The organism is Streptomyces sp. SM11 (assembly GCF_002910905.1).
Taxonomy (GTDB): domain Bacteria; phylum Actinomycetota; class Actinomycetes; order Streptomycetales; family Streptomycetaceae; genus Streptomyces.
The window spans coordinates 53,772-107,904 of sequence record NZ_NEUE01000260.1 but is presented as its reverse complement, the minus strand read 5'-3'; the positions used below and the strand labels follow the sequence as shown (position 1 = coordinate 107,904).

Here is a 54,133-nt window from a genome sequence, read left to right as displayed (position 1 = left end):
CGCCGCTCCCGGTCGGCCTCGGACGGTTCGGCCAGTCAGCGTCCGGAGCCGGACGCGCCGACGCCGGCTCCAGCCCGCCCCGCACGCCGCTCCCGGTCCGCGTCGGAGGGCTCGGCCAGTCAGCTTCCGGCGTCGGACGCGCCCGGGGACACCTCAGGGCCGCCGCCCCGGGTGCGCAGCACGGACGCCCCGTGGCACGATGCCCGGCCCGCCTTCGACGAACCCGACACCACGAAGCCGGGCGACTCCCCGCAGCCGTCCCGCTCTCCGGGGAGCGACGAGGGCGACGAGGGCGCGGAAGCCGCGTCCCCGGACGCGTCTCAGCCCCTCCTGCGTTCGAGGAGCGGGGGCACGGGGGCGGAGCCCCCGGTTCGGGAAGGGGCGGGCAGGAGAGAAGCCCCACGCGGCGACTCCACCCCCAGGGAACCCTCCACCCCCAGCGAACCCGCCGACTCCGGAGGCGAGCCCGCACCCACGGACGAACCCACCCCCGACAAGCCCACCACCGCCCCAGAGCACCCCACCCCGGACCAGCCCACCCCAGACCACCCCGCCGGAGGCGATCCCGAGTGAACGACGCTCTCGACGTCGCCCTCCGTCTGGCCATCATCTTCGGCGTGTTCCTGGTCGCCCCCCTCCTCGTGGGCCAGACGGAACACAAGGTGATGGCCCACATGCAGGGCCGCCTGGGCCCCATGTACGCGGGTGGCTTCCACGGCTGGGCCCAGCTCGTCGCGGACGGTGTGAAGTTCGCGCAGAAGGAGGACGTGGTCCCGGCCGCCGCCGACCGCCGCGTCTTCCAGCTCGCCCCCGCCGTCGCTCTCCTCCCGTACCTCCTCGTCCTCGCGGTCATCCCCGTCGGCCCCGGCGACGGCGCGGTCGTCCAGGTCATCGACGCGGGCATCTTCTTCGTGCTCGCCGTCATGGGCATCGGCGTCCTCGGCTCGCTCATGGCGGGCTGGGCCTCCGCCAACAAGTTCTCCCTGCTCGGCGGCCTCCGTACCGCCGCGCAACTTCTCTCCTACGAGCTGCCGATGCTGCTGACCGCCGCCTCCGTGGCCATGGCGGCCGGAACGGTCTCGCTCACCGGCATCCTCGACGCCTTCGAGTGGTGGTGGCTGCCCTGGCAGATCGTCGGCGCCCTGGTCTTCTTCGTGGCCGGCCTCGCCGAACTCCAGCGTCCGCCGTTCGACATGCCGGTGGCCGACTCCGAGATCATCTTCGGCGCGTACACCGAGTACACCGGTCTGCGCTTCGCCCTGTTCCTCCTCGCCGAGTACGCGGGCATCGTCATCCTGTGCGCCCTGACCACCGTCCTCTTCCTCGGCGGCTGGCACGGCCCGTTCGGCGCCGACGGACTCGGCTGGCTCTGGACCCTCCTCAAGACCGCCCTCCTCGCGTTCGTCGTCATCTGGCTGCGCGTCAGCTACCCGCGCCTGCGTGAGGACCAGTTGCAGAAGCTCGCCTGGACCACCCTCGTCCCGCTCGCCCTCGCGCAGATCGCGCTCACCGGCATCGTGAAGGTGGCGATCAACTGATGCCCCCGATCCCTGGATCCGGCCTGGCCAAGGGCCTTGCCGTCACCCTGCGCACGATGACGAGGAAGACCGTCACCGCGCAGTACCCGGACACCCAGCCCGAACTCCCGCCCCGCTCCCGCGGCGTCATCGGGCTGTTCGAGGAGAACTGCACGGTGTGCATGCTCTGCGCCCGTGAGTGCCCCGACTGGTGCATCTACATCGACTCCCACAAGGAGACGTCGCCGCCCGCCGCCCCCGGCGGCCGTGAGCGCAGCCGGAACGTGCTCGACCGTTTCGCCATCGACTTCTCCCTCTGCATGTACTGCGGCATCTGCATCGAGGTGTGCCCCTTCGACGCGCTGTTCTGGTCGCCCGAGTTCGAGTACGCGGAGACGGACATCCACGAACTCACCCACGAGCGCGACAAGCTCCGCGAGTGGATGTGGACCGTGCCGGAGCCGCCCGCCCTCGACCCCGGGGCCGAGGAGCCGAAGGAGATCGCCGCCGCCCGCAAGGCCGCGGACAAGCTCGCAGCCCAACGCGCACAGGAGCAGCGGGAGCAGAAGGAGCAGAGGGAGCAGGCAGACGAGCAGGGAGGGACCCCGTGACGCTTCACACCGTGCCCTCAGCGCCCCCCGTGCTCATCGCAGCCGCAGGCGACCACCCTGGTTTCCTCTCCCCGTCGGGCGTCGAGATCGCGTTCCTCCTCGTCGGCCTCGCCACCCTCGGCGCCGCCGTCATCACCGTTACGACCAGGCAGCTGGTGCACGCAGCGCTCTGGCTCGTCGTCGCGCTCGGCGGACTGGCCGTCGAGTACCTCCTGCTCACCGCGGAGTTCATCGCCTGGGTGCAGGTGCTGATCTACGTCGGTTCCATCGTCGTCCTCCTCCTCTTCGGCCTGATGCTCACCCGGGCCCCCATCGGCCGCTCCCCGGACGCCGATTCGGGCAACCGGTGGGTCGCCCTCGGGGTGGCCGCCCCCGCGGCGGCGGCCCTCGTCTGGGTCGTGGTCGACGCCTTCCGCACCACCTGGATCGACCTCGACGGGCTGCCCCAGGGCTCCACCGAAGTCACCGGAGCCTTCCTGTTCCGGAACTGGGTCCTGCCCTTCGAAGCGCTTTCCGTCCTGCTGCTCGCCGCCCTCGTCGGCGCGATCGTCCTGTCCCGCAAACGCGACACGGACACCACGGTCCGCCCCGGCACGAACGGCACGGCCAAGCCCAGAACGGTGAAGTCCAGCCCGCCCGCTTCGCCCGGCACCTCCGGCACCTCCGGCACCTCCGGCACCTCCGGCACCTCCGGCACCTCCGGCACCTCCGGCACCTCCGGCACCTCCGGCACCTCCGGCCAGGAGGGGCAGAGCTGATGCACCTCGCCTATCCCGCCGTACTCGCCGCCCTCCTCTTCTGCGTCGGCCTCTACGGCGTCCTCGCCCGCCGCAACGCGATCCTGGTCCTGATGTCCGTCGAGCTGATGCTCAACGCCGTCAACCTCAACCTCGTCGCCTTCGACGTCTGGCTCCGCGACACCCTCCACTCCGGCCAGGCACTCACGCTCTTCACCATCGCCATCGCCGCCGCCGAGATCGGCATCGGCCTCGCGATCGTCCTGGCCGTCTACCGCAACCGGGGCAGCTCCGACATCGACCGGCTCCGCGACACCGCCGAGACCGACGAAGCCGAGACGCTCCCCGACGACGCCGACGCCGACAGCGCCGGGCCGCCCCCCGGCCAAGCGGACGAGAAAACAGGGAAGACGAAGAAGGCAGAGGCCACCACGTGACCACCACGACCCTCGCCGCCCTCGTCCCCCTCCTCCCGTTCCTCGGAGCCCTCGCCGGGCTCGCCGTCGGCCGCAGCGCCCCCGGCTTCGTCCGCCCGCTGGCGATCCTCCCGACCCTCGCCGCGGCCGTTCTCGCCGTGGCCGTCGCCGTCCGTCAGGGCGGCGGCCGGGCCATCGACGCCGCGACCCAGCTCACGCCCACCGGCTCGGTCCCGATCGACCTGGCACTGCATCTCGACGGATTCGCCGTTCTGGTCGCCGTCCTCGTCACCGTCGTCGCCACCTGCGTACAGCTCTACTCCACGGCCTACCTCCGCGACGACGCCCGGTATCCCTCTTACGCGGCTCTCGTCTCCCTCTTCACCTCCGCGATGCTCCTGGTCGTCTACTCCGGCGACCTGATGGTGCTCCTGGTCGGCTGGGAGATCATGGGCATCTGCTCGTACTTCCTCGTCGGCCACTACTGGGAGACGCCCGAGGCGCGTGCCGCCTCCCTCAAGGCGTTCCTGGTCACCAAGCTCGGCGACGTCCCCTTCCTGATCGCACTGTTCGCGCTCGCCGCCGACACCGGCAGCTTCCGGATCACCAAGATCCTCGCCGCCGTCGGCAACGGCGGACTCGACCACCCCACCCTCGTCGCCCTGCTGCTCCTCGCGGGCGTCGCGGGCAAGTCGGCCCAGTTCCCCCTGCACACCTGGCTGCCCGACGCGATGGCCGGCCCCACCCCCGTCTCCGCGCTCATCCACGCCGCGACGATGGTCGCCGCCGGCATCTACTTCGTGGCCCGCCTGCTGCCGGTCTTCGCGGCCTCCGGAGCGGCGCTCGTCGTCCTCGCCGTGATGGCCGCCGTCACGATGATCGGGTCCGGGCTCGCAGCCCTCGCCCAGGACGACATCAAACGCGTCCTCGCCTACTCGACCATCGGCCAGCTCGGCTACATGTCGGGCGCCCTCGCCGTCGGCGACCGTGGTGCCGCCGTCTTCCACCTGATCTCGCACGGTGCGTTCAAAGCCGTCCTCTTCCTCGCCGCGGGCGTCGTCATCCACGCCGCGGGCACCAACTCACTGGCCTCCATGTCCCGGATGGGCGGCCTCGCCCGCCGCATCCCGGACGCCTACTGGACGATGACCGTCGCCCTCCTCGCGCTCGCCGCCATCCCGCCGTTCGCCGGCTTCTTCTCCAAGGAAGCCGTCCTCGTCGCCGCCGAGCACACAGCCCTCGGGGACCGGACCGTCGCCCCGGCCGCCGCCGGCTGGACGATCCTGATCGCCGGGCTCCTCGCCGCCGCCCTCACCGCCGCCTACGCCGTACGCCTCTGGTTCCTCGCCTTCCGAGGGCGCGGCGCCGAAGTCCCCGACCACGGCCGGCAGCCCCTCGCCATGACCTCCGTCCTGTGGGTCCTGGCCGTCCCCACCATCGGCTTCGGCCTCACCGCCGGTGTGATCGGTGACTGGTTCGACGGGCACGGCCTCACGCCGTCCCTCACCACCGCCGTCCTGTCCACCGGCGTCGGCCTCGTCGGCGGGCTCGTCACCTACGGCGCCTGGCGGCACACCGCCGCACTCGCCGCCCGCACCCCCATCGGCGCCGTCGTCGCCCACCCCGGTGCCGAACCCGCCCTCGTCGAAGCCGAGGCCATGACGTCCCACACCGCTGTCCACGGCACCATCGCGGGCGCCTCCGACCCGGCCGACCCGGGACGACTCCTCCTGGGCCCGCTCCACCGCCACGCGGTCACCGGCTTCCACCTCGACGCCCTGTACACGGTGCTGTTCGTTCGGCCCGTCCAGGGAGCCGCCCGCCTCGTCCGCTTCCTGGACCGCGAGGTCGTCGACACCTACGTCAACGGATCGGGCGCCGTCACCCGCTTCCTCGGCACCGCCGTCCGCCGGGCCCAGACCGGCAACGTGCAGACCTACGCCGGCGCCCTGCTCGCCGGGTCCCTCGTCCTGGCGATCGCCGCCGTCGTCTTCGCCAACGTCAACGCGGGGTCGTGACCGTGATCGATATCAGTGCGTCCGTGATGCAGTTCCTTCTGGCGTTCGTCGTCGTCGCCCCGCTCCTCGGCGCCGCCGCGGCGCTGCTCCCCGCCCCGCCCGGGCTCAAGGGGAAGAGCCCCGACCAGGCCGTGCTCCGCCACGGTGTGACCGTCACCGGCGCCGTCCTCATCGCCGCGATCGTCCTGGCCGTCGGCTTCGACCACGACCACCCCGCCACGATGCAGGCGACCACCGACATCAGCTGGATCCCGGCGCTCGACGTCCGTATCCACCTCGGCATCGACGGCATCTCGCTCCCCCTCCTGGTCCTGACCGCGCTGCTGACCTTCCTCTGCGCGCTGTACAGCTACTTCAAGCTGCCCGCGGGCCCCTCGCCGAAGGCCTTCGTCGCCCTCGTCCTCGTCCTGGAGTCCGGCACCCTCGCCACCTTCGCCGTCCTCGACCTGCTGCTCTTCTTCCTCGCCTTCGAGATGGTCCTCATCCCGATGTACTTCCTCATCGCCCGCTGGGGCGACGGCCAACGGCAGGCGGCCGCCTGGAAGTTCATCCTCTACACCCTGCTCGGTTCGGTCGTCATGCTGCTGGGCCTCCTCCTCATCGGGCTGAAGAGCGGCACCTTCGACATGGTGGCACTCGCCACTGACAACGGCCGGGGCCTCACCACATCCGTGCAGGTCATCGCCGTACTCGCGGTCGGTCTCGGCCTCGCCGTGAAGACCCCGATGTGGCCTCTCCACAGCTGGCTCCCCGACGCCCACACCGCCGCACCCACCGTCGGGTCGGTGCTCCTCGCGGGCGTCCTGCTGAAGATGGGAACGTACGGATTCGTCCGGATCCTGCTCCCCATCGCCCCCGACGGCATGCGGACCTTCGCGCCCTACCTCGCCGCGTTCGCCGTCGTCGGTATCGTCTACGGATCCCTCGCCTGCCTGGCCCTGGCCCGTACCGGCGCCAAGGGCGACCTCAAGCGGCTCATCGCCTACTCGTCCGTCGGTCACATGGGCTTCGTCCTGCTCGGCATCGCCACCATGACCCCCACCGGAGTCAACGGCGCGCTCTTCGCCAACATCGCCCACGGCCTCATCACCGGCCTGCTGTTCTTCCTGGTCGGTGCCATCAAGGACCGCTACGGCACCGCCGACCTCGACACCCTCGCCGGAGCGACCGGGGCCGCCCTCTACGGCCGGGCCCCCCGCCTCGGCGCGCTGCTCGCCTTCGCCGCCGTCGCCTCGCTCGGCCTGCCCGGACTCGCCGGATTCTGGGGCGAGATGCTCACCCTGTTCGGCGCGTACAGCCCCGCCGAAGGCCTCAGCCGCCCCGCGTTCCGCACCTTCATGGCCATCGGGGCGTTCGGCACCCTGCTCACCGCCGCGTACATGCTCATCGTCGTCCGCCGCGTCTGCATGGGTGAACACACGCCCCATTCCCGGCTGTCGCCCGACGACCGGGCCCCGCAAGCTGCGGACGGCCCGCAGCCCTCCGGGGCCGCCGGGGCCCGACCGGCCACCACCCCGCAGCTCGCCGACATCCGGACGTACGAAGCCGTCGCCTGGACCCCGCTCGCCGCGCTCACCGTCCTCGCCGGCCTCTGGCCCGCCGTCCTCCTCGGCCTCACCGACCCGGCCGTGCAGCAGCTCCTCGCAGGAGGCAAGTCGTGACCGCGGACATCGGCACCACCGCCGGAAGCCTCATCGAACACACCACCGCGGCCGACGTCCCGGGCCTGCTCACCACCGCGGCCGACGTCCCCAGCGTCGTCCAGTCCATCGACTGGCTCGCGATCGCGCCCCCCACCCTCACCGCACTGGCCGCCCTGGTCGTCCTCGTCGCCGACCTGTTCCTGCCCGCGCACCGCAAACAGCTCCTCGGCTACGGCGCCCTCACCGCCCTCGCCGCCGCCCTGGCGCTGCTTATCCCCCTGCGCGCCGGGGACCGGTCCACGTTCTGCGTCAGCGACGGCGCCCAGGCCTGCAGCTACACCGCCGACCACTTCACCGTCGTCATCCAGGCCCTCGTCCTCGGCGGCGCGTTCCTCACCGTCCTGCTCTCGCTCGACGACACCCGCAAGCTGCCTGCGGGGGAGTACTGGTTCCTGCTCCTGGCCTCCGCCGCCGGGGCCGCCCTGCTGCCCGCCTCCCGTGACCTCGCCACGCTCGTCGTCGCCCTTGAGGTCGCCTCGCTGCCCGCGTTCGCCCTCGTCGGCATCGTGCGCGGCGACCGGCGCTCCTCCGAGGCCGCGCTGAAGTTCTTCCTCTCCTCCGTCGTCGCCACCGCCGTCATGCTGCTCGGCGTCAGCTTCGTGTACGCGACCACCGGCACCCTGCACCTCACCGAGATCGCCGCCCGCCTCCACGACGTGCCCCCGGTGCTCGACACCCTCGCCAAGACCGGGGTGGCCCTCACGCTCGTCGGCTTCGCCTTCAAGACCGCCGTCGCGCCCTTCCACTTCTGGGTCCCCGACACCTACGTCGGCGCGCCCCTCCCGATCGCCGCCTACCTCTCCGTCGTGGGGAAGGCCGTCGGGTTCTCGGGGCTCATTCTGGTGACCGTCATCGCGTTCCCCTCCTATGCCGACGTCTGGGGGCCCGCACTCGCCGTCCTCGCCGCGCTCACCATGACCGTCGGCAACGTCGCGGCCCTCCGCCAGAACGCCTCCCGTGCCCGCAGCGCCGTCCGCCTCCTCGCCTGGTCCTCGGTCGCCCAGGCCGGCTACCTCCTGGTCCCGATCGCCGCCGCCGCGTACTCCACAGGCGACCAGATCGGCTCCACCGTGGCGTACGCCCTCATGTACGCCGTCGTGAACCTGGGCGCGTTCGCGGTCGCCGCCCTCGTCGCCCGTACGCACCGCGGAAACCGGCTCTCCGACTACCGGGGCCTGTACGCAACCCGGCCCCTCGCGGCCTTGGCGCTCGGCTTCTTCCTGCTCTGCCTGGCCGGACTGCCGCCCGGCGTCATCGGGCTCTTCGCGAAGGTCACCGTCTTCTCCGCGGCGGTCGACGCGGGCCTCGGCTGGCTCGCCGTCGTCATGGCCGTCAACGTGGTGATCGCTCTCTACTACTACCTTCAGTGGACCGCGATTCTCTTCCGTACGCCGGACGGATCCCCGGAAACGGCAGGGGCGGACACCGGAGCCCCGGCATCCGCCCCGGCGCGCCGATTCCGCGCCCCCGCCTCTCTCACCACGGCGATCGTCCTCACCGCCGCCGCCGGAATCCTGCTCTCCGGGGCCCCGCAGACCGTCCTGCGCTTCGCCTCCGTGAGCCTTTTCTGAGCCCTCCAGGGCCCGCAAGATCGGTTTGCCCACGGCCCCCGCCACAGGGCAAGGTCTTGGCTGCATACGTCACGAAATCGGCGTCGACGTGTCGGAAACAAGAGGAGAGAGAGCAGTGCTGAACGGGTTCAAGGACTTCATCCTGCGCGGGAACGTCATCTCCATGGCGATCGGTCTCGCGGTCGGGGCCGCCTTCACCGCTGTCGTCACGGGCTTCAGCAACGCCTTCATCACCCCGCTGATCGGCCTCGCCACCCGCGGCACCGGAGACTTCAGCAAGGCCTCCTACAAGATCGACGGAGTGGAGTTCCCCTACGGCCTCTTCATCAGCGCGGCCATCGCCTTCCTGATCACCGCCGCGGTCCTCTACTTCTGCGTCGTGGTTCCCATGGCCAAGGTGCAGAACCGCTTCACCAAGGAGGAGGAAGAGGAGGCCGTCAACATCAAGGCCGCCCTCCGCGACTGCCCGCGCTGCTTCAGCGAGATCCCCGCCGTCGCCTCCCGCTGCGGCCACTGCACCAGCGAGGTCGAGCCCGACTCCGAGGCACTCTCCCTCGCCAAGCTCCCCGCACAGCAGCACTGACCGCACAGCACTGCCGACAGCGCAGCAACACCGGTCACACAGCAACACTGACCGCACCACCGCACCACGATGACGCCCCGCCACCCGTACGGCCCAGCGCCACTCCGTACGGGACCGGGGGCCTGACCGGCGTGAAAACGCGGTACGAGTACCGCCCTCCGGCCGCACGCACAAGGGAACTAGCTCCTCTCGCCTGGCGTTGACCAGTACGGGAGGCTCCACTGGGGAGTGGAGCACCACCATGCAAAGGGTTCCCCTGCTGCACCACTTGGAGGGCGTACCGTGCACCGCCGGCACAACGGGCTGAAGACCGCCGTACTCCTCGGGGGACTGTCCGCACTCATCATCGTCATCGGCAGTTTCTTCGGACGTACGGGCCTCGTCGTCGCGCTCCTGGTAGCCGTCGGTACCAACGCCTACGCGTACTGGAACAGTGACAAGCTCGCCCTGCGGGCCATGCGCGCCCGCCCTGTCAGCGAGTTCGAGGCGCCCCAGCTCTACCGCACCGTCCGCGAGCTCTCCACGGCGGCCCGCCAGCCCATGCCGCGCCTCTACATCTCCCCGACGCAGGCGCCCAACGCGTTCGCCACCGGCCGCAATCCGCGCAACGCCGCCGTCTGCTGCACCGAGGGCATCCTCCAGATCCTCGACGAACGCGAGCTGCGCGGCGTCCTCGGCCACGAGCTCAGCCATGTCTACAACCGGGACATCCTCATCTCGTCCGTCGCCGGAGCGCTCGCCTCCGTCGTGATGTTCCTGGTCAACTTCGCCTGGCTCATCCCGGTGGGCCGCTCCAACGACGACGAGGGGCCAGGCCTCCTCGGCATGCTCCTGATCATGATCCTGGGGCCGCTCGCCGCGTCCGTCATCCAGCTCGCCGTCAGCCGCTCCCGAGAGTACGAGGCCGACGCCTCCGGGGCCCAGCTCACCGGCGACCCACTGGCTCTCGCCAGTGCGCTGCGCAAGCTCGACGCCGGGACGAAGCGGCTCCCGCTGCCGCCCGAGCCGAGGATCGAGACCGCGAGCCACATGATGATCGCGAACCCGTTCCGCCCAGGCCAGGGGATGGCGAAAATGTTCTCCACCCACCCGCCGATGGTGGACCGCATCGCCCGACTAGAACAGATGGCAGGTCATCGCCCGTGAAAACCATCCTGAACGTCATCTGGCTGATCCTCTGCGGATTCTGGATGTTCCTCGGCTACCTGCTCGCGGGCCTCCTGCTCTGCATCACCATCATCGGCATCCCCTTCGGGCTCGCCGCCTTCAGGATCGGCGTCTACGCCCTCTGGCCGTTCGGCTACACCGTCGTCGACCGCCGGGACGCCGGCTCGCCCTCCTGCGTGGGGAACGTCCTCTGGCTGATCCTCGCGGGATGGTGGCTCGCCCTCGGCCACATCACCACCGGCATCGCGCTGTGCATCACGATCATCGGCATTCCCCTGGGCATCGCCAACTTCAAGCTGATCCCCGTCTCCCTCATGCCCTTCGGCAAGGAGATCGTCCGTACGGACCAGCCCTTCGCCACCCTTTGACACCCGCTGACCCGGCGGGCGCGGGGCCCCCGGGCAACCGAACACCTGCCCGCCGCGTCTTGGGTTTCAAGACGAAGCAAGGGGTAGGTGCAGCGACATGGGCATCATCAGTTGGATCATTCTTGGGCTGTTCGCCGGGGTCATAGCCAAAGTCCTTCTCCCGGGTCGCGACCCGGGCGGCATCATCGGCACCACCCTCATCGGCATCGCCGGGGCCTTCGTCGGAGGCTGGCTCTCCAGCCACTTCCTCGACCGCCCCATCAGCAACGACTTCTACGACACCGCGACCTGGATCGCCGCCATCGCCGGCTCGCTGGTCCTGCTCATCGCCTACCGGCTGCTGTTCGGCAACTCCCGCGAACGCCGCTGATCCGCGGGGGGACGCCGGAGTCCGCGAGCGCCCGGCGCGCACCGCCCTACCGCACGCCCCGTGACGTCATCCCGGTCTCCCGCAACGTCAGGTTCAACCGGCCGGCCCGCAGCCCCGCTGCCGGGTCGGCCGGTCCCGGATACACCTTCGGCACCCCGTGGAAGGCGAAACGCGACGGCCCGCCGAAGACGAACAGATCCCCGGACGCCAACTCCACATCCGTGTAGGGCTGTCCGCGATCCTCCGTGTTCCCGAAGCGGAACACACACCTCGCCCCGATGCTCAACGACACCACAGGAGCGCTCGACCGCTCCTCCTTGTCCTGATGCATTCCCATCCGCGCGGTGTCGTCATAGAAGTTGATCAGCGCGGTATCCGGTGCGAACGCCTCCGCCGCGGTCTCGTCCCCGTACGCCTCGGCCACCGCCGCCCGCCCCAGATCGCCCAGCCAGTCCGGGAACGCGGCCACCCGGGCGCCGTTCACATCGTCAGCCGTACGCCCATACCGGTACGGCTGCCAGTGCCACCCCAGGCACACCGTCCGCACCGACATCACCCCGCCGCCCGGCAGCACCGTGTGCCGCAACGGGACCGGCCCCCGCGCCCACCGACGGCACGCCGCCACCAACTCCGCCCGCCGCTCCACCGACAGCCACTCCGGCACATGGACGGCACCCGGCGCGACCACCCTCCGCGGCCGCCGGAACAGACCGTCCGAGGACGGCGGAAGCCCGTGCGCCACGGCTCAGCCCGCCCCGCCCTCGATCCCCAGCAGCAGCTTCTTCCGCTCCAGCCCGCCCGCGTATCCCCGCAGCGCCCCGTCCGCCCCGATCACCCGGTGGCACGGCCGCACGACCAGCAACGGATTGCGCCCGATCGCCGTGCCCACGGCCCGCACCCCCGCGCCCGACGCCCCGACCTGTGCCGCGACCTCCCCGTACGACACCGTGCTTCCGTACGGGATCGACTCCAGCACCGCCCAGACCCGCCGCTGGAACTCCGTGCCCGCCCCCTTGGCCAACGGCACGTCGAACCGCGTCGAGCGCCCCGCGAAGTACGCCTCCAACTGCCGGGCGACCTCCGCGAACGCCTCAGGGGCGTGCCGCCAGTCGTCCTGGACGACCGCGCCGCCCTTCTGGCCGGGCATCGACAGCGAGAGCAGCCGGACTCCGGCGCCTCCGGCCGTATCCGGCCTGCCCGCCGACGCCTCGCCGACCAGCAGCAGCTCGCCCAGCGGGCTCTCCACCCACGCGTACACCGTCGTCGTCATGCCTTCTCACTTCCCCGGTCCGTACGGCCAGTCTGCGCCCACTCGCCATACCACCACCGGCGGTATTCGGACATCGCACCCGCACCCCCGGGCCGGGAGCGCGGAGAGACGCGGAGGCGCCGGTGGCGTCGGCACTTCCGTGCGCGTCGTACACCTCAGCCATGAGCCCTACAACTCAGTCGTACCTCTCGTCCGGCTTGACTGTGCGGGAATTATCGAACTATCTTCGTGCGAGATATTTCGAACGATAGGGGGGTGGCATGGCTGCCGTAAGGGTGTACCGGCATCCGGAGACGTCGGAGATCGCGATGCCCAGAGTGCTGTTCGCCCTCAGCGAGCCGCTGCGGCTGGGCATGGTCCGCACGCTCGTCGAGCGCGGCGAGGTCGACAGCATCGAGCTCGGCCCGGACCTGCCGCGGTCGACGCTCACGCACCACACGAGCCTGCTGCGTGAGTCCGGGATCGTGTTCGTCCGCGCCGAGGGGCGCAAGTGCATGATCCGGCTCCGTGCGGACGATCTGGAGGCTCGGTTCCCCGGCCTGATCCAGACCGTCCTGAACGGCTACCCGGCGGGCGTGGACGAGGAGGGGGACGCGTGATCCGCAAGGTGTGGCCCCTGGTTGCCGCCGCCGTCGCGCTCGGCATCGACGCCTACGTCCTGGCCGGGGTGCTGCCGTCGATCGCCGACTCGCTGGTGACGACGGTCGCTGTGGTCGGCCTCGGGGTGACCGCCTTCACCGCCGCGTACGCCGTGGCCGGGCCGCTGCTGTCCGGACGGCTCGCCCGTGGCAGTACCGCGCGAGCACTGTTGATCGCGCTCGGCGTGTTCAACCTCGGAAACCTCATCACCGTCGTGGCGCCGGGAGCCGGGTTGTTCCTCGCGTCCCGCGTCGTCGCGGGCGCGGGCGCGGGCATCCTCACGGCGGTCGCGACGGCGACCGCCGCCGCGATGGTCGCTGATCGCGAACGCGGCCGGGCGATGGCGATGGTCACCTTCGGCCTGTCCACGGGTACGGTCGCGGGGGTGCCCGTGGGCATGCTGATCGGGGAGAATCTGGGCTGGCGCTGGACCATGGCTCTGGTCGTCGCTGTCGGTGTGCTCAGCATGATCGCCCTCGCCGCCCGCGCCCACACGCTGCCGGCCTTGCCCGCGACGGGCGGTGCGCCGGTCTTCGGGGTGCTGCGCTCGGGCAGGACCGCCGCCGGAATCGTCGCGGCGTTCCTGCTCGGCATGGCCAGCCTCGGTCTGTACACCTACCTGCTTCCGATGGCGGACGCCCGAGGTCTTCGGGACTGGGGCTTCGCCCTGGTGTGGGCGTGGGGCATCGGCGGCGTCACGGGGGCCGCGCTGATCGGCAAGCCCCTGGACAGGTACGGCCCCGGGGCGCTGCTGCTGATCCTGCCGGCGACACTCGCCGTGAGCTTCGGCGCGGTCCGGATCTTCTCCGCCCCGGCCGTGTGGCTGATCGCCGCGGCCCTGTGGGGAGCTGCCGGCTGGGCAAGCGTGCCGACCCTGCAGCAAGCACTCACGCGGGACCGCCCGGACCGGGCGATGGCGGTCATCGCCTTCCAGATGGCAGCCATGTACCTCGGTTCCGCCGCGGGTGCCGCTGTCGGGAGCGGCCTTCTGGCCGGCGGGGCCGACTCCGGCGGTCTTGCGGGGTGGGCGTTGCTCCCCACGGGGCTCGCCATGGTTCTGACCGGCTGGATCGGCGCGAGGGCACTACCGGTCAGGACGCGTGAACCCGTTCCTGCCCAGGCCTGCGAACCTGCCGGATGAACTTCCCCCGGGATGACCGCGCAACGTTCTGTCGGTGTCCACGGCGCCTAGCTCGGCCCGGTGGGCGGAGGCCGCCATCACACGTACACGCGTCCGTGGCCGGCCGGCGAAGACACAACGAGGGCCGCCGTCGAGGTCGTCCTCGGCGATGTGCCCCCGTTGCGTTCCGCGCGGTCCGCTCGGCAACGTCCTCGCCGGTCGGGTCAGTTGACTACCGGTAGTTCACGAACTGCACCGCGAAGTCGAAGTCCTGCCCCTTCAGCAGCGCCTGTACGGCCTGCAGGTCGTCCCGGCTCTTCGAGCTGACCCGCAGCTCGTCGCCCTGGACCTGCGCCTTGACGCCCTTCGGGCCCTCGTCGCGGATGATCTTCGCCACCTTCTTGGCGTTGTCCTGGGAGATGCCTTCCTCGATCGTGGCGAAGATCTTGTACTCCTTGCCCGAGAGCTGCGGCTCGCCGGCGTCCAGCGACTTCAGCGAGATACCGCGCTTGACCAGCTTGGACTGGAAGATGTCGAGGATGGCCTTGACGCGCTCCTCGCCGTTCGCCTCCATCAGGATCTTCTCGCCCGACCACGAGATCGAGGCGCCCGTGCCCTTGAAGTCGTAACGCTGGGAGATCTCCTTGGCGGCCTGGTTGAGGGCGTTGTCGACCTCCTGCCGCTCGACCTTCGAGACGATGTCGAAACTGGAGTCGGCCATGACGTGTGGCTCCTTGCGTCGAATGCTGGGGATACAGCGCAAGCCTAGCCACCGTCGCCCCCTCGGGCCGCTGATCAATGAGGTGGCGGAGCACCCCTGGTCATCAGGTATTGTTTACGTCGTCGCCAAGGAGCTCACCACGAGATCCAACGCGTAGTTCGAGGCGGTGTGCCCGAGTGGCCAAAGGGAGCAGACTGTAAATCTGCCGGCTCAGCCTACCCAGGTTCGAACCCTGGCGCCGCCACGCGAACGAAGCCCCCGACCAGTCTTCTGGTCGGGGGCTTCCTCGTTGTCCGGGTGCTGAGTTCAGGGCAGGGTGCCCAGGTGCGGGTCAGTTGCCCGCGGCGTCCTTCACGGCCACCGTCACCGGCACGTTCCCGGAGATCACTTCGAGGGTGAGGCCCGCCGTCGCCGGGGTGTCCAGCAGGTCCAGCAGCGTGGCCGCCACATCGTCGCGGGGGATCGGGCCACGGCCCGTCGAGGCGGCCAGGACGACCCGCCCGGTGCCCGCGTCGTCGGTCAGCATGCCGGGGCGCAGGATCGTCCAGTCCAACCCGGCGCGGGAGCGTACGTCGGCGTCGGCGGCGCCCTTGGCCCGCAGGTACACGTCGAAGACCTCGTCGCCCGGATGGTCGGGATCGGCGCCCATCGAGGAGACGACGAGGTAGCGGCGGACGCCTGCCGCCTCGGCCGCGTCGGCGAACAGCACGGCCGCGTCGCGGTCGACGGTGTCCTTGCGGGCGGTACCGCTGTTCGGCCCCGCGCCCGCAGCGAAGACGGCCGCGTCCGCGCCGCGCAGCACCTCCGCGGTCTGTTGCACGGTGGCCGATTCGAGGTCCAGCACGGCGGGTTGGGCGCCGGCTTCGGTCAGGTCCTGACTCTGTCGGGGGTTGCGGATGATCCCTACGGCTTCATCCCCGCGTGCGGCGAGCAGCCGCTCCAGCCGCAGTGCGATCTGTCCGTGTCCACCTGCGATGACAATGCGCATACCCCCGACCGTACGCCTGGGGCGGGCTCACGCTCAGTTCCTCGGCCCGGAACCGGAGTCGGGTCGTCCCTGGCGCGGGAGACCGCCGAGGCCGGTGGTGGCGTCGGAGTCGGAGTCGCAGTACTCGCGCACGGCGCTGGTGCGGGCGACGACGCGGCCGCGGTGGATGACGATGCGGCTGTAGGCGAGGGAGAGCACCGCGGAGAGCCGTTCGCCGCGTACGGCGAGGAGTTCGGCGGGGAAGCCCGCCTCGACGCGTACGTCGGAAAGGCCGAGGGACGCACGGGCGGTCGTGGAGACCATGGCGTACGCCTGTTCGGCGCGTAGCCCGGACTGTGAGGCGAGGAGGTAGGCGGCTTCGAGAGGATCGCCGCGACCGACAGGGTTGGCCGTGTCCCGCAGCGCGCCACTGCCCGCCGCGACGCGCACGCCGGCGGAGCGCAGAAGGCGTACGGGGGCGGTCGTACGGCGCTCCGCACCGGCGCAGCCGCCCTGGGGCAGGCAGACCACGGTGATCCCGGCGGCAGCGAGCCGGTCGGCGGCGCGGCCCGCGGCGTCCAGGGGCAGATGGGCCAGACCGGCGCAGGGGCTGAGGGTGACACCGGGGCGCAGGCCGGCGGCCATCGCGGCGAGCCGGGCCAGGCGGGCGGGGTCGTCGCCGTCGGTGTGCAGGTCCACGGGGCAGCCGTGCTCGGCGGCGATCTCCAGGACGGCCTCGGTGTAGCCCGTGGGGTCCGGGTCGAGGTCGGGGCGGCCGCCGACGACGGCCGCGCCCATCTTCACCGCGTCCCTGAGCATCGCGAGGCTGTCCGCTCCGGCGACGCCGGTGAGGAGCCGGGGGACCGCGACGGGCATGACGTCGGCGAGGCCGCGCAGGGCACGCCGGGCCTGCAGGACGGCTTCGAGCGGGACGAGGCCCTGGACGTCGCCGACGCGGACGTGGGTGCGCAGGGCGGTGGCGCCGTGGCCGAGCTGGAGGAGCGCGGCCTCGGTGGCGCGGCGCTGGATGTCCTCGGCGCGGTGGGAGGCGGGGCCCGGACTGTCGGGGCCCGCGCTGTCCGCGGTGAGGGCGGTGTCGCTGTGGGCGTGGGCTTCGGCCGGGGCGGGGAGCAGCAGATAGCCGCGGAGGTCGATGCGGGGGCCGCGGGCGGTGAGGCTGCCCGCGGTGCCGACGGCCTCGATCCGGCTGCCGCTCAGGCGTACGTCGACGGCCCGGCCGTCCGCGAGGCGGGCGCCGCCGAGGACGAGGGCGGGGGTGTCGGCGGTGGTGGCTGCGTCGGCGCTGTCGGGCGCGTTGTCGTCGGGCCGCCGTGGCTGGCTGTCAGGCATCGCGCTCCTGGGAGGGGTGCAAGATCACACGGAGTGACCACACCCTAGGGGCGTGCGGGGGCGGCTTCCGGGAGGAGCGGAATAGTCGTACCGGTGCGCCTGTGGCGGCGGCCGGCCGGTCCCGGCCGGAGTCGGACATGGCCAGGATCAAGGCCTGATCAGGGGGTGTGGGCGGCCCCGGGCGGAGGGCCGGAGCGTGCGGAACAAACGGATTTGGGCAACCGGCGGGGGACCGTGTAATGTCTTCATCGCTCGCCCCAATAGCTCAGTCGGTAGAGCGTCTCCATGGTAAGGAGAAGGTCTGCGGTTCGATTCCGCATTGGGGCTCTGGTGATCGGGAAACCCCGCTTCGGCGGGGGGACTCATTCATCAAAGCGGTGTAGCTCAGTCGGTAGAGCAAGCGGCTCATAATCGCTGTGTCACCGGTTCAAGTCCGGTCACCGCTACTAACGGTAGCCGATGGTTGGGTCGGTCCTTCGATCGGCTACTCTTTTATGCGTTCATCCGTCCACCGTCCGTCCAAGGAGCACTCACGTGGCTGCCACCGACGTCCGCCCGAAGATCACGCTGGCCTGCGTGGAGTGCAAGGAGCGGAACTACATCACCAAGAAGAACCGGCGTAACAACCCGGACCGTCTTGAGATGAAGAAGCACTGCCCGCGCTGCAACTCGCACACCGCGCACCGCGAAACGCGCTGAATCAGGCTCGTACACGAGGCCGTCCCCTCTGGGGGCGGCCTCGTGTCGTTGTATGGGGTCGTTCCCCGCCCACAGGGGCGTGCCCTTATTCGTCTTTCATCAGGAGGTAGCGAGCTCATGGCGCTCGACCAGTCCTTCGTGGGGCGGACCTATCCGCCCACTCCGGCGTACGAGGTCGGCCGGGAGAAGATCCGCGAGTTCGCCGAGGCGGTGGGCGACACCCATCCGGCGTACGTCGATGCGGAAGCCGCCCGTGCGCTCGGTCATGCCGATGTGATCGCGCCGCCCACGTTCGTCTTCTCGATCACCTACCGGGCCGCCGGAGAGGTGGTTCAGGACCCGCAGCTGGGCCTGGACTACAGCCGGGTCGTCCACGGGGACCAGAAGTTCAGTTACGTGCGTCCGGTGCGGGCGGGGGACCGGCTGACGGTCACCTCGACGATCGAGGGCATCAAGTCTCTTGCGGGCAACGACATCCTGGACGTCCGTGGAGATGTGCACGACGAGGCCGGCGAACTGGTGGTCACGACGTTGTTGAAGCTGGTGGCGCGCGCCGCCGAGGAGGCGTGATGACGGCGAAGGTCTCCTACGGGTCGGTCGAGGTCGGTACGGAACTGCGGTCGCAGTCGTTCCCGGTGACACGGGCCACACTCGTGCGGTACGCGGGCGCCTCCGGTGACTTCAACCCCATCCACTGGAACGAGAAGTTCGCGCGCGAGGTCGGTCTGCCGGATGTGATCGCCCACGGCATGTTCACGATGGCCGCGGCGATCCGGGTGGTCACGGACTGGGCCGGCGACCCGGGCGCGGTCGTCGACTACGGGGTGCGTTTCACGAAGCCGGTCGTCGTGCCCAACGATGACAAGGGCGCGCTGATCGAGGTCAGCGGCAAGGTCGCGGCGAAGCTGGACGACAACCTGGTCCGGGTGGACCTGGTCGCCATGTGCGACGGCAAGAAGGTGCTGGGGATGTCCCGGGCCGTGGTCCGGCTCGCCTGAGGCGTACCGGCGCGGTGGCCGGAGGTGAGGGGCGTTCCTCCTGCGGAGGGGCGCCCCTCGCGTGTGTTCGTCGCCCCGGGCCCTTGCAGAGTTGGTTATTGAGCAATAACTTACTTTCATGGCAAGGATGAGTGCGGAGGAACGGCGCGAGAGCGTCGTCCGGGCGGCGATCACCGAGTTCGCCCGCGGCGGCTACAACGGGACGTCCACCGAGGTGATCGCCCGGCGGGTCGGCGTCTCGCAGCCGTATCTCTTCCGGCTCTTCCCCAACAAGCAGGCCATCTTCCTCGCCGCCGCCGAACGCTGCCTGGAGGACACCCGCCAGGTGTTCGCGACGGCCTCCGAAGGGCTGGAGGGGGAGGAGGTGCTGCATGCCATGGCTGAGGCGTACCAGCGGCTGATCGTCGACGACGGCGAGAAGCTGATGATGCAGATGCAGGCGTACGCGGCCGTCGCCGCTGCGGAGGCTGCCGGTGATCGAGCGTTCGGTGAGTCGCTGCGGGCGGCCTGGGAGCGGATGTGGGACGACGTGCACATCATGCTCGGCGCCGACGAGGGTGGGACGACGACGTTCCTGGCGTACGGGATGCTCGTCAACACGCTCGCCTCGCTCGGCTTTCCGGCCGATCACCGTGTCTGGTCGGGGTTCTCCATCTCGGGCAGGCCCGCCGGGTGAACAGCGCGCTCAGGTCCCGCCCGAATTTTCTGTCCGCAGAAGTTAGTGATCAATAACTAATTAGCAGGGGGAGAAGTGAACGAGCAGCACAGCACGGCAGGCCGCGGGGGAACGGTCTGGGTTCTCGTCATCACGAGCGTCGCCGGATTCATGGCGGCCCTCGACAACCTCGTCGTCACGACCGCACTCCCCTCCATCCGCCAGAGCCTCGGCGGCGGCCTGGAGGAGCTGGAATGGACGGTGAACGCGTACACCCTCACCTTCGCCGTACTGCTGATGCTCGGGGCCGCGCTCGGGGACCGGTTCGGCAGACGGCGGCTGTTCATGACCGGACTCGCCGTCTTCACCGCCGCCTCCGCCGCGGCCGCCCTCTCCCCGGGCATCGAGGAGCTCATCGCCTTCCGGGCGGTCCAGGGCCTGGGGGCGGCGATCATGATGCCGTTGACGCTCACCCTGATCGGCGCCGCCGTCCCGCCCGAGCGGCGCGGCGCGGCACTGGGCGTCTTCGGAGCGGTGACCGGGGTGGCGGTCGCCAGCGGCCCGCTGATCGGCGGAGCGCTCACCGAGCACATCTCCTGGCAGTGGATCTTCTGGCTGAACGTGCCGATCGGCCTGGTGCTGCTGCCCCTGGCCCGGCTGCGGCTCACCGAGTCGTACGCCCCGAAAGCGCCCCTGGACATCCGCGGCACGGTCCTGGTCAGCGCGGGCCTCTTCGGCATCGTCTACGCCCTGGTCAACACCGCGAGCCACGGGTGGACCGGCCCCGTCGTCCTGACCGGGCTGATCGCGGGCGCGGCGCTGCTCGGGCTGTTCGTCCGCCACGGAATCCGGGCCGAGAACCCGATGCTGCCGATGCGGCTGTTCCGCAGCCGGGCCTTCCTCGGGATCAACGCCGCGAGCCTGCTGATGTTCCTCGGGATGTTCGGATCGATCTTCCTGCTCAGCCAGTTCCTCCAGAACGGCCTCGGACACTCGCCCACCGAGGCCGGGCTGCGGATGCTGCCCTGGACCGGGATGCCGATCCTCGTCGCCCCGCTCGCCGGGTATCTCTCCGACCGCTTCGGGGGCCGCCCGGTGGTGGTCACCGGGCTCGCGCTCCAGGCCCTCGGGCTGGGACTGTTCGCCCTGGTCATCGAACCGGACGTGAGCTACCCCGCCCAGCTCCCCGCCCTGATCATCGGCGGAGTCGGCATGGCCATGTACTTCGCGCCCGCCGCGAGCCTGGTGCTCTCCAGCGTCCGGCCCGGGGAACAGGGCATCGCCTCCGGAGCCAACAACGCGCTGCGCGAGGTCGGCGGGGCGCTCGGGGTCGCGGTGCTCGCAGCCGTCTTCGCCGCGCAGGGCGGCTACGGCCCACCGCAACTGTTCGCGGACGGGACCGTGCCCGCCGTCTGGATCGGGGCCGGCGCGGTCGCCCTGGGCGCACTCGCGGCACTCCTGATCCCGGGCCGTCGCAGCGCCGGCGGCACCGCCCCCGGACCGGTGGACCAGGACACCGCGGATCCGGAGCCGGCGGCCGTCTGAGCCCCCGGGCCCCGGCGTACGGTCCGCGCCCCGCACGAGCGGCGGGGCGCGGACCGTACTCTTGTCCCCGTGCAGGAACTCCACGACGCCCCCCTCGCCCCCCTGACCACCTTCCGGCTCGGCGGCCCGGCCGCCCGGCTGCTGACCGCCACGACCGACGCCGAGGTCATCGCCGCCGTGCGCGAGGCCGACGCGAGCGGCACCCCGCTGCTGGTGATCGGCGGCGGCTCCAACCTGGTCATCGGGGACAAGGGCTTCGACGGCACCGCGCTGCGGATCGCCACGAAGGGCTTCGAACTCTCGGGTACGTCCCTGGAGCTGGCGGCCGGCGAGGTGTGGACCGACGCCGTCGCCCGGACCGTCGAGACGGGCCTCGCGGGCATCGAGTGCCTGGCCGGCATCCCTGGATCCGCTGGCGCGACACCCATCCAGAACGTCGGCGCGTACGGACAGGAGGTGTCCTCCACCATCACGGAGGTCGTCGCCTACGACCGGCACACCCAGGAGAACGTGACCTTTCCGAACACGGAGTGCGCGTTCTCGTACCGGCACAGCCGCTTCAAGGCCGAACCCGACCGCTTCGTGGTGCTGCGTGTCCGATTCGAGCTGGAAGAGGCGGCCGGGCTTTCCGCGCCCCTCAAGTACCCCGAAACGGCCAGGGCCATGGGCGTCGAACAGGGCGACCGTGTCCCGCTGCCGGCCGCCCGCGAGACCGTGCTGCGGTTGCGCGGGGGCAAGGGCATGGTGCTGGACCCGGAGGACCACGACACGTGGTCGGCGGGGTCCTTCTTCACCAACCCGATCCTCGAACCGGCCGCGTTCCAGGACTTCCTCACCCGGGTCCGCGAGCACCTCGGCCCGGATGTGGCGCCCCCGGCCTTCCCCGCCGAGGACGGCCGGACCAAGACCTCGGCGGCCTGGCTGATCGACCGGGCCGGATTCACCAAGGGCTACGGCAGCGGCCCCGCCCGGATCTCCACCAAGCACACCCTCGCCCTCACCAACCGGGGCACGGCCACCACCGAGGACCTGCTCGCCCTGGCCCGCGAGGTCGTCGCCGGGGTGCACGCGGCCTTTGGCGTCACCCTGGTCAACGAGCCGGTGACGGTCGGCGTCGGCCTGTAGAAGGCCCTCGGGGTCAGTACGCGATGCCCACGCCCTGCTTCACGGCCGCCGGGTCGTCGGCCAACGCGAGCATCGCGTGTGCCGCATCGGCCCGGGAGACGGACCGGCCGCTGCGCGGCGTACCGCCCACGAAGACACCCGTACGCGGCCCGTCCGTCAGCCTCGGCGGCCGCACCACGGTCCAGTCCGTCGCGCTGCGGTCCAACGCCGCCTCCATCCGGGCGAGATCGGCGTACAGCTCCGCCAGGACCGCCCCGATCCCCTTGCGCATCAGCCGGTCGACCAGCGGCTCGTCCTCCGGCTCGGGTCCGACCGGCGCCGCGCTCACCACCACCAGCCGCCGCACCCCCTCGGCCTCCATCGCCGACAGGACCTTCCCCGTGAGCCGCTCGGCGACACCGTTCGCCTTCCGGCCGTGCGAACCCAGCCCCGAGAGCACCGCGTCCCGTCCCGCCACCGCCGCCCGCACCGCCGAAGGATCGTCCAGCCGGGCGACAGCGTGCAGTGCGGCGCGGTCCAGCGACTCTGGGAGCCGGTCCGGGGCGCGGACCACGGCCGTCACCTCGTGGCCTGCCGAGAGCGCCTGCCCGACGATCTCCTGACCGATGCCGCCGGTCGCTCCGAACACGGTGATTCTCATCGTGCGCTCCCTGGTGGGTGAGTGTTCACTAACCTCTAGAGTGGGTGGCTTCCCACCCGGGCGTCAAGGTCTCCGGGTCACGGCCTGTTGGAGCACGCATGGACCAGAAGCCCGCCCGCGTCCGGATCGTCGACGCGGCGCACGAGCTGATGCTCTCCATCGGCCTCGCCCGGACCACCACCAAGGAGATCGCCAAGGCGGCCGGCTGCTCGGAGGCCGCGCTCTACAAGTACTTCTCCGGCAAGGAGGAACTGTTCGTCACCGTCCTCGCCGAGCGGCTGCCCCGGCTCGGGAACCTCCTCGGCGAACTGAGCGCGGGCGAGGGCACGGTCGAGGGCAACCTCACCGAGATCGCCCGACTGGCCGCCCTGTTCTACGAGCAGACCTTCCCCATGGCCGCGTCCCTGTACGCCGAACCCCAGCTCAAGCGCCGTCACGAGCAAGGCGTGGGAGGTCTGGAGGCCGGGCCCCACCTCCCGATCCGGCAACTGGACGCCTATCTGCGCGCCGAACAGGGCGCGGGCCGGATCCGGGCCGCCACGGACACCTACGCCGCCGCCTCCCTGCTGCTGGGCGCCTGCGCCCAACGGGCCTTCGCCTACGCCGCGCTTCCCGGTGGCATGCCTCCGCAGCCCCTGGACGACTTCGCCGCCTCCCTCGCCCGGACGCTGCTGGGCGGGATCGGCCCCCTGGAAGACTGATGAAGAAGTTGGGTTCTGGCCCCGCCGCGTCAACAGCGGGGCCGGACTCGTTGTTGTGGTTCAACGGGAGTGGGGCGGGGAGCCGGTCGGGCCGGATGTGTGGGCGACGTGCCGGGAGCTGATTCCGGCTGGGAGTGTGTGTTCGCGTTTCTGGCCGAGCACCGTGGACGGTTGTTTCCCGCGGATGTTCGCGGACATGTATCCGTCGGCGAACGGGCGGCCGTCGATGCCGCCGCAGATCCTGGCGGCCACGATCACGATGCAGGCCCTGCATGGCCTGCCGGCCAGTGCTGTGACCGGGATGGTTCACCGTGGTCGGGAGACGGCTCACGGGACGAGCGCGGTCCGCGAGGCGACTGGTATTACTGGTGCATGCAGGAAGAGCAGGAAGAGACCGCGCGGTCCGCGATCGACACGTTCATCTCCGCGTTCAACGCCTCGGACGACAGCTATGTGACTGCGCTGCTCTCCCAGGCCCTCACCTCGGACGTGGTCTTCTGGGGACCGTTGGGCCGCAGCGAGGGGATCGAGACGGTCGAGCGGTTCGTGCTGGACATCCGGCGCCACCCCGCGGGGACCGGCACGATGGTGCGCTGTTCGGCGGTGGACATGCCGGACGAGTGGGCCCGGTACCAGTGGGTCTTCACGACGCCGGATGGAGGCCCCCGCCTGGCGGGAACGGACGTCGTCCATCTGCGGCGGAGCCTCATCGACCAGGTCATCGTCTTCGCGGGGGAGATCGAGCCGTCCGTCACCTGAGTGACTCTCTTACCGGGGACAGGGAAAGGCGCACAATCAGCACGTCCTGACGGCCATCCGGCCGCCACGGGAACCGTGCTTCCTGCGGTTGCGCGCCCGGTCGGCTTTGTCCGGGATGGTGCAGCGGATCTTCCGGCGGCGCAGGCAGGCGCGGTTTTTCCGGGAGATGTACGCCTTGTCAGCCCGCACGCGGTCGGGGCGGGTGCGCGGCCGTCCCTGCCCAGTGCGGGCACGCCGTCCCGGCCCTGTGCGGGCACGCCGACCCGGCTCTATGCGGGGCACACGGAACTTCTCCAACACCGGTTCGAACTGCGGCGAGTCCCCCTGCTGCCCTGCCGTCACCACGATCGACATGGCTTCTGACCCTGCTCGACAGCCAAGTGCAGCTTGGTCGTGAACCCGCCCGCGCGAACGCCCCAGCCCGTGATCATCGGGCTCGTCGAAGACACCGCCCGGTGGTTCTTTCCGCGGGTCACTCTGCTTGCGGGCTCCGGCCGCATGCTGATGGGCACCGCACACCGTGGAGTCGACGCTCAGGTCCCGCACGATCGCGCCCTTCGCATCGGCCAGGGTCTGGAGCCGGATGAGGACCTGGTGCCAGGTGCCGTCTCGCTGCCACCGGTGAAACAGGCCGTAGATGCGGCCCCACGGCCCGTACTCGACGGGCACGCCTCGCCATGGCACGCCGGTGCGGACCCGGAACCGTATGCCGTCGACCAGCTGCCGCCGGGGCCGGGCCGGCGGCCGCCCCGCCTTCGTCCTTATCGGCACAACGGCTCCGGTACAGCCCACTGCTCGTCCGTGGGATCTCCCCGCCCCATGGACCGAGATCATCCACAGCTCAGGATCCACTTTCGATACACGGCCCAGCCGTCCGGGATCAGCCAGCCAGCCAGTCGTCGATCCCGGACAGCAGCTTCTCGGTCACGTCCACGGGGGCCGCCGATCCGCGCACCGACTGGCGGGCCAGCTCGGCCAGCTCCTCGTCGGTGAAGCCGTGGTGGCGGCGCACCAGCTCGTACTGAGCTGCCAGCCGCGAACCGAACAGCAGCGGGTCGTCCGCCCCCAGTGCCATCGGCACACCCGCGTCGAACAGAGTGCGCAGGGGGACGTCGGCGGGCTTCTCGTAGACGCCGAGCGCCACATTGGACGACGGGCAGACCTCGCAGGTGACCCCGCGCTCGGCGAGCTTGCGCAGCAGCCGGGGGTCCTCGGCGGCCCGGACACCGTGGCCGATGCGCGAGGCGTCCAGATCGTCGAGGCAGTCGCGCACGCTGGCGGGACCCGACAGCTCCCCGCCGTGCGGAGCCGCCAGCAGACCGCCCTCGCGGGCGATGGCGAAGGCCCGGTCGAAGTCGCGCGCCATACCGCGCCGCTCGTCGTTGGAGAGCCCGAAGCCGACGACGCCCCGGTCCGCGTACCGCACGGCGAGCCGGGCCAGGGTGCGGGCGTCCAGCGGATGCTTCATCCGGTTGGCGGCGATCACCACGCGCATGCCCAGGCCGGTGTCCCGGGCGGCGCTGTCCACGGCGTCGAGGATGATCTCGATGGCCGGGATCAGTCCGCCGAGCAGCGGGGCGTACGAGGTGGGGTCGACCTGGATCTCCAGCCAGCCGGAGCCGTCCGCGACGTCCTCCTGGGCGCTCTCGCGCACCAGGCGGTGAATGTCCTCGGGGGACCGCAGGCACGACCGGGCGATGTCGTAGAGCCGCTGGAAGCGGAACCAGCCGCGTTCGTCGGTCGCCCGCAGTTCGGGCGGCTCGCCGCCGGTCAGGGCGTCGGGGAGTCGGACCCCGTACTTGTCGGCGAGTTCGAGCAGGGTGGTGGGCCGCATCGACCCGGTGAAGTGCAGGTGCAGGTGGGCCTTGGGCAACAGTCGGACGTCCCGCTCCATATGACTGTTCACCTTCCGTAGCTGTTACGCTCCGCACTGTGCCGGTAGGCGCCGGGCAGGGCTTGTCCGTCGTGAGACCGCCTTGGCGGCCGAGTGGGAAGCCCCCTGTCAGAGGGGGAGGGGTTACTGGGAGATCCTGCCGCAAGAATCTCCGCCCAGGCAGCCGGATTCATCGAACGAGCGCTTGCCTGAACGCATAAGCGGGCCCTCGGCATGCCGAGGGCCCGCTTATGCGCGGCACGGTACGTCAGGCCTTGGCCTCGCCCAGCAGCTTCTGGATCCGCGAGACGCCCTCGACGAGGTCGTCGTCGCCCAGGGCGTAGGAAAGGCGCAGGTAGCCCGGGGTGCCGAAGGCCTCGCCGGGCACGACGGCGACCTCGGCCTCGTCCAGGATCAGGGCGGCCAGCTCGACCGTGGTGGCCGGGCGCCTGCCGCGGATCTCCTTGCCGAGCAGCTCCTTCACCGTCGGGTAGGCGTAGAACGCGCCCTCGGGCTCCGGGCAGAACACGCCGTCGATCTCGTTGAGCATCCGCACGATGAGCTTGCGGCGGCGGTCGAAGGCGGTACGCATCTCGGCGACCGCGTCCAGCGGGCCGGAGACCGCGGCGAGCGCGGCCACCTGGGCGACGTTGGAGACGTTGGAGGTGGCGTGCGACTGGAGGTTGGTCGCGGCCTTCACGACGTCCTTCGGGCCGATGATCCAGCCCACCCGCCAGCCGGTCATCGCGTACGTCTTGGCGACGCCGTTGACGACGACGCACTTGTCGCGCAGCTCGGGGACGATCGCCGGGAGCGAGGTGAAGGTCGCGTCGCCGTAGACGAGGTGCTCGTAGATCTCGTCGGTGAGCACCCACAGGCCGTGCTCGACGGCCCAGCGGCCGATGGCCTCGGCGTCGGCCTCGCTGTAGACGGCGCCGGTCGGGTTGGACGGCGAGACGAACAGGACGACCTTGGTCTTCTCGGTGCGCGCGGCCTCCAGCTGCTCGACGGAGACCCGGTAGCCGGTGGTCTCGTCGGCGACGACCTCGACCGGGACGCCGCCGGCGAGCCGGATCGACTCGGGGTAGGTGGTCCAGTACGGGGCGGGGACGATGACCTCGTCGCCCGGGTCGAGGATCGCGGCGAAGGCCTCGTAGATGGCCTGCTTGCCGCCGTTGGTCACCAGGATCTGGCTGGTGTCGACCTCGTAGCCGGAGTCGCGCAGCGTCTTCTCCGCGATGGCGGCCTTGAGCTCGGGGAGCCCGCCGGCCGGGGTGTAGCGGTGGTACTTCGGGTTGCGGCAGGCCTCGACCGCGGCGTCGACGATGTAGTCGGGAGTCGGGAAGTCGGGCTCGCCGGCCCCGAAGCCGATCACCGGACGCCCGGCGGCCTTGAGGGCCTTGGCCTTGGCGTCGACGGCGAGGGTCGCGGACTCGGAGATCGCACCGATGCGGGCGGAAACCCGGCGCTCGGACGGTGAAGTTGCAGCGCTCATGGCCCCATGCTCCCAGACCGCGAAGGCCCTCGGCTCAGAGGTTTCAGGGACCGGACAGGACCCGGACAGCATCCGGACAGGACCGGTCGGTAGTTGTCTGTTCGACGCGGCGGCCCTGAACACGTACACTCACCTGTCGTTGGCCTTCACCAGCCACACCGTTCTCGCACCCGGTCATCGGGAAAGATGCGGTAGGTTGGTGGAAACCACAAAGGGTCGTAGCTCAATTGGTAGAGCACTGGTCTCCAAAACCAGCGGTTGGGGGTTCAAGTCCCTCCGGCCCTGCTACACACTCCTTCGCCAGGATGTGTGCGCATGTACGTACTTCATTGCACAGCCGTGCGGCTCCACCGGGCGCGGCACGGCCACGACCCGGAATCAGGTGAGTAGCGTGACGGACGCCGTGGGCTCCATCGACATGCCTGATGCTGAGGATGAAGCTCCCGAGTCGAAGAAGAAGACTCGGAAGGGCGGCAAGCGCGGCAGGAAGGGCCCTCTGGGCCGTCTCGCGCTGTTCTACCGCCAGATCGTCGCCGAACTCCGTAAGGTTGTCTGGCCGACTCGTAGCCAGCTGACGACGTACACCTCCGTGGTGATCGTGTTCGTCGTCGTCATGATCGGTCTTGTTACCGTTCTCGACATGGGCTTCGCCCGGGTCATCAAGTACGTCTTCGGCTGATCTCGCGGAAGGCGTCCGACCCGGCGGCCTTTTCGCACGTTCCACCCTTTGTATCCAGGAAGAAGCAGCCATCGTGTCTGACCCGAACCTGAACGACGCCGTCGAGCCCAAGGCTGGCGCCTTCGAGTCCGCCAAGGACGAGCTCGACATCGTTGAGGCTGCTGACTCCGTGGACCAGGCCGAGGCCGCCGACCTCGCCGCGGGTGAGCCCGCCGAGCAGGCCGCCGTGAGCGTCGAGGCGGAGAAGTCCGACGAGGACGCCGCCGCTGCCGAAGCCGTCGAGGAAGAGGCCGCCGATGCGGTCGAGGCCGAGAACGAGAGCGCCGACGAGGAAGAGGCCGAGCCGGCCGCCCCCGTCGACCCCGTCACCGCCCTGCGCGACGAGCTCCGCGGTCTCCCCGGCGAGTGGTATGTCATCCACACGTACGCCGGTTACGAGAAGCGCGTGAAGGCCAACCTGGAGCAGCGCGCCGTCTCGCTGAACGTGGAGGAGTTCATCTATCAGGCCGAGGTGCCTGAGGAGGAAATCGTCCAGATCAAGAACGGCGAGCGCAAGAACGTCCGGCAGAACAAGCTCCCCGGCTACGTGCTGGTGCGCATGGACCTGACGAACGAGTCCTGGGGCGTCGTGCGGAACACGCCGGGCGTCACCGGCTTCGTGGGCAACGCCTACGACCCGTACCCGCTGACCCTGGACGAGATCGTCAAGATGCTCGCCCCGGAGGCCGAGGAGAAGGCCGCCCGCGAGGCCGCCGAGGCCGAGGGTAAGCCGGCTCCGTCCCGCAAGGTCGAGGTCCAGGTGCTGGACTTCGAGGTCGGCGACTCGGTCACCGTCACGGACGGCCCGTTCGCCACGCTGCAGGCCACGATCAACGAGATCAACGCAGACTCGAAGAAGGTCAAGGGCCTCGTCGAGATCTTCGGCCGCGAGACCCCGGTCGAGCTCAGCTTCGACCAGATCCAGAAGAACTAGCGCTTCCCGCCGGTTTCTGGACACATGCCTACCCAGCAGGTCAGAGGGGCTTCGCGGCCGCTCTGACCTGCTGGGTTTTTGGTCGCACAGCTATACCCGTTATCGTTGTGCGGTATGCCTCCATCCGGATGACCGGAATTGGCGGCGAAACACTCTCACTAGGACCCGGAGAGAGCAATGCCTCCCAAGAAGAAGAAGGTCACGGGGCTTATCAAGCTCCAGATCAACGCCGGTGCGGCGAACCCGGCCCCGCCGGTCGGCCCCGCGCTCGGTCAGCACGGCGTCAACATCATGGAGTTCTGCAAGGCCTACAACGCCGCGACCGAGTCGCAGCGTGGCATGGTCGTGCCGGTGGAGATCACGGTCTACGAGGACCGCTCCTTCACCTTCATCACGAAGACTCCGCCGGCCGCCAAGCTGATCCTCAAGGCCGCGGGTGTGGACAAGGGCTCCGGCGAGCCGCACAAGACCAAGGTCGCCAAGCTGACGGCCGCCCAGGTCCGCGAGATCGCCACGACGAAGCTCCCCGACCTGAACGCCAATGACCTCGACGCCGCGTCGAAGATCATTGCCGGTACCGCCCGCTCCATGGGCATCACGGTCGAAGGCTGATTCAGCCCCGTAACCCCCAGTGGTAGGACCAAGCGCTGGTCCGCACCACGACTCCACACTCTGAAACCACAGGAGTAGAAGTGAAGCGCAGCAAGAACCTCCGCGCTGCGGACGCCAAGATCGACCGGGAGCGCAACTACGCCCCGCTCGAGGCCGTCCGTCTCGCCAAGGAAACCTCCACCACGAAGTTCGACGGTACCGTCGAGGTCGCCTTTGCCCTGGGTGTCGACCCGCGCAAGGCCGACCAGATGGTCCGCGGCACCGTGAACCTCCCGCACGGCACCGGCAAGACCGCCCGGGTCCTGGTCTTCGCGACCGGTGACCGTGCAGCGGCCGCGGAAGCCGCCGGAGCCGACATCGTCGGCGCCGACGAGCTCATCGACGAGGTGGCGAAGGGCCGTCTGGACTTCGACGCCGTCGTCGCGACCCCGGACCTCATGGGCAAGGTCGGCCGCCTGGGCCGCGTGCTCGGTCCGCGTGGTCTGATGCCGAACCCGAAGACCGGCACCGTCACCCCCGATGTCGTCAAGGCTGTCAACGACATCAAGGGCGGCAAGATCGAGTTCCGCGTCGACAAGCACTCGAACCTGCACTTCATCATCGGCAAGACCTCGTTCGACGAGACCAAGCTGGTGGAGAACTACGCAGCGGCGCTGGACGAGATCCTCCGTCTGAAGCCGTCCGCCGCCAAGGGCCGCTACATCAAGAAGGCCACCCTGGCCACCACGATGGGCCCCGGCATCCCGCTGGACGCCAACCGCACCCGCAACCTCCTCGTCGAGGAGGACCCGGCCTCCGTCTGAGCCGCCGTGCTCACCCGGTAGCCGCGTCGCACGCGTGCACTGTGTGAACGGGCCCCGCAACCTTTCGAGGTGCGGGGCCCGTCCTCGTATCCGTAAGGACAATGTCTGTCAGTGCCCTGTGCCACTGTTGTGCGGGGGGCGACGGACGATACGAGGGGTGGACGGATCATGAGGACGAGCACGGCACGACGCATGGGCGCGGCTCTGGCCGCCGCGGCGGCACTGACGTCGATAGCGGCCTGCGGCGGTTCCGACAGCTCGGGAGGCTCCAGCGGCCCAGGCAAGGACAAGGCCGGTGCCGTCTCCAAGGTGAGTCCCGTGGCCGCGCTGAAGCAGGTGCAGCAGAAGACCGGCGGCGCCCAGTCCGCGAGGGTCGAGGGCACCACCGAGATAGGCAGTGCCATGTCCATGGAGCAGTCCGGGGTCATCGGCTGGGCCGACGGCCTCTCGGGCACGATGGACATCACGTACACCGGTGGCACCATGGGCGACGCCTTGAAGCAGTCCGGCGGCGACGGATCGATGGAGGCTCGCTACTTCAAGGACGAGTACTACGCCAACATGGGCGACGCGATGGCCGCCAACACCGGCGGGAAGCACTGGATTCGGTATTCCTACGAGGACCTCGCCGAGCTGGGCGGTGCCTCCGGCGACGTCATGAAGGACCAGATCCAGAACAGCACGCCCGAGCAGGGGGTGAAGTCGCTCCTGGCCTCCGGTGACGTGAAGAAGGTCGGGCAGGAGGACGTCCGCGGGGTCCCCGCGACGCACTACTCCGGCACGGTCGACGTGGCCGCCCTGACCACGAAGAACAGCAACCTGGACGCGAAGCAGCTGACGGAGTTCAAGGAGCAGCTCGCGCTGGCCGGGGTGACCACCCAGACCGTCGACATCTGGGTCGACAAGAACGACCTGCTGGTGAAGAAGAGCGAGCGGGGCGAGATGAAGACCGGCGCCTTCAACACCACGGTCTTCTACAGCGACTACGGCGTCGAGGTCCCCTCCGAGAAGCCGGCGGCCTCCGACACCGTGGACTTCAAGGAGTTTTTGAAGCAGCAGGGCGGTGCCACGGGCGGCGCCTCCTGACACCTCCCGCACGGGACGAACGGGGACGGATTTGCCCGCCCCGCATCCGGTCGCGTACTCTCACCAAGAAGCCAAAGACCGCTGGTCGTCGCTGTGCCTCGCAAGAGGGACGGTGACCGAAGGTTCCGCTAGACCGGACGACCTGCGCAGGTGACTGTGGAACGCTCCCGGACTCTGTTCGGTCGAGCCGCGCCCTGGCACTTGTGCTGGGGCGTTTCGTCTTTCCCGGCCCCTTCTGAGCGGTCCTCATCACCCGGAAGGAGGCCGACGCTCATGGCAAGGCCCGACAAGGCTGCCGCGGTAGCCGAGCTGACGGACCAGTTCCGCAGCTCGAACGCCGCCGTGCTGACCGAGTACCGGGGTCTCACCGTGGCACAGCTCAAGGAGCTGCGCCGTTCGCTCGGTGAGAACGCCCAGTACGCCGTGGTGAAGAACACGCTGACCAAGATTGCGGCCAACGAGGCCGGGATCGACACGCTGGACGACCTGTTCTCGGGTCCGACGGCGGTTGCCTTCGTCACCGGTGACCCGGTGGAGTCGGCGAAGGGTCTTCGTGACTTCGCCAAGGACAACCCCAACCTCATCATCAAGGGCGGTGTCCTTGACGGTAAGGCGCTGTCCGCCGATGAGTTCAAGAAGCTCGCGGACCTCGAGTCCCGCGAGGTTCTGCTCTCCAAGCTGGCCGGTGCTTTCAAGGGCAAGCAGACGCAGGCGGCGCAGGTCTTCCAGGCCCTGCCGTCGAAGTTCGTCCGCACCGCGGAAGCGCTTCGCGCCAAGAAGGAAGAGCAGGGCGGTGCCGGTACTCCGGCTCCCGCCGAGGCCGCCGAGTAATTTCGCTCAGCGGTCCAGCGGGCTCCACGTACGCCCGCCGACATATACATCCGGCACCTGCCGAATAGTGGAAGGACGCCTATCATGGCGAAGCTGTCCCAGGACGACCTGCTCGCGCAGTTCGAAGAGATGACCCTCATCGAGCTCTCCGAGTTCGTGAAGGCCTTCGAGGAGAAGTTCGACGTCACCGCCGCCGCCGCGGTCGCCGTTGCCGGTCCGGCCGGCCCGGGCGCCGTCGCCGAGGCCGTTGAGGAGCAGGACGAGTTCGACGTCATCCTCACCGGTGCCGGCGAGAAGAAGATCCAGGTCATCAAGGTCGTGCGTGAGCTGACCTCGCTGGGTCTCAAGGAGGCCAAGGACCTCGTCGACGGCACCCCGAAGCCGGTCCTCGAGAAGGTCGCCAAGGAGGCCGCCGAGAAGGCTGCCGAGTCCCTCAAGGCCGCCGGCGCTTCCGTCGAGGTCAAGTGACTTCGAGAGTCCTCTGACTCTCCTGAGGCCGTGCTCGCCGTAAGGCGATGACGTCACCTCACCGAAGGGCGATCACCCATCCGGGTGGTCGCCCTTCGGCGTGCCCGTGGCGGGTCCCTTGCTCTTCCGCCGACGACGAGTAGGGTGATCTTCGCCGTGCGCCTCTCGCGGGCCCCTCAGGGGCGTCCTGCGGGCATCCCGGGGGTGGCCGGTGAAGGCCCCTGGAGGTCCGATCGGACCGGCGGGCCTTGACGAACCGGACGCGGCGCGCAATTCTCAGGACGCGTCATCACTTCGACCCGTATCCGAGGCATGGATCGAGAGTGAAGAGGGCAGTAAGGAAGTGCGCACCCCGCGCGACGGTCAGGGCTAGACATAGGTGTTGAGAACAGCTGTTGAGAGCAACGTGGGTCTCTGAGAACCCCGACTGGACATCAGTGTGCCGCTTGGCTACACTGACCCTTTGCGCTGCCTGTTAGCTGCCTCCTGCCCGTCACCAGAGGCATGCCCACGCTGAAGCATCGATGGCCGACCCCCTCTGATCTGGTCGTATTGCGACCGATTCGGAACGGTCTGTCTCGATGGCCAGGGTGGGACCGGTACGCGCGTAGTGAGTCCGAGCCCTCGGAAGGACCCCCTCTTGGCCGCCTCGCGCAACGCCTCGACCGCGAATACGAACAACGGTGCCAGCACCGCCCCGCTGCGCATCTCTTTTGCAAAGATCAAGGAGCCCCTCGAGGTTCCGAACCTCCTCGCGCTGCAGACCGAGAGCTTTGACTGGCTCCTCGGCAACGCCGCCTGGAAGGCTCGCGTCGAGGCTGCTCTGGACAGTGGACAAGACGTCCCCACCAAGTCCGGCCTGGAGGAGATCTTCGAGGAGATCTCACCGATCGAGGACTTCTCCGGGTCGATGTCGCTTACGTTCCGCGACCACCGCTTCGAGCCCCCGAAGAACTCGATCGACGAGTGCAAGGAGCGCGACTTCACGTTCGCCGCGCCGCTCTTCGTCACGGCCGAGTTCACCAACAACGAGACCGGCGAGATCAAGTCCCAGACGGTCTTCATGGGCGACTTCCCGCTCATGACCAACAAGGGCACCTTCGTCATCAACGGCACCGAGCGTGTCGTCGTGTCGCAGCTGGTCCGCTCGCCGGGTGTCTACTTCGACTCCTCCATCGACAAGACGTCCGACAAGGACATCTTCTCCGCCAAGATCATCCCGTCCCGGGGTGCCTGGCTGGAGATGGAGATCGACAAGCGCGACATGGTCGGTGTCCGCATCGACCGCAAGCGCAAGCAGTCGGTCACCGTCCTCCTGAAGGCGCTCGGCTGGAGCACCGAGCAGATCCTGGAGGAGTTCGGCGAGTACGAGTCGATGCGCGCCACCCTGGAGAAGGACCACACCCAGGGCCAGGACGACGCACTGCTCGACATCTACCGCAAGCTGCGTCCGGGCGAGCCGCCGACGCGCGAGGCCGCTCAGACGCTGCTCGAGAACCTCTACTTCAACCCGAAGCGCTACGACCTCGCGAAGGTCGGCCGCTACAAGGTGAACAAGAAGCTCGGCGCCGATGAGCCGCTGGACGCCGGGGTGCTCACCTCGGACGACGTCATCGCGACCATCAAGTACCTGGTCAAGCTGCACGCCGGTGAGACCGAGACGACCGGTGAGTCCGGCCGGGAGATCGTCGTCGAGACCGACGACATCGACCACTTCGGCAACCGTCGTCTGCGCAACGTCGGCGAGCTCATCCAGAACCAGGTCCGTACGGGCCTGGCGCGGATGGAGCGCGTCGTGCGTGAGCGCATGACCACGCAGGACGTCGAGGCGATCACGCCGCAGACCCTGATCAACATCCGGCCGGTCGTCGCCTCCATCAAGGAGTTCTTCGGCACCAGCCAGCTGTCGCAGTTCATGGACCAGAACAACCCGCTGTCGGGTCTCACCCACAAGCGCCGTCTGTCGGCTCTTGGCCCGGGTGGTCTCTCCCGTGAGCGGGCCGGCTTCGAGGTCCGAGACGTGCACCCGTCCCACTACGGACGCATGTGCCCGATCGAGACCCCCGAAGGCCCGAACATCGGTCTGATCGGTTCGCTCGCCTCGTACGGCCGCGTCAACGCGTTCGGCTTCATCGAGACGCCGTACCGCAAGGTCGTCGACGGCCAGGTCACCGATGACGTCGACTACATCACGGCCGACGAGGAGGACCGCTTCGTCATCGCCCAGGCGAACGCGACCCTCTCCGAGGAGCTGCGCTTCACCGAGCCCCGCGTCCTGGTCCGCCGTCGTGGCGGAGAGGTCGACTACGTGCCTGGCACGGAGGTCGACTACATGGACGTCTCGCCGCGCCAGATGGTGTCCGTCGCCACCGCGATGATCCCCTTCCTGGAGCACGACGACGCCAACCGTGCCCTCATGGGCGCGAACATGATGCGGCAGGCGGTGCCGCTCATCAAGTCGGAGGCGCCGCTCGTCGGCACCGGCATGGAGTACCGCTGCGCCACCGACGCCGGTGACGTCCTGAAGGCGGAGAAGGACGGTGTGGTCCAGGAGGTCTCCGCGGACTACATCACCGTCACGAACGACGACGGCACGTACACCACGTACCGCATCGCCAAGTTCATGCGCTCCAACCAGGGCACCTCGGTCAACCAGAAGGTCGTCGTGGCCGAGGGCGACCGGATCATCGCCGACCAGGTGCTCGCCGACGGACCGGCCACCGAGAACGGTGAGATGGCCCTCGGCAAGAACCTGCTCGTGGCGTTCATGCCGTGGGAGGGTCACAACTACGAGGACGCGATCATCCTGTCGCAGCGCCTCGTGCAGGACGACGTCCTCTCCTCGATCCACATCGAGGAGCACGAGGTCGACGCCCGTGACACCAAGCTCGGCCCGGAGGAGATCACCCGGGACATCCCGAACGTCTCCGAAGAGGTCCTCGCGGACCTCGACGAGCGCGGCATCATCCGGATCGGTGCCGAGGTCGTCGCCGGCGACATCCTCGTCGGCAAGGTCACGCCCAAGGGCGAGACCGAGCTGACCCCCGAGGAGCGTCTGCTCCGCGCGATCTTCGGTGAGAAGGCGCGCGAGGTGCGCGACACCTCGCTGAAGGTGCCGCACGGTGAGATCGGCAAGGTCATCGGCGTCCGCGTCTTCGACCGCGAAGAGGGCGACGAGCTGCCGCCGGGCGTGAACCAGCTGGTCCGCGTCTACGTCGCGCAGAAGCGCAAGATCACCGATGGTGACAAGCTCGCCGGCCGTCACGGCAACAAGGGCGTCATCTCGAAGATCCTGCCGATCGAGGACATGCCGTTCCTGGAGGACGGCACCCCGGTCGACATCATCCTCAACCCGCTGGGTGTCCCGTCCCGAATGAACCCGGGACAGGTCCTGGAGATCCACCTCGGCTGGCTCGCCAGCCGTGGCTGGGACGTCTCCGGCCTCGGTGACGAGTGGGCCCAGCGCCTGCAGGCCATCGGCGCCGACCAGGTCGCCCCCGGCACCAACGTCGCCACGCCCGTCTTCGACGGTGCGCGCGAGGACGAGATCACCGGCCTCTTCCAGGCCACGATCCCCAACCGCGACGGCGACCGCCTGGTCCAGCCCTCCGGCAAGGCCCAGCTCTACGACGGCCGCTCCGGCGAGCCGTTCCCGGACCCGGTCTCGGTCGGGTTCATGTACATCCTCAAGCTGCACCACCTGGTCGACGACAAGCTCCACGCGCGTTCGACCGGCCCGTACTCCATGATCACCCAGCAGCCGCTGGGTGGTAAGGCACAGTTCGGTGGTCAGCGCTTCGGTGAGATGGAGGTGTGGGCCCTTGAGGCTTACGGCGCCGCATACGCCCTCCAGGAGCTCCTGACGATCAAGTCCGACGACGTGACCGGCCGCGTGAAGGTCTACGAGGCGATCGTCAAGGGCGAGAACATCCCCGAGCCCGGCATTCCCGAGTCCTTCAAGGTGCTCATCAAGGAAATGCAGTCGCTCTGCCTCAACGTGGAGGTGCTGTCCTCGGACGGCATGTCCATCGAGATGCGCGACACGGACGAGGACGTCTTCCGCGCGGCGGAGGAACTCGGTATCGACCTGTCCCGGCGCGAGCCGAGCAGCGTCGAAGAGGTCTGACGGGCCGGCCGGCCGCCTCATCAGAGGCGGCCGGCCCTCCCCGGACCCGCTCAGACCATTGATTTTGACGAGACCCCGAAAGAGGGATTGACGACAAGTGCTCGACGTCAACTTCTTCGACGAGCTGCGGATCGGCCTTGCCACCGCGGACGACATCCGGACCTGGTCGCACGGCGAAGTGAAGAAGCCGGAGACCATCAACTACCGCACGCTCAAGCCCGAGAAGGACGGACTCTTCTGCGAGAAGATCTTCGGTCCGACCCGGGACTGGGAGTGCTACTGCGGCAAGTACAAGCGTGTCCGCTTCAAGGGCATCATCTGCGAGCGCTGCGGCGTCGAGGTCACTCGCGCCAAGGTGCGTCGTGAGCGGATGGGCCACATCGAGCTTGCCGCTCCCGTCACCCACATCTGGTACTTCAAGGGCGTTCCCTCGCGCCTCGGGTACCTGCTGGACCTCGCGCCGAAGGACCTCGAGAAGGTCATCTACTTCGCCGCGTACATGATCACGTTCGTGGACGAGGAGCGTCGTACCCGCGACCTGCCGTCCCTGGAGGCTCACGTCTCCGTCGAGCGCCAGCAGACCGAGAACCGCCGCGACTCCGACCTGGAGGCCCGCGCCAAGAAGCTCGAGACCGACCTGGCCGAGCTGGAGGCCGAGGGCGCCAAGGCGGACGTGCGCCGCAAGGTGCGCGAAGGCGCCGAGCGTGAGATGAAGCAGCTGCGCGACCGTGCGCAGCGCGAGATCGACCGCCTCGACGAGGTGTGGAGCCGCTTCAAGAACCTCAAGGTCCAGGACCTGGAGGGCGACGAGCTGCTCTACCGCGAGCTGCGTGACCGCTTCGGCACGTACTTCGACGGCTGCATGGGCGCCGCGGCGCTCCAGAAGCGCCTGGAGTCCTTCGACCTCGACGAGGAGGCCGAGCGCCTCCGCGAGATCATCCGCACCGGCAAGGGCCAGAAGAAGACCCGTGCGCTCAAGCGCCTCAAGGTCGTCTCCGCGTTCCTGCAGACCAGCAACAAGCCCAAGGGCATGGTGCTGGACTGCGTGCCGGTCATCCCGCCGGACCTGCGTCCGATGGTGCAGCTGGACGGTGGCCGCTTCGCGACCTCCGACCTGAACGACCTGTACCGCCGTGTGATCAACCGCAACAACCGCCTCAAGCGTCTCCTTGACCTCGGCGCCCCCGAGATCATCGTGAACAACGAGAAGCGGATGCTGCAGGAGGCCGTCGACGCGCTGTTCGACAACGGCCGCCGCGGTCGCCCGGTCACCGGTCCCGGTAACCGCCCCCTGAAGTCCCTGAGCGACATGCTCAAGGGCAAGCAGGGCCGTTTCCGTCAGAACCTCCTCGGCAAGCGTGTGGACTATTCCGCGCGTTCCGTGATCGTCGTCGGTCCGCAGCTCAAGCTGCACCAGTGCGGTCTGCCGAAGGCGATGGCGCTGGAGCTCTTCAAGCCGTTCGTGATGAAGCGCCTGGTGGACCTGAACCACGCGCAGAACATCAAGTCGGCCAAGCGCATGGTCGAGCGTGGCCGCACCGTCGTGTACGACGTCCTCGAAGAGGTCATCGCCGAGCACCCGGTGCTGCTGAACCGTGCGCCCACCCTGCACCGCTTGGGCATCCAGGCCTTCGAGCCGCAGCTGGTCGAGGGCAAGGCCATCCAGATCCACCCGCTCGTCTGCACCGCGTTCAACGCGGACTTCGACGGTGACCAGATGGCCGTGCACCTGCCGCTCTCCGCGGAGGCGCAGGCCGAGGCCCGCATCCTGATGCTGTCCTCGAACAACATCCTGAAGCCGGCCGACGGCCGTCCCGTCACCATGCCGACCCAGGACATGGTGCTGGGTCTCTTCTTCCTCACCACGGACGAAGAGGGCCGCAACGTCAAGGGCACGGACCGCGCGTTCGGCTCCACGGCCGAGGCCACCATGGCCTTCGACGCCCGTGAGCTGTCGCTGCAGGCGAAGGTCGACATCCGCTTCCCGGTCGGCACCATGCCGCCGCGTGGCTGGGTGCCGCCGGTCGCCGAGGAGGGTGAGCCGGAGTACCAGCCCGGCGACACCTTCCGGCTGCGGACCAGCCTGGGCCGTGCGCTCTTCAACGAGCTGCTGCCCGAGGACTACCCGTTCGTCGACTACTCGGTGGGCAAGAAGCAGCTCTCCGAGATCGTCAACGACCTGGCCGAGCGCTACCCCAAGGTCATCGTGGCGGCGACGCTCGACAACCTGAAGGCGGCGGGCTTCCACTGGGCGACCCGTTCGGGCGTCACCGTGGCCATCTCCGACGTCGTCGTGCCCGAGGCCAAGAAGGCCATCGTCAAGGGCTACGAGGACCAGGACGAGAAGGTCCAGAAGCAGTACGAGCGCGGTCTGATCACCAAGGACGAGCGCACGCAGGAGCTCATCGCGATCTGGACCAAGGCGACCAACGAGGTTGCCGAGGCGATGAACGCGAACTTCCCGAAGACGAACCCCATCTTCATGATGGTCGACTCGGGTGCCCGAGGAAACATGATGCAGATGCGTCAGATCGCGGGTATGCGTGGTCTGGTGTCGAACGCCAAGAACGAGACGATTCCTCGTCCCATCAAGGCGTCCTTCCGCGAGGGCCTCACCGTTCTGGAGTACTTCATCTCCACGCACGGTGCCCGCAAGGGTCTGGCGGACACCGCCCTGCGTACCGCCGACTCGGGTTACCTGACCCGTCGTCTGGTGGACGTCTCGCAGGACGTGATCATTCGCGAGGAGGACTGCGGCACCGACCGCGGCCTCAAGCTGAAGATCGCCGTCAAGGGCGCCGACGGCGTGCTCCGCAAGACGGAGGACGTCGAGACCTCGGTCTACGCCCGCATGCTCGCCGAGGACGTCGTGGTGGACGGCAAGGTCATCGCGCCTGCCAACGTCGACCTCGGTGACGTCCTGATCGACGCCCTGGTGGGCGCCGGCGTCGAGGAGGTCAAGACCCGCTCGGTCCTGACCTGTGAGTCCGCGGTCGGCACCTGTGCCTTCTGCTACGGACGCTCGCTCGCCACCGGCAAGCTGGTCGACATCGGTGAGGCGGTCGGCATCATCGCCGCCCAGTCCATCGGTGAGCCCGGCACCCAGCTGACGATGCGTACCTTCCACACCGGTGGTGTGGCCGGTGACGACATCACCCAGGGTCTGCCCCGAGTCGTCGAGCTCTTCGAAGCCCGTACGCCGAAGGGTGTCGCCCCGATCTCCGAGGCCAAGGGCCGTGTGCGGATCGAGGAGACCGAGAAGACCAAGAAGCTCGTCGTCACCCCGGACGACGGCAGCGACGAGACGGCGTTCCCGATCTCGAAGCGTGCCCGTCTGCTCGTGGGCGAGGGCGACCCGGTCGAGGTGGGCCAGAAGCTCACCGTCGGTGCGACCAACCCGCACGACGTGCTGCGCATCCTCGGCCAGCGTGCGGTCCAGGTCCACCTGGTCGGCGAAGTCCAGAAGGTCTACAACTCGCAGGGCGTGTCGATCCACGACAAGCACATCGAGATCATCATCCGGCAGATGCTCCGCCGCGTGACGATCATCGAGTCCGGCGACGCGGAGCTGCTTCCGGGCGAGCTGGTCGAGCGGTCGAAGTTCGAGACCGAGAACCGTCGTGTGGTCACCGAGAGCGGTCACCCCGCCTCCGGCCGTCCGCAGCTGATGGGTATCACCAAGGCCTCGCTCGCCACCGAGTCGTGGCTGTCGGCGGCGTCCTTCCAGGAGACGACCAGGGTCCTGACCGACGCGGCGATCAACGCCAAGTCGGACTCCCTGATCGGCCTCAAGGAGAACGTCATCATCGGTAAGCTCATCCCGGCCGGTACGGGCCTGTCCCGCTACCGCAACATCCGGGTCGAGCCGACCGAGGAGGCCAAGGCCGCGATGTACTCGGCCGTCGGCTACGACGACATCGACTACTCGCCGTTCGGCACCGGCTCCGGCCAGGCCGTCCCGCTGGAGGACTACGACTACGGTCCGTACAACCAGTAGAAGTGAGTGAGAAGGGCGCCCACCCCGTCGCATACCGCGTACGGGGTGGGCGCCCTTCTGCGTGTGCCGGGGAGCCCGGGACGGCCCGTGCCGGGCCGTCCCGGCGCGGTCATCCCACGGTCTCCCACAGGACGACGGCGACGCCGACGGCCGCGGTGAGTGCGCCGATGCTCGCCAGCGGCCAGCGGGACCGCTCCAGCGTGTCGAGGCGCACCTCGTGGTCCGCCAGCTGTTTGTCGGTCTGGTCGCTGCGCTGCACCAGCAGCGCCAGCTGGCCGTCGGCGCGGGCGAAGCCGGCCTCCAGCGTGCCGCGCAGGCGCTCCAGCTCCAGGGCGACGGCGACCGGGTTGTTCGGGTCAGTCTCGTTCATGGGCGACTCCTGGCCGTCGGGCCTCGGGCAGGTCGGCCCGCAGCCACCCGGGGAGCAGTGCCTGCACTCCGGGCACGGCCATCACCCTGGTCAGCGCCCCCGCGACGGCCAGGGCCCCGGCGACCCGGGGCAGGGTCGCGGAAAGGCCGGCCGCGTCGACAAGCGCGGGCAGGAGCAGGGCAAGGGAGAGGGACGTCTGCACGAGGGTGCGGACGGTACGCCGAGTGGCGTCGGACACGGCAGGCTCCTCACTTCGTACGGGGGACTTTCAGGGCGTTCCAGGAGGTGCGGCCGGGAATGCCGTCGGCGTCGCCGCCCCGGAAACCGAGCTTGCGCTGCCAGGCGGCGTACGAGCGGCGGTCCGCGTCGCTCCAGCGGGGGCCGGGCCCGACCGCGTACGACGAACAGCCCTCGGCGACGAGTCGGCGGCCCATGGCGGTGATCACGGGGGAGCTGGTGCGGGCGCTGAAGAAGGAAGCGCCGGGGAACGGCTGGTGGCGGGGGGCGGCGGAGCCGCCGGCCGGCCGGCCCGTGGGCGTGCCGCCTGCCGGAGCGGCCAGCCGGGTGGCGACGCGGTCGCGCATCGACGGCATGGTGAAGCCCCGCGGGTCGACCTTCCAGTCGGACCACTCCAGGTGGCCGATGACGCTGCGGGCGGTCCAGCCGTGGGCCCGGCAGACGGCCGCGGAGACGCGTTCGACCGCGTCGAGCTGGGCGGCCGGCCAGGGGTCCGCCCCGTCACCGAGGTTGACGCACTCGAATCCGTAGAAGCGGGCGTTGCCGTCGACGGAGCCGGCGCTGCCGTCGTGCTCGCGGGGCGCCGGCGGACGGTCCCCGTAGTCCTCCGCGATGACGCGCCGGAGGACGGCCGGGTCGCCGCCCCCGGCGTGGTTGGCGCGGCCGTGGCCGACCAGGTGGACGGTGCCGGCCTTGTCGATGACGCCGTGGCAGAGGGGGCCGGGCAGGGTGGCGTGGCCTCGGTGGCAGAGCTCCACCGAGGCGGCGGTGCCGGTGCTGACGGTGTGGTGGACCAGCACACCGTTCACGGGGCCCCAAGCGCCCTTGTGGTTGCGGTTGTGGGTGCGCCAGCCCGGGTACTCGACGACGGTGACGCCTTCGGCGTGCAGCGCGGCGAGCAGCCGGTCGGCGCTCAGGGGAGTGGCCATGGGCGGATTCCTTCCAGGTAGAGGACGGCGGTCTCCGCCTTGGTGCGCTGGGGCGGGGTGACGGCGATGCCGACGATCCGGTAGGCGGCGTCGAGGCCCTCGTGGTGCCACAGGTCGTGGATGCGCAGCCGGATGCGCGCGCCGAGCAGCGCCGGGGTGATCCGCCCGTCCAGCAGCACGGTCAGCTCCGGGATGACCTCGGGGCGGTTCTGCCGGGCCAGTTCGGCACGGGCCAGCGAACGCAGGGTCGCCTCGTCCGTGACGCCGCTGTGGTCGGAGGTCAGCTCCAGGCGGGGCCAGCCCGCCGCCAGGTCTCCCGGGGCCGCCTCGCGGACGGTGAGCGGCTGGGACTCCTGCGGCTGGTCGGTGTTGACGGAGTCGCCGCGGGCCACCCAGACGTTCGCCTGCACGGTGGAGTCCGTAGGCAGGCTGTAGGAGAGGACCTGGCCGGGATGGGTTCAGCACGATGTCCGTGTGGCCCGTGCGGATCTGCGGGTGGCCGAGCTGGAGCCGCTTGACCCGGCGGCCCTCGGCGTCCCGGTAGCAGTGGACGCGCCACTCGAAACCGTCGCTCAACTGACCCAGGTTGTGGAGCAGTTCCCGGACGCGGGCCAGTGCGGAGGAGGCGTAGGCGTAGTCACGGACCACCCCGGAGCGGCCGTGGCCCGGTTCGATGCCGATGTCGCCGCCGGACTGTTCCTGCGCGTGGGCGATCAGGGTGCGGGCGATGTCGAACTGGTCGGTGCCGGTGCCGGCCAGGTCGTGGGCGAGGATGCGGTGGTCCAGGTACGAGTCGAACGTGCCGGCCTGGAACCGCACCGTGAGCCTGCCCTGTTCGTCGGCGGCCGGCGTGCAGGTCCACAGGATGCCGCCCCACCAGATGTCGCCGTCGCGCTCCAGCCAGACCGTGGTGCGGCCGGGCTGGAGCGCCGCCCGGGTACGGGCCGCCAGCGCGCCCGAGGGCAGGGGGATCTTGGCGGAGAGCGACCCGGGCTTGCCTATGTAGTCGTCGAACTTGGTCTCCGTGAGCGGCAGCACGTCCAGCAGGCGGTCGGTGCGCAGGTCGCAGAAGAGCGCCCGGTAGACGGGCGTGGTGACGGACGCGGTCATCGGCTGCCTCACACGAGCGGGTCGACGCGGATGAAACGGTTGTCGAACCAGCCCCGGTTGCTGGTCGCCGACGTGGTGTAGGCGGAGACCGCCGTGTAGACCGCGCCGGGCTGCAGTCCCGTGAGGTGGGAGGTGGCGGACACCGAGGTCATGGCCTTGGACCCGACCGTCGCCGAGCGGACCTCGTTCGCTCCGAAGACCAGGGCGCCGTCCTTGCGGATGTTGACGCCCATGCGGGACCACTGTCCGTCGACGCCGGTGTGCCCCATGAAGCCGACGGTGACCAGGACCGCGCCGGTGACCGGCACGGTGAAGGTCGCGGTGATCGTGGGGCCGGTGGTGTCGCTGACCGCCTCCACCCAGGAGGTGGAGGTGCAGTACCCGCCGTCGGTGTGGTTCGCCCAGGCGGTGGACGGTACGGCCGGGCGCCAGACGGTGCCGTCCCAGCGCTCCAGCCGTCCGGCCTCGTCGCGGTACTGGCCGGTGTACTCACCTGCGGCCAGCGCGTCCTGCGGGGCGATGCCGCCGGTCTGCCGCGGGTAGCTCGCCCAGCGTGTCCCGTCCCAGCGCTGCAGGGCGGCGGAGGAGTCGCGGTACTGCCCCGGGTAGCCGCCGGCGACGTCGCGGTTCCAGGACTCGGGCAGGATGCCGCCGATCGCCACGGTCGGTACGCGCAGGTCGTAGACGGCTTCCTCCCAGACGATGCCGCCCGTGCCGACGGAGGCTCCGGCGGGCACCGTGATCCGGGCGAGACGGAGGGACGCCGACGGGACCCGCGGCGGCTCGGGAGGGCCTTCGCCTCGCCGGTGATGACCTCCAGAGAGGCTTCGGTGCGGTCGCCGGCGTCGAACTGGGCGTCGCGGACGCGCAGCACGACGAGGTCGATGCGGTCGTTGGAGGCGTTCCCGTCGTCGAGGGTGAGGGTCGCGTGGTCGGTGAGGACGACCGGGTAGGTCCCGGCCGCTCCCTGGCCCTGGATCACCGCACGGCCCGGGGTGACGGTCACCTTCATACCGGCGCTCTCACCGAAGACGTAGAGCCCGGACATCAGGTGCTCGCCGTCGGCGGAACCGGGCATCACGCCGCCGGCTCCGGTCAGCGCTCCGTTCGGGGTCATGGTGCCGAGCGGGGCGAGCCGGGTGTCGGCGCGGGTCTGGCCGCTCTCGGTCTCGGTGCGGTTGATGAGCCAGGCACTGCGTACAGGCATGTTGTCCTCCTGAGATGGGGTGGTGGTGGTCGGGCGCCGCGGGAGGGTCACCAGTGGGCGTCGCGCCAGCGCAGGGTGACCGAGGCCCGCGGGTCGGGCGTGGCGTCCCCGGCCCGGAAGGCCAGCTCCGTGGCGCCGGGCGGCAGGTGGAACAGCTGCTCGGGGGCGGAGGTTGGGGCCGCGGTGTAGAGCCGGGACGCGGTGCCGTTGAGCAGGACGGTGCCCGCCTCGGTGTCGACGGTCAGGACGTCCTGGGGGCCGAGCACGATGTCGTACTGGAGCTGTCGGCCGTCACCGAGCCGGGTCAGCGTGGGGCGCCGGAGCAGCCCACGGAACTCGATGACCGGGAGGGCCGCCGCTCCCCCCTCGTTGACCGCGGTGCAGGTGCCCGCGGTGCCGGTCTCGCCCCACTCCAGCGGCCACTGGAGCCCCATGCCGGCCGGACCCGGTTCGGCGGGCCAGTCCAGGCCCGGTTCCTGCACGGGCAGGGACGCCCGGGCCTCCCGCAGGACCGCTCCGAAGCGGCGCGGGTCGGTCGCGGTCCACTGGATGCTCGTCCTGGACGTGCCGTGCACCACGAAGGACCGGTCCTGCGGTACGACCCGGCGGCTCACCCGTGCCCGGACGGCGAGCGTCTGGCCGTGCAGCCGCACCGCCAGCCAGCGCTCCCCGCCTTCCGCTCCGGTGGCGGCGCGGAAGGCGGAGAGGACGCCGAGGGCCTGTTCGGCCTTCCGGGGCAGCAGCCAGAGGGAGGCCCCGACGATGCGGGGCTGGGCCCAGCGGGCGCCGGGCCAGGCGCCGTGCTGATCGGGGCGGGAGATGTCACCGGTGTCCAGGACCGGGAGGTCGTCCCAGCCGGTGATGCCGGTGCGGTCGATCTCGTACGGCGTTCCGGGGCCCATCAGCAGTCCGGCCCACTGGATCTGCCCGTCGCGGGTGATCAGTGAGCCGGGTGCGGTCTCGTGGGGATGTGTGGTTGTGGTCTCGGCCATGCGGGCCGTCACCTCGCTTCAGTCGTGGGGCGGGTGGGTGCTCATGCCGCCGTCCCGTACAGGAACAGCAGGTCGCCGGCGACGGCGAGCGGTCCGTTGCCCTCGGCCGCGTGGTAGGTGCGCAGCCGGGTGCGGTCCGTGGGGTGGGCGGGGCCGGCCGTGCGCGGTGCGGCCTCGGCGGGGCGCAGCCGGCTGAGCGCGGAGAGCGGCAGCACGGCGGAGGCGGTGTCCGGCCCGGCGGGCTGGACGACACCGCCCTCGGCGAGCTGGGGGATCTTGGGCAGGTCGACGCCGAACTTCTTCCCGAAGAAGCTGAAGCTCAGCTTGTTGAGGCCGTCGATGACCCAGTTGGCGAAGGAGATCAGCGCCTTGACCGGCCCGGTGACGGCGGCCATGACGCCCTGCATGCCGGTGCTGATGAAGCGGCCCATGCCGGTCAGGGTCCGGGACAGGGCGCTCTTCACCCGGGTGAACATGCTGGGGATCTTCTGCGTGATCCAGCTCAGGACGGGCCGGATCACGGCGCGGAAACCGCGCCAGGTCCGGCGGACGAGGCCGGAGAGGGCGCGGGTGGCCGAGGTGACGGCGCTCCGGGTGGAGTGGAAGCCCTTGGAGAGCAGCGGGCCGACGACGGCCAGGACCGTGGTGATGATCTTGATGGCGGCCTTGAAGTAGGCTGAGATCACGGTGGCGTACACCTTGAGGACGGGACCGAGGAACTTCCAGATCGCCTGGAAGACCTTGCGGACCTGGCCGAAGACCTGCTGCATCATCTTCTGGCCGGCCTGCGAGTTGAGCGCGTACTCGATCCGGAAGCCGGCCATCGCGCCGGCCGTGGCGCTGACCGACTCGGCCCTGGCCCGGCGGGCGGTGTGCCGCAGCAGCCGGTCCAGCTTGGACAGCGGCAGCACGGCCTCGGCCTCACCGGCCTCGGCGACGATCGCGTGCACGCCGCCGTTGCGCGGGGCCACGATGCCGCCGGCCGCCAGCTGCGGGATCTTCGGCAGGCTGATGCCGAAGGTCTTCCCGCCGACGCCAGGGACCCAGCCGGGGATCGACACCTTGATGCGGTTGAGCCTGCCGATCGCGGAGTTGATGAGCCGGATGACGGCGTTGACGGGGCCTTTCACCGCCCCCTTGATGCTGTTGAAGGCGCGGCTCGCGATGCCCTTCAGCCCGCCCCAGATGCCGGCCAGCCTCTCCTTGACCCGGCTGAAGGCCTGGGGGATGACGCTGCGGATCCAGTTGACGACGGGGGTGATGATCTTCCGGATGCCGTTCCAGACGCTGGAGATGACCTTCCTGACGGCGTTCATCACCGTGGTGATGATCTTCTTCCAGGCGTTGAAGTAGGTCGTGATGACCTTGGCGACGGCCTTGATGACGAAGGTGATCGTCTTCTTGATGCCGTTCCAGACCTTCTTGATCAGTGCGCCGGCCTTCTTCATGATCGGCCCGACGACCTTCATGACCGAGCTGATGACCTTCTTGATCGCGGCGAAGGCGACCTTGAGGACCTTCTGCATGGTCTTCGAGCGGGCGGCCATCTCGACCACCTTCTCGACGATCGGGGCGAGCAGGGAGAGCAACTGGCCGACGAGGTTGCCCTTCATCGACTTGTTGAGCCCCTTCATGCCCTTGGACGCCTTGTCGGCCCCGGACTTGAACTTTCCGACCTGGGGCCCGCTCTTCTTGGCGGTCCGGCCGGCCTTGGCCATCGAGCGGTCGGCCTTGTCGGCGGCGCGCTGGATGGCGGTGAACTGGCGGGCGGAGGCCTGGGCGGAGGTCTTGAGCTTCTTGAGTTCGCGGTCGCTCCGCAGAGAGCCCCCGGACAGGGTTCTCGTGGACTTCCCGGCGTTGGTGGCCTCCGACCGGAATTTCCGCAGGGCGCCGGAAGACCTCCCCAGCGCTTGAGTCAGGTTCATTCTCTGTCTCCCATGAGTACGCGCCGTCGGAGTGACAGCCGGATATCAGACGGATCTGGCGAGGTCGGACGCGGCGTCGCTCGCGTCGCGCAGCGCTGTCGCGGCACGTCGGCTCTCATCGTTCGTACGGCGGAGCGAGGCCTGTAGGCGTCGTTGCTGCTCAGGGTCTCCACCGGGCGTCTGGCCGGGTGCCGATCGGCCCTGCGCTGATCGGCGCGGTGTCGATCGGCCTGGCCTGGGCCCGGGTTCTGGGGAGGGGGGCCGGTTCTGTTGGCCCCGGGGTGCGGGTGGTCCGGTCGGAGACGCGGGCCCGGCGGGTGTGGGCTGTGTGCCGGGCGGGGCAGGATCAGCGTCGGCCCCGTCCTCGCCCGGCTCCCCTGCGGCGGGCCTACGGGTCGGCAGGAGGAACCCGTACTCATTCCGTGCGATACGGAGCCCGTTTCCCTCGGCATTGGGGAACAGGTTCATCTTTCCGAGCAACTTCTCGGTGAAGATTTCGAGATTGAACAGGGTGGGGAGCTCGAACTTGAGCGCCTGCCAGGCGAGGGCGAAGCCTACAAGCTCTGCCGGTTTGACATTCGTCCAGACGCTGGATGCCGTTGCATCCTGAAGTTCTTTTTGTGTGGCCAGATCCTGCTGATCCGAATTTTCCGGAGCTGTCGCAGGACTGCCGGACTGCTCGGTTTCTCCCGGGCCGTCGACCAAGGCTTTCGGGCGAACCTCCGATCGCCTTACCAGGCCCTCGACTGATTCTTTGTCCGCCTTTCCTTCAAGTGCTTTCTCGATGGCCGCGACATCTTTGGCGATCTGCTGGTTCGTAGGCTCTGTCATGCTTCCTCAGTCACCTTGATCAGATCCTCTGTTATGTGATGGGATGCTTCTTCGTCGGCTTCCCGCAGAAGGAGTTGTGCATGGACTGGGATATTTAGCGTTTCTTGCTGCCAATTCTTGGACTTGTGGCCTTTATCTGGATACTTCGTCGCCGTCTGCTGGTGCGTGCGCGTGGCGTTCAGGCGGAGGCGCGCTGCTAAACTAAGAGCGGGAATGGCGCTCTCAAGGCGGAGGGCCGACCTTCCTTCTCCAGTTCGCCACGCAGGACGGCCGGCGAATGACCTGTTCCGCTGACGAGAGCGATGTGCCGGCCGGTACCCAGGTCGGTGACCTCGTCGAGCTCGTCTACGATCCGCAGGCGCCCGGCCGGGTGGAGACGGCTCTTGCTGCCCGGAAGCCTCTGTGGCAGCGCGTGGACCTCATCACGCTCGCATTGGTAGAGGCGGTCCTCCTCGTGATGGCTTTCAGGTGAGGGCCTGGTAGCCATGACGTGAATCGTGTGCCGAGTGTGGTTTCCGGGCCGAGGGGCTTCCCAGGGGAGTTCTCTGTTTCAGTGCCCCGATTCTGGTGTGGAACGCATCGGATCGATCCGGCGAAGGTCGCGGGCGAGGCGAAAAGTTCAACCGTATTTGAGCGCGCTCGAAAGCGAGCACGGTGCGCCGTCGCGGAATGTCCGATCGGCTCCCGGGTCGCTGGCTATTCAGCGGTACGCTTCGGGCAGTCGGTGATAGTCGACTACCGTGCGCGTGACGGGATCGAGTACAAGATGACCACGGAACTCTGGGCCGGCAGGCTTCCTGCACCGGGTTCCAGGATGGACGTCACCTATCTTCCGTGGAGGCCGAAGGCATCTGACCTCGCCCCCCCTCAATCCCTGGCGTGTGATGTCGAAGTCGGTCACGGCCGTATTCCTTTTTCCTCTCACGCTGGCCTTGGCGCTCTCGATGGCGGGAAGTGCGCTGGAGAAAATGGGGGTGGCCCTGTGAGGGGTGCCGGCGACGTGCTTCGCCTCCTGCGACCGGCACCGGGCCGGATGTGCCGGCCCTGGATCTCACCGGTCAGGGCGACGGGCGGGCACGCCGCCGTTGATCCGCCATCGAGCGGAACCAGCCCGGGCGGCGCCCAGCCGGAAACCGACCGGGTATCCCGGTTGATCGGCTTCCTCTGCGAAGTGGACCGGTCCTTGTGCGTCCGGTGGCGTCTGCCGTGCCGGCGGCGCCCCGGGCCCGGCGGGAGATCAGGATCAGGTGCCGGGCGGAGTCCTGTACCGAGAGGCCCGAGGCCAATTCTGGCAATGGTCGCTCTAGCGCTACTCGGTGGCCCTTCTTTCTTGGCCTATGTAGGGCTCAGGGCCCTTGTGGCGATGTTCTGGCAGAAAGTTCTCCTGGCCCGAAACGGAGTGCGCACCACGGGGGCGTGCTCGAGGTGTACGAGCGGCCGGCGGCCTCCCGAGGGTCGGTGAGTCTTTCCACCTCCTGTGTGACGTCCGTCGAGGTGACGAAGCCCGCACTGGCGCAGTCGTTCGTCGATGGCGGCGTCGAGATATTCCTGTGCGAGGCAGTCCTTTTCTTTCCCGGGTCAACCGGTTGACCCACGCAGAACACCTTCCTTTCGGGAGATCTGTTTGACATGATGCGGAGCCATGAAGGCATTCATTGAGGTGCTGCTGGCGGTTGTGATCATCGGAGGGGTGGTCGCACTGTTCGTTGCTTCGCTGATGCATCTGGGCCGCTTGGTCTGGTTGAAATGGCGGGGTGCGACAACCCTGGGCACTTGCATCGACATCAGTATGAGGAGAAATGGGAATTATGCGTACATTCGATATCAGGTCGGCGACGGGGCTGAGTATCTGACGAAGGTGCGTGTCTATTCGCTGGCGCGGAACCTCATGGGTGCCCGCCGGGAGGTTCTGTACATTTCCGGCTTCCCGAAGCTCTCGGCAGCCGCGCCCATAACTTTCGGGAACGTCTGCGGAGCGCTGGTGATCTGCGCGCAGACGACAGCGCTCATGGTTTTCGTGCTGTCGCTCTTCCTGTGACGGCGGGGGTGGTTCAGCTGAAGAACCGCATCAGCTCCGCCCGGTCCGGGCCTTCCGGAACTTCGGATTCCATCGCCGACGGCTCCCAAGGCGGAGGGCCGGCCTTCCTTCTCCAGTTTCGTCACGCAGGACGGGCGGCGAGTGACCTGTTCCGCAGACGAGAGCGATGTGCCGGCCGGTATCCAGGTCGGTGAACTCGTCGAGGTCGTCTACGATCCACAGACGCCCGGCCGGGTGGGGACGGCTCTTGCTGCCTGGAAGCCTCTGTGGAAGCGTGTGGACCTCATCGCGCTCGTGGCGGTTGAGGCGGTTCTCCTCGTGATGGCCTTCAGGGGAGGACACCGCGCCGGAAGTCGGCCACGAGGCTTCCGGCTCTTGCTTCTTCGGATTTCGGGCTCGGCCGTCGAGGAGGCGAGTGATCGTGGCGCCGGGCGGGGCCACGGTCTGCCCAGCGACCTTACGAAGGGGACGGAGGTCTTGAGCTATTCCCGTTCGCGGCCGCTGCCCGATGTCCTGCTCCGCAGACCGTTTGGGCCTCCTCGTCGTCGCTCAACGGTTCTTCCCCTTTGCGGCGTCTGACCGGGGAGCCGGCCGGAGTGAGCCGCACCGGTTGTATCGTCTGCGACGTGAATATCAATCCAGTGATGCTATTCGTCCTCATGGCTGGGCTCGCTCCTATGGCTCTAGGATTGCGCCTCATACACTTGCGGTTTCGGCAGAATCATTTCTACTCAAGCGGTAGAGGGCGCAGGGTGACGGGGGTCTGCGAGCGGCTGCGCTGGACATCTGGCGGAATGGTTTCCAGCGGTATCCGCTATGTGGACGGGAGGGGCGCCAGCTCATGGCCTGGTCTGCACCGACCGGTCTGGTGCTGGTGGAGGTAGGTCAATCCGCACCTGTTCTTTATGATCCCCTGCATGCTGCAACTCCGATCGTGAACGATCAGAAGCGGAGAATCGGCTCTTACCCCCTCGGTGGATTGCTCTGTGGGATCGGACTCATACTTGTCTGGTTCCTGGGGAGCAGCATGTGGTGAGCTGCGTTTCCTGATAACACGCCACACGGACCTCCGCGCTCATCAGATGTGAAACAGGGCGGAGTGAACGTGACGATCTGAGTGTTCGCGTAGGCCTGTTGGGTTCTGGGTGTGGCGTGTTCGCCCGGTGCCCCGTCCATCGCGCTTTCCGCGTTGCCTCGCGGATGTAGGGTACTCTTGTACGCATTGAACTCATCCACCGTGAAGAATTCGCTCACCCTTGAACTCCTGACGTCCCGGTGAGTTTCTTCACGTCGGTCTGGACGAGGTCGACTTTCGCTGGGATCTCCTCGGCGGATGCGGTCCAGATGAACCGATTTGTATCCCCTTTCGAGGATTTGATGTAGTTGCGGATCTGTTTGATCAGGACTTCCGGAGTGTGAATGTATGACCTCGGTGTATCTCGCTGCTTCCGGATCGGCCTACTTTGTCCCGCATGCTCTGGTGGCACTTGGCGTATCCGGAGCGCTGGCCTTCTTCGCCCGGCGTCTGTTCTCTCTGCGCGTCCGAGGCGTCACGGTCCGCGGGGTGTGCGTCAAGCACACGTTCGCCAAGGACGGCATCGCCGTGGTGGCGAGGTTCCAGACGGAGTCGGGCGAGACCTTCAGATGCCTGAGCCAGCCGGCGGCGGTTGCCCACGCGCGTATCGGAGATCCGCTGGACGTGGTCTACGATCCGCGCAATCCGAAGAACGCCGAGGTGCCTCCGATCGGTTATGGGGTGGCTTATGCGATGGCAGTTCTTTCGGCGATCGTCGCTGTTCCGGGAATCGGACTGCTGGGCTGGATTATTTTCGGCTGACACGTGTGTGTCGCATCAGGAGAAGAAGCGGGCCAGATCGCTCGGGCTGGGCGCCTCGGGCGGATTTGCCGGCTCCTCGGCGGAGGCCTCGTCCCCCGGCCTCGGCACCGGCACCGGCGGCTCTGGGGGGTCGGAGTCCTCGTCGGTGTTGACCGAGGCGAACATCCAGTTGGCGGCGGCGAGGTGGTCGACGGCGGCGGCGAGCAGGTAGTTGGTGACGCCCCATTCGGCGCTCTCGCCGTGAAGTTGCTGAGTGGTGGCGCTGTCGCGTGGCATGTGCTTGACCAGCACCGCGAGCCGGCGGGAGGAGAGCCGGCCGCGGTGCCAGTCGAGCAGGTCCACGCCGTAGTGCCGCAGCAGGTCGGCTTCGAGGGCCTCGGCGTGTTCTTCGGCGAACGCGTGGAGGCTCAGCCTTCCCCCAGGCCGAGCCCGGTCTCCTTGCCGTACGCCTCAGGATCGCTGCGATGTCCTGCATGGTGATGTCGTGGCGCTCGAAGCGCGCGAACTGGTCCTCGCCCAGCAGGAGCTTCAGCAGGCCGTCGACGTCGTTGTCGTCGAGGCTGCGGAGCGCCTTGGCGGTGGTGCGGCCCAGCTCGGTGGGCAGTTCGAAGGTGTCGTCGTCCAGGTCGAAGGACCAGGAGCGGCCGAGCGCTTCCAGACGCTGGGCGCGTGCTGCGTTGACGTCGAACGAAGCCATGGGTGGTGGGTCTCCTTACGCGGAACAGGAACAGGACAGAGCAGGGCTGGGCTGGGCTGCGTGGGCCCCGGGGGTGCCGGGCGGGACCGGGCCGATCCGGTCCCGCCCGGCGGGGGATCAGGCGCCGGCCGGCACCGTGTAGGCGGCGTCCTTCATGACGAAGGTGGCGAGCGCCTGGCCGTCGCCCGGGGAGAGCGCGGTGAAGGTGGCACCGAGCATCGCGGCGGCCTTTCGGGCGAGCTTGATGTCGTCGGTGGCGGTCACCTGGCCGCGCGGGATGACGAAGCGGTAGGTGACCGCCGTGCCGTCGGTGAACTCCAGGCCGAGCGCGCGCTCGTCGAAGGTCGGGCCGTCCGGGACGTCGAAGTGGACGATGTCCGGCTTGGTGGCGTCCCGGCGGATGTCCGCCGGGACGCCACCCAGGAAGAAGGGCAGCGTGTCCTCGTTGAACTGCAGCATGGAGAACTTCAGCGTCAGGTCACGGTGCGCGTAGACGAACCGGGCCGGGCTGATCGACTGCCACGTCTCGACCGGGTCCAGCTTGTCCTTCTTGGAGAAGGTCACCCCGTCCGTCGAGGTGTAGCCGAGGTCGGTCCACCCCGTACCCCAGTCGGCCGACGGGTCCTCGGAGAAGACGTCCGGGAGGGGGCGTTGACGTCCGCGATGAGGATGCGGCCGGTTCCGGCCACGCGGATCTCGGACGAGTTGTTGCCTGCCATGGATGGCTCCTTCAGATGGTTTTCCGTGGATGGTGGTGCCTGCCGCGG

Annotated in this window: 50 protein-coding genes, 4 tRNA genes and 5 pseudogenes; 39 read left to right on the top strand and 20 right to left on the bottom strand. The window is 69.1% G+C overall.

Annotation, left to right across the window (positions count from 1 at the left end):
• The 12 genes and pseudogenes from B9S58_RS28440 to B9S58_RS28385 form a co-directional block, all read left to right on the top strand.
• Positions 1-573 (top strand): annotated as a pseudogene (locus B9S58_RS28440) (hypothetical protein); the annotation flags it as partial.
• Positions 570-1,538: a complex I subunit 1 family protein gene (locus B9S58_RS28435; RefSeq protein ID WP_103534841.1), complete on the top strand. Its 969-nt coding sequence runs from the start codon at positions 570-572 to the stop codon at positions 1,536-1,538. The pseudogene B9S58_RS28440 and the gene B9S58_RS28435, both read left to right, overlap by 4 nt.
• Positions 1,538-2,128, top strand: coding sequence for an NADH-quinone oxidoreductase subunit I (locus B9S58_RS28430; protein ID WP_103534840.1), 591 nt, complete (start codon positions 1,538-1,540; stop codon positions 2,126-2,128). Before B9S58_RS28435 ends, B9S58_RS28430 begins: the two co-directional genes overlap by 1 nt.
• Positions 2,125-2,886 carry an NADH-quinone oxidoreductase subunit J gene (locus B9S58_RS28425; protein WP_374935716.1) on the top strand — a complete coding sequence of 254 codons (762 nt, stop codon included), beginning with the start codon at positions 2,125-2,127 and terminating at the stop codon, positions 2,884-2,886. Before B9S58_RS28430 ends, B9S58_RS28425 begins: the two co-directional genes overlap by 4 nt.
• Positions 2,886-3,302, top strand: a complete 417-nt coding sequence (nuoK, locus tag B9S58_RS28420; RefSeq protein ID WP_103534839.1) for an NADH-quinone oxidoreductase subunit NuoK — start codon at positions 2,886-2,888, stop codon at positions 3,300-3,302. Before B9S58_RS28425 ends, nuoK begins: the two co-directional genes overlap by 1 nt.
• Positions 3,299-5,299 carry an NADH-quinone oxidoreductase subunit L gene (locus tag B9S58_RS28415; RefSeq protein ID WP_103534838.1) on the top strand — a complete coding sequence of 667 codons (2,001 nt, stop codon included), beginning with the start codon at positions 3,299-3,301 and terminating at the stop codon, positions 5,297-5,299. The genes nuoK and B9S58_RS28415 overlap by 4 nt, the downstream gene beginning before the upstream one ends.
• A gap of 26 nt (positions 5,300-5,325) precedes the next feature.
• Positions 5,326-6,960 (top strand): NADH-quinone oxidoreductase subunit M, encoded by a 1,635-nt coding sequence (locus B9S58_RS28410; RefSeq protein ID WP_103534848.1) that lies wholly within the window; start codon positions 5,326-5,328, stop codon positions 6,958-6,960.
• Positions 6,957-8,573: an NADH-quinone oxidoreductase subunit N gene (locus B9S58_RS28405; RefSeq protein ID WP_181009491.1), complete on the top strand. Its 1,617-nt coding sequence runs from the start codon at positions 6,957-6,959 to the stop codon at positions 8,571-8,573. The genes B9S58_RS28410 and B9S58_RS28405 overlap by 4 nt, the downstream gene beginning before the upstream one ends.
• Positions 8,574-8,688: 115 nt before the next feature.
• The gene (mscL, locus tag B9S58_RS28400) at positions 8,689-9,156 is read left to right on the top strand and encodes a large conductance mechanosensitive channel protein MscL (RefSeq protein ID WP_103534837.1); all 468 of its coding nucleotides are present in this window, start codon (positions 8,689-8,691) and stop codon (positions 9,154-9,156) included.
• 282 nt (positions 9,157-9,438) lie between these two features.
• On the top strand, positions 9,439-10,302 hold the full coding sequence (htpX, locus tag B9S58_RS28395) for a zinc metalloprotease HtpX (RefSeq protein ID WP_103534836.1): 864 nt from the start codon (positions 9,439-9,441) through the stop codon (positions 10,300-10,302).
• Positions 10,299-10,691, top strand: coding sequence for a YccF domain-containing protein (locus B9S58_RS28390; RefSeq protein WP_103534835.1), 393 nt, complete (start codon positions 10,299-10,301; stop codon positions 10,689-10,691). The genes htpX and B9S58_RS28390 overlap by 4 nt, the downstream gene beginning before the upstream one ends.
• A gap of 97 nt (positions 10,692-10,788) precedes the next feature.
• Positions 10,789-11,061 carry a GlsB/YeaQ/YmgE family stress response membrane protein gene (locus tag B9S58_RS28385; RefSeq protein WP_103534834.1) on the top strand — a complete coding sequence of 91 codons (273 nt, stop codon included), beginning with the start codon at positions 10,789-10,791 and terminating at the stop codon, positions 11,059-11,061.
• A gap of 46 nt (positions 11,062-11,107) precedes the next feature.
• On the opposite strand, the gene B9S58_RS28380 is transcribed toward B9S58_RS28385, so the two are convergent.
• Together B9S58_RS28380 and B9S58_RS28375 are read right to left on the bottom strand one after the other, a co-directional pair.
• On the bottom strand, positions 11,108-11,749 hold the full coding sequence (locus tag B9S58_RS28380; protein WP_258045111.1) for an alpha-ketoglutarate-dependent dioxygenase AlkB: 642 nt from the start codon (positions 11,747-11,749) through the stop codon (positions 11,108-11,110).
• A 57-nt stretch (positions 11,750-11,806) separates the two neighbouring features.
• Positions 11,807-12,331: a methylated-DNA--[protein]-cysteine S-methyltransferase gene (locus B9S58_RS28375; RefSeq protein WP_103534832.1), complete on the bottom strand. Its 525-nt coding sequence runs from the start codon at positions 12,329-12,331 to the stop codon at positions 11,807-11,809.
• Positions 12,332-12,591: 260 nt separating this feature from the next.
• Between B9S58_RS28375 and B9S58_RS28370 the strand changes: the two genes are divergently transcribed.
• Together B9S58_RS28370 and B9S58_RS28365 are read left to right on the top strand one after the other, a co-directional pair.
• Positions 12,592-12,930, top strand: coding sequence for a helix-turn-helix transcriptional regulator (locus B9S58_RS28370; protein ID WP_181009490.1), 339 nt, complete (start codon positions 12,592-12,594; stop codon positions 12,928-12,930).
• Positions 12,927-14,111 (top strand): MFS transporter, encoded by a 1,185-nt coding sequence (locus tag B9S58_RS28365; protein ID WP_103534830.1) that lies wholly within the window; start codon positions 12,927-12,929, stop codon positions 14,109-14,111. The genes B9S58_RS28370 and B9S58_RS28365 overlap by 4 nt, the downstream gene beginning before the upstream one ends.
• Before the next feature lie 211 nt (positions 14,112-14,322).
• Here B9S58_RS28365 and B9S58_RS28355 read toward each other — a convergent pair whose 3' ends face one another.
• Positions 14,323-14,811, bottom strand: a complete 489-nt coding sequence (locus tag B9S58_RS28355; protein WP_103534828.1) for a YajQ family cyclic di-GMP-binding protein — start codon at positions 14,809-14,811, stop codon at positions 14,323-14,325.
• 162 nt (positions 14,812-14,973) lie between these two features.
• Between B9S58_RS28355 and B9S58_RS28350 the strand changes: the two genes are divergently transcribed.
• Positions 14,974-15,055, top strand: a tRNA-Tyr gene (locus B9S58_RS28350).
• Positions 15,056-15,142: 87 nt separating this feature from the next.
• Here the strand turns inward: B9S58_RS28350 and B9S58_RS28345 are convergent.
• Together B9S58_RS28345 and B9S58_RS28340 are read right to left on the bottom strand one after the other, a co-directional pair.
• The gene (locus B9S58_RS28345; RefSeq protein ID WP_103534827.1) at positions 15,143-15,799 is read right to left on the bottom strand and encodes an SDR family oxidoreductase; all 657 of its coding nucleotides are present in this window, start codon (positions 15,797-15,799) and stop codon (positions 15,143-15,145) included.
• A 33-nt stretch (positions 15,800-15,832) separates the two neighbouring features.
• Positions 15,833-17,128, bottom strand: coding sequence for an amidohydrolase family protein (locus B9S58_RS28340; RefSeq protein WP_103534826.1), 1,296 nt, complete (start codon positions 17,126-17,128; stop codon positions 15,833-15,835).
• 254 nt (positions 17,129-17,382) lie between these two features.
• Between B9S58_RS28340 and B9S58_RS28335 the strand changes: the two genes are divergently transcribed.
• The 8 genes from B9S58_RS28335 to B9S58_RS28300 all read left to right on the top strand — a co-directional run bounded on the left by B9S58_RS28335 (position 17,383) and on the right by B9S58_RS28300 (position 22,150).
• Positions 17,383-17,455 (top strand) — tRNA-Thr (locus B9S58_RS28335).
• A 46-nt stretch (positions 17,456-17,501) separates the two neighbouring features.
• A tRNA-Met gene (locus B9S58_RS28330) sits at positions 17,502-17,574 on the top strand.
• An 88-nt stretch (positions 17,575-17,662) separates the two neighbouring features.
• On the top strand, positions 17,663-17,827 hold the full coding sequence (gene rpmG, locus B9S58_RS28325; protein ID WP_003956487.1) for a 50S ribosomal protein L33: 165 nt from the start codon (positions 17,663-17,665) through the stop codon (positions 17,825-17,827).
• Between the two features lie 117 nt (positions 17,828-17,944).
• Positions 17,945-18,397, top strand: coding sequence for a MaoC family dehydratase N-terminal domain-containing protein (locus tag B9S58_RS28320; protein ID WP_103534825.1), 453 nt, complete (start codon positions 17,945-17,947; stop codon positions 18,395-18,397).
• Positions 18,397-18,825: a MaoC family dehydratase gene (locus B9S58_RS28315; protein WP_103534824.1), complete on the top strand. Its 429-nt coding sequence runs from the start codon at positions 18,397-18,399 to the stop codon at positions 18,823-18,825. Before B9S58_RS28320 ends, B9S58_RS28315 begins: the two co-directional genes overlap by 1 nt.
• A gap of 127 nt (positions 18,826-18,952) precedes the next feature.
• Positions 18,953-19,501: a TetR/AcrR family transcriptional regulator gene (locus B9S58_RS28310; RefSeq protein ID WP_103534823.1), complete on the top strand. Its 549-nt coding sequence runs from the start codon at positions 18,953-18,955 to the stop codon at positions 19,499-19,501.
• 75 nt (positions 19,502-19,576) lie between these two features.
• A complete protein-coding gene (locus B9S58_RS28305) occupies positions 19,577-21,025 on the top strand; it encodes a DHA2 family efflux MFS transporter permease subunit (protein WP_103534822.1) in 1,449 nt (482 codons plus the stop codon).
• Between the two features lie 69 nt (positions 21,026-21,094).
• The gene (locus tag B9S58_RS28300) at positions 21,095-22,150 is read left to right on the top strand and encodes a UDP-N-acetylmuramate dehydrogenase (RefSeq protein ID WP_103534821.1); all 1,056 of its coding nucleotides are present in this window, start codon (positions 21,095-21,097) and stop codon (positions 22,148-22,150) included.
• A gap of 13 nt (positions 22,151-22,163) precedes the next feature.
• On the opposite strand, the gene B9S58_RS28295 is transcribed toward B9S58_RS28300, so the two are convergent.
• The gene (locus tag B9S58_RS28295; RefSeq protein WP_103534820.1) at positions 22,164-22,790 is read right to left on the bottom strand and encodes an NAD(P)-dependent oxidoreductase; all 627 of its coding nucleotides are present in this window, start codon (positions 22,788-22,790) and stop codon (positions 22,164-22,166) included.
• A gap of 98 nt (positions 22,791-22,888) precedes the next feature.
• Here B9S58_RS28295 and B9S58_RS28290 point away from each other — a divergent pair, with 98 nt between their 5' ends.
• Together B9S58_RS28290 and B9S58_RS28280 are read left to right on the top strand one after the other, a co-directional pair.
• The gene (locus B9S58_RS28290; protein ID WP_103534819.1) at positions 22,889-23,491 is read left to right on the top strand and encodes a TetR/AcrR family transcriptional regulator; all 603 of its coding nucleotides are present in this window, start codon (positions 22,889-22,891) and stop codon (positions 23,489-23,491) included.
• A gap of 372 nt (positions 23,492-23,863) precedes the next feature.
• The gene (locus B9S58_RS28280; protein ID WP_103534817.1) at positions 23,864-24,250 is read left to right on the top strand and encodes a hypothetical protein; all 387 of its coding nucleotides are present in this window, start codon (positions 23,864-23,866) and stop codon (positions 24,248-24,250) included.
• A 36-nt stretch (positions 24,251-24,286) separates the two neighbouring features.
• Here B9S58_RS28280 and B9S58_RS28275 read toward each other — a convergent pair whose 3' ends face one another.
• From B9S58_RS28275 to B9S58_RS28265, 3 genes are all read right to left on the bottom strand, one after another.
• On the bottom strand, positions 24,287-25,084 hold the full coding sequence (locus B9S58_RS28275; protein WP_258045110.1) for an IS5 family transposase: 798 nt from the start codon (positions 25,082-25,084) through the stop codon (positions 24,287-24,289).
• A 46-nt stretch (positions 25,085-25,130) separates the two neighbouring features.
• The gene (locus tag B9S58_RS28270; RefSeq protein ID WP_103534816.1) at positions 25,131-26,144 is read right to left on the bottom strand and encodes an adenosine deaminase; all 1,014 of its coding nucleotides are present in this window, start codon (positions 26,142-26,144) and stop codon (positions 25,131-25,133) included.
• Positions 26,145-26,391: 247 nt separating this feature from the next.
• A complete protein-coding gene (locus B9S58_RS28265) occupies positions 26,392-27,618 on the bottom strand; it encodes a pyridoxal phosphate-dependent aminotransferase (RefSeq protein WP_103534815.1) in 1,227 nt (408 codons plus the stop codon).
• Positions 27,619-27,830: 212 nt separating this feature from the next.
• Here B9S58_RS28265 and B9S58_RS28260 point away from each other — a divergent pair.
• From B9S58_RS28260 to B9S58_RS28210, 10 genes are all read left to right on the top strand, one after another.
• Positions 27,831-27,903: transfer RNA gene (locus B9S58_RS28260), tRNA-Trp, on the top strand.
• A gap of 106 nt (positions 27,904-28,009) precedes the next feature.
• Entirely contained in the window at positions 28,010-28,297 is a 288-nt protein-coding gene (gene secE, locus B9S58_RS28255) for a preprotein translocase subunit SecE (RefSeq protein WP_103534814.1), read from the top strand.
• 73 nt (positions 28,298-28,370) lie between these two features.
• A complete protein-coding gene (gene nusG, locus B9S58_RS28250) occupies positions 28,371-29,270 on the top strand; it encodes a transcription termination/antitermination protein NusG (protein ID WP_103534813.1) in 900 nt (299 codons plus the stop codon).
• Between the two features lie 177 nt (positions 29,271-29,447).
• Positions 29,448-29,882 (top strand): 50S ribosomal protein L11, encoded by a 435-nt coding sequence (gene rplK, locus B9S58_RS28245; RefSeq protein WP_010058817.1) that lies wholly within the window; start codon positions 29,448-29,450, stop codon positions 29,880-29,882.
• 80 nt (positions 29,883-29,962) lie between these two features.
• Positions 29,963-30,685 carry a 50S ribosomal protein L1 gene (gene rplA, locus B9S58_RS28240; RefSeq protein WP_103534812.1) on the top strand — a complete coding sequence of 241 codons (723 nt, stop codon included), beginning with the start codon at positions 29,963-29,965 and terminating at the stop codon, positions 30,683-30,685.
• A 168-nt stretch (positions 30,686-30,853) separates the two neighbouring features.
• A complete protein-coding gene (locus B9S58_RS28235; RefSeq protein ID WP_103534811.1) occupies positions 30,854-31,771 on the top strand; it encodes a hypothetical protein in 918 nt (305 codons plus the stop codon).
• 273 nt (positions 31,772-32,044) lie between these two features.
• Positions 32,045-32,602, top strand: a complete 558-nt coding sequence (gene rplJ, locus B9S58_RS28230; RefSeq protein ID WP_103534810.1) for a 50S ribosomal protein L10 — start codon at positions 32,045-32,047, stop codon at positions 32,600-32,602.
• An 84-nt stretch (positions 32,603-32,686) separates the two neighbouring features.
• Complete coding sequence (gene rplL, locus B9S58_RS28225; protein WP_072485559.1) at positions 32,687-33,070, top strand: 50S ribosomal protein L7/L12; 384 nt, start codon at positions 32,687-32,689, stop codon at positions 33,068-33,070.
• Between the two features lie 640 nt (positions 33,071-33,710).
• Complete coding sequence (rpoB, locus tag B9S58_RS28215; protein WP_103534809.1) at positions 33,711-37,196, top strand: DNA-directed RNA polymerase subunit beta; 3,486 nt, start codon at positions 33,711-33,713, stop codon at positions 37,194-37,196.
• A 97-nt stretch (positions 37,197-37,293) separates the two neighbouring features.
• Complete coding sequence (locus B9S58_RS28210; RefSeq protein ID WP_103534808.1) at positions 37,294-41,193, top strand: DNA-directed RNA polymerase subunit beta'; 3,900 nt, start codon at positions 37,294-37,296, stop codon at positions 41,191-41,193.
• 109 nt (positions 41,194-41,302) lie between these two features.
• On the opposite strand, the gene B9S58_RS28205 is transcribed toward B9S58_RS28210, so the two are convergent.
• From B9S58_RS28205 to B9S58_RS37610, 8 genes and pseudogenes are all read right to left on the bottom strand, one after another.
• Positions 41,303-41,563, bottom strand: coding sequence for a hypothetical protein (locus B9S58_RS28205; protein ID WP_103534807.1), 261 nt, complete (start codon positions 41,561-41,563; stop codon positions 41,303-41,305).
• Complete coding sequence (locus tag B9S58_RS28200; RefSeq protein WP_103534806.1) at positions 41,550-41,801, bottom strand: hypothetical protein; 252 nt, start codon at positions 41,799-41,801, stop codon at positions 41,550-41,552. The genes B9S58_RS28205 and B9S58_RS28200 overlap by 14 nt, the downstream gene beginning before the upstream one ends.
• Positions 41,802-41,811: 10 nt before the next feature.
• Positions 41,812-42,729, bottom strand: a complete 918-nt coding sequence (locus tag B9S58_RS28195; RefSeq protein ID WP_103534805.1) for a peptidoglycan-binding protein — start codon at positions 42,727-42,729, stop codon at positions 41,812-41,814.
• A pseudogene (locus tag B9S58_RS28190) lies at positions 42,714-43,839 on the bottom strand (hypothetical protein). The gene B9S58_RS28195 and the pseudogene B9S58_RS28190 overlap by 16 nt, the downstream one beginning before the upstream one ends.
• A gap of 8 nt (positions 43,840-43,847) precedes the next feature.
• Positions 43,848-44,576: a hypothetical protein gene (locus B9S58_RS40335; RefSeq protein ID WP_258045109.1), complete on the bottom strand. Its 729-nt coding sequence runs from the start codon at positions 44,574-44,576 to the stop codon at positions 43,848-43,850.
• Between the two features lie 517 nt (positions 44,577-45,093).
• Positions 45,094-46,038, bottom strand: a complete 945-nt coding sequence (locus B9S58_RS28180; protein WP_103534847.1) for a phage tail protein — start codon at positions 46,036-46,038, stop codon at positions 45,094-45,096.
• An 800-nt stretch (positions 46,039-46,838) separates the two neighbouring features.
• Positions 46,839-47,963: pseudogene (locus tag B9S58_RS28175) on the bottom strand (phage tail protein); the annotation flags it as partial.
• 45 nt (positions 47,964-48,008) lie between these two features.
• Positions 48,009-48,794 (bottom strand): hypothetical protein, encoded by a 786-nt coding sequence (locus B9S58_RS37610; protein WP_146063579.1) that lies wholly within the window; start codon positions 48,792-48,794, stop codon positions 48,009-48,011.
• A gap of 277 nt (positions 48,795-49,071) precedes the next feature.
• Here B9S58_RS37610 and B9S58_RS39535 point away from each other — a divergent pair, with 277 nt between their 5' ends.
• The 4 genes from B9S58_RS39535 to B9S58_RS28160 all read left to right on the top strand — a co-directional run bounded on the left by B9S58_RS39535 (position 49,072) and on the right by B9S58_RS28160 (position 52,669).
• On the top strand, positions 49,072-49,266 hold the full coding sequence (locus B9S58_RS39535; protein WP_258045108.1) for a DUF3592 domain-containing protein: 195 nt from the start codon (positions 49,072-49,074) through the stop codon (positions 49,264-49,266).
• Between the two features lie 1,170 nt (positions 49,267-50,436).
• Entirely contained in the window at positions 50,437-50,832 is a 396-nt protein-coding gene (locus tag B9S58_RS28165) for a hypothetical protein (protein ID WP_103534804.1), read from the top strand.
• Positions 50,833-50,898: 66 nt separating this feature from the next.
• A complete protein-coding gene (locus B9S58_RS40330) occupies positions 50,899-51,411 on the top strand; it encodes a DUF3592 domain-containing protein (protein WP_374935717.1) in 513 nt (170 codons plus the stop codon).
• Positions 51,412-52,255: 844 nt separating this feature from the next.
• Positions 52,256-52,669 (top strand): DUF3592 domain-containing protein, encoded by a 414-nt coding sequence (locus B9S58_RS28160; RefSeq protein ID WP_103534803.1) that lies wholly within the window; start codon positions 52,256-52,258, stop codon positions 52,667-52,669.
• Positions 52,670-52,684: 15 nt separating this feature from the next.
• Here B9S58_RS28160 and B9S58_RS28155 read toward each other — a convergent pair whose 3' ends face one another.
• The 3 genes and pseudogenes from B9S58_RS28155 to B9S58_RS28145 form a co-directional block, all read right to left on the bottom strand.
• On the bottom strand, positions 52,685-53,011 hold the full coding sequence (locus tag B9S58_RS28155; protein ID WP_103534802.1) for a hypothetical protein: 327 nt from the start codon (positions 53,009-53,011) through the stop codon (positions 52,685-52,687).
• A gap of 65 nt (positions 53,012-53,076) precedes the next feature.
• A pseudogene (locus tag B9S58_RS39530) lies at positions 53,077-53,366 on the bottom strand (hypothetical protein).
• Between the two features lie 117 nt (positions 53,367-53,483).
• Positions 53,484-54,085: pseudogene (locus tag B9S58_RS28145) on the bottom strand (phage tail protein).
• Positions 54,086-54,133: the final 48 nt, after the last annotated feature.

Excerpts from the sequence above, each read along its gene's own strand:
- B9S58_RS28180 (WP_103534847.1), bottom strand. The coding sequence starts at position 46,038 with ATGGCCGAGACCACAACCACACATCCCCACGAGACCGCACCCGGCTCA.
- B9S58_RS28370 (WP_181009490.1), top strand. The coding sequence starts at position 12,592 with ATGGCTGCCGTAAGGGTGTACCGGCATCCGGAGACGTCGGAGATCGCG.
- B9S58_RS28165 (WP_103534804.1), top strand. The coding sequence starts at position 50,437 with ATGAAGGCATTCATTGAGGTGCTGCTGGCGGTTGTGATCATCGGAGGG.
- B9S58_RS28310 (WP_103534823.1), top strand. The coding sequence starts at position 18,953 with ATGAGTGCGGAGGAACGGCGCGAGAGCGTCGTCCGGGCGGCGATCACC.
- B9S58_RS28315 (WP_103534824.1), top strand. The coding sequence starts at position 18,397 with ATGACGGCGAAGGTCTCCTACGGGTCGGTCGAGGTCGGTACGGAACTG.
- B9S58_RS28160 (WP_103534803.1), top strand. The coding sequence starts at position 52,256 with ATGACCTCGGTGTATCTCGCTGCTTCCGGATCGGCCTACTTTGTCCCG.
- rplL (WP_072485559.1), top strand. The coding sequence starts at position 32,687 with ATGGCGAAGCTGTCCCAGGACGACCTGCTCGCGCAGTTCGAAGAGATG.
- B9S58_RS28205 (WP_103534807.1), bottom strand. The coding sequence starts at position 41,563 with ATGAACGAGACTGACCCGAACAACCCGGTCGCCGTCGCCCTGGAGCTG.
- nuoK (WP_103534839.1), top strand. The coding sequence starts at position 2,886 with ATGCACCTCGCCTATCCCGCCGTACTCGCCGCCCTCCTCTTCTGCGTC.
- B9S58_RS39535 (WP_258045108.1), top strand. The coding sequence starts at position 49,072 with ATGACCTGTTCCGCTGACGAGAGCGATGTGCCGGCCGGTACCCAGGTC.
- B9S58_RS28235 (WP_103534811.1), top strand. The coding sequence starts at position 30,854 with ATGAGGACGAGCACGGCACGACGCATGGGCGCGGCTCTGGCCGCCGCG.
- B9S58_RS28195 (WP_103534805.1), bottom strand. The coding sequence starts at position 42,729 with ATGGCCACTCCCCTGAGCGCCGACCGGCTGCTCGCCGCGCTGCACGCC.
- rplK (WP_010058817.1), top strand. The coding sequence starts at position 29,448 with ATGCCTCCCAAGAAGAAGAAGGTCACGGGGCTTATCAAGCTCCAGATC.
- B9S58_RS28340 (WP_103534826.1), bottom strand. The coding sequence starts at position 17,128 with ATGCCTGACAGCCAGCCACGGCGGCCCGACGACAACGCGCCCGACAGC.
- B9S58_RS28345 (WP_103534827.1), bottom strand. The coding sequence starts at position 15,799 with ATGCGCATTGTCATCGCAGGTGGACACGGACAGATCGCACTGCGGCTG.
- B9S58_RS28270 (WP_103534816.1), bottom strand. The coding sequence starts at position 26,144 with ATGGAGCGGGACGTCCGACTGTTGCCCAAGGCCCACCTGCACCTGCAC.
- B9S58_RS28385 (WP_103534834.1), top strand. The coding sequence starts at position 10,789 with ATGGGCATCATCAGTTGGATCATTCTTGGGCTGTTCGCCGGGGTCATA.
- B9S58_RS28295 (WP_103534820.1), bottom strand. The coding sequence starts at position 22,790 with ATGAGAATCACCGTGTTCGGAGCGACCGGCGGCATCGGTCAGGAGATC.
- B9S58_RS28290 (WP_103534819.1), top strand. The coding sequence starts at position 22,889 with ATGGACCAGAAGCCCGCCCGCGTCCGGATCGTCGACGCGGCGCACGAG.
- B9S58_RS28280 (WP_103534817.1), top strand. The coding sequence starts at position 23,864 with ATGCAGGAAGAGCAGGAAGAGACCGCGCGGTCCGCGATCGACACGTTC.
- B9S58_RS37610 (WP_146063579.1), bottom strand. The coding sequence starts at position 48,794 with ATGACAGAGCCTACGAACCAGCAGATCGCCAAAGATGTCGCGGCCATC.
- B9S58_RS28275 (WP_258045110.1), bottom strand. The coding sequence starts at position 25,084 with ATGATCTCGGTCCATGGGGCGGGGAGATCCCACGGACGAGCAGTGGGC.
- B9S58_RS28410 (WP_103534848.1), top strand. The coding sequence starts at position 5,326 with ATGCAGTTCCTTCTGGCGTTCGTCGTCGTCGCCCCGCTCCTCGGCGCC.
- B9S58_RS28355 (WP_103534828.1), bottom strand. The coding sequence starts at position 14,811 with ATGGCCGACTCCAGTTTCGACATCGTCTCGAAGGTCGAGCGGCAGGAG.
- B9S58_RS28320 (WP_103534825.1), top strand. The coding sequence starts at position 17,945 with ATGGCGCTCGACCAGTCCTTCGTGGGGCGGACCTATCCGCCCACTCCG.
- B9S58_RS28375 (WP_103534832.1), bottom strand. The coding sequence starts at position 12,331 with ATGACGACGACGGTGTACGCGTGGGTGGAGAGCCCGCTGGGCGAGCTG.
- B9S58_RS28430 (WP_103534840.1), top strand. The coding sequence starts at position 1,538 with ATGCCCCCGATCCCTGGATCCGGCCTGGCCAAGGGCCTTGCCGTCACC.
- B9S58_RS28265 (WP_103534815.1), bottom strand. The coding sequence starts at position 27,618 with ATGAGCGCTGCAACTTCACCGTCCGAGCGCCGGGTTTCCGCCCGCATC.
- rplJ (WP_103534810.1), top strand. The coding sequence starts at position 32,045 with ATGGCAAGGCCCGACAAGGCTGCCGCGGTAGCCGAGCTGACGGACCAG.